Origin of the sequence: Peribacillus deserti (genome assembly GCF_002863585.1) — a bacterium.
GTDB classification, from domain to species: domain Bacteria; phylum Bacillota; class Bacilli; order Bacillales; family DSM-1321; genus Paraperibacillus; species Paraperibacillus deserti_A.
The window spans coordinates 57,672-98,939 of the sequence record NZ_PGUY01000037.1 but is presented as its reverse complement, the minus strand read 5'-3'; the positions used below and the strand labels follow the sequence as shown (position 1 = coordinate 98,939).

Annotated in this window: 33 protein-coding genes and 1 pseudogene (1 of these 34 cut by a window edge); 6 read left to right on the top strand and 28 right to left on the bottom strand. The window is 41.5% G+C overall.

What is annotated here, in order from left to right:
• Window positions 1-470 precede the first annotated feature (470 nt).
• From CUU66_RS12235 to CUU66_RS12170, 14 genes are all read right to left on the bottom strand, one after another.
• A complete protein-coding gene (locus CUU66_RS12235; RefSeq protein ID WP_101642536.1) occupies window positions 471-824 on the bottom strand; it encodes a general stress protein in 354 nt (117 codons plus the stop codon).
• A 152-nt stretch (window positions 825-976) separates the two neighbouring features.
• Window positions 977-1,804: an STAS domain-containing protein gene (locus CUU66_RS12230; RefSeq protein ID WP_101642534.1), complete on the bottom strand. Its 828-nt coding sequence runs from the start codon at window positions 1,802-1,804 to the stop codon at window positions 977-979.
• Window positions 1,805-2,043: 239 nt separating this feature from the next.
• Entirely contained in the window at window positions 2,044-3,111 is a 1,068-nt protein-coding gene (locus tag CUU66_RS12225; protein ID WP_101642531.1) for a C45 family autoproteolytic acyltransferase/hydolase, read from the bottom strand.
• 172 nt (window positions 3,112-3,283) lie between these two features.
• Entirely contained in the window at window positions 3,284-5,158 is a 1,875-nt protein-coding gene (gene htpG / locus CUU66_RS12220) for a molecular chaperone HtpG (RefSeq protein ID WP_101642527.1), read from the bottom strand.
• A 161-nt stretch (window positions 5,159-5,319) separates the two neighbouring features.
• On the bottom strand, window positions 5,320-5,928 hold the full coding sequence (locus tag CUU66_RS12215) for a methyltransferase (RefSeq protein ID WP_101642549.1): 609 nt from the start codon (window positions 5,926-5,928) through the stop codon (window positions 5,320-5,322).
• 179 nt (window positions 5,929-6,107) lie between these two features.
• Complete coding sequence (locus tag CUU66_RS12210) at window positions 6,108-7,340, bottom strand: L-lactate MFS transporter (protein WP_101642525.1); 1,233 nt, start codon at window positions 7,338-7,340, stop codon at window positions 6,108-6,110.
• Window positions 7,341-7,495: 155 nt separating this feature from the next.
• Window positions 7,496-8,257, bottom strand: coding sequence for a LytR/AlgR family response regulator transcription factor (locus CUU66_RS12205; RefSeq protein ID WP_101642523.1), 762 nt, complete (start codon window positions 8,255-8,257; stop codon window positions 7,496-7,498).
• Window positions 8,254-9,915, bottom strand: a complete 1,662-nt coding sequence (locus CUU66_RS12200; protein ID WP_101642521.1) for a sensor histidine kinase — start codon at window positions 9,913-9,915, stop codon at window positions 8,254-8,256. The genes CUU66_RS12205 and CUU66_RS12200 overlap by 4 nt, the downstream gene beginning before the upstream one ends.
• A gap of 161 nt (window positions 9,916-10,076) precedes the next feature.
• Window positions 10,077-11,081: a 4-hydroxythreonine-4-phosphate dehydrogenase PdxA gene (gene pdxA / locus CUU66_RS12195; protein ID WP_101642519.1), complete on the bottom strand. Its 1,005-nt coding sequence runs from the start codon at window positions 11,079-11,081 to the stop codon at window positions 10,077-10,079.
• Complete coding sequence (locus CUU66_RS12190) at window positions 11,068-12,369, bottom strand: four-carbon acid sugar kinase family protein (protein ID WP_101642517.1); 1,302 nt, start codon at window positions 12,367-12,369, stop codon at window positions 11,068-11,070. The genes pdxA and CUU66_RS12190 overlap by 14 nt, the downstream gene beginning before the upstream one ends.
• Before the next feature lie 49 nt (window positions 12,370-12,418).
• Window positions 12,419-12,619 carry a 2-keto-3-deoxygluconate permease gene (locus tag CUU66_RS12185; RefSeq protein ID WP_101642515.1) on the bottom strand — a complete coding sequence of 67 codons (201 nt, stop codon included), beginning with the start codon at window positions 12,617-12,619 and terminating at the stop codon, window positions 12,419-12,421.
• Window positions 12,620-13,148: 529 nt separating this feature from the next.
• A complete protein-coding gene (locus CUU66_RS12180) occupies window positions 13,149-15,101 on the bottom strand; it encodes a cyclin family protein (RefSeq protein ID WP_101642512.1) in 1,953 nt (650 codons plus the stop codon).
• A 211-nt stretch (window positions 15,102-15,312) separates the two neighbouring features.
• Window positions 15,313-15,843, bottom strand: a complete 531-nt coding sequence (locus CUU66_RS12175) for a response regulator (protein ID WP_101642510.1) — start codon at window positions 15,841-15,843, stop codon at window positions 15,313-15,315.
• Between the two features lie 72 nt (window positions 15,844-15,915).
• The gene (locus CUU66_RS12170; protein ID WP_101642507.1) at window positions 15,916-16,947 is read right to left on the bottom strand and encodes a fatty acid desaturase; all 1,032 of its coding nucleotides are present in this window, start codon (window positions 16,945-16,947) and stop codon (window positions 15,916-15,918) included.
• Between the two features lie 361 nt (window positions 16,948-17,308).
• Here CUU66_RS12170 and CUU66_RS12165 point away from each other — a divergent pair, with 361 nt between their 5' ends.
• The gene (locus CUU66_RS12165) at window positions 17,309-18,754 is read left to right on the top strand and encodes a DEAD/DEAH box helicase (RefSeq protein ID WP_101642505.1); all 1,446 of its coding nucleotides are present in this window, start codon (window positions 17,309-17,311) and stop codon (window positions 18,752-18,754) included.
• A 257-nt stretch (window positions 18,755-19,011) separates the two neighbouring features.
• On the opposite strand, the gene CUU66_RS25420 is transcribed toward CUU66_RS12165, so the two are convergent.
• From CUU66_RS25420 to CUU66_RS12145, 4 genes are all read right to left on the bottom strand, one after another.
• Window positions 19,012-19,149, bottom strand: a complete 138-nt coding sequence (locus CUU66_RS25420) for a M4 family metallopeptidase (RefSeq protein WP_374702994.1) — start codon at window positions 19,147-19,149, stop codon at window positions 19,012-19,014.
• A gap of 90 nt (window positions 19,150-19,239) precedes the next feature.
• Window positions 19,240-20,913, bottom strand: a complete 1,674-nt coding sequence (locus CUU66_RS12155; protein ID WP_374702993.1) for an acyl-CoA dehydrogenase family protein — start codon at window positions 20,911-20,913, stop codon at window positions 19,240-19,242.
• Window positions 20,913-22,418 (bottom strand): class I adenylate-forming enzyme family protein, encoded by a 1,506-nt coding sequence (locus CUU66_RS12150; protein WP_101642500.1) that lies wholly within the window; start codon window positions 22,416-22,418, stop codon window positions 20,913-20,915. Before CUU66_RS12150 ends, CUU66_RS12155 begins: the two co-directional genes overlap by 1 nt.
• The gene (locus CUU66_RS12145; RefSeq protein ID WP_101642499.1) at window positions 22,411-22,788 is read right to left on the bottom strand and encodes a MerR family transcriptional regulator; all 378 of its coding nucleotides are present in this window, start codon (window positions 22,786-22,788) and stop codon (window positions 22,411-22,413) included. The genes CUU66_RS12150 and CUU66_RS12145 overlap by 8 nt, the downstream gene beginning before the upstream one ends.
• A 516-nt stretch (window positions 22,789-23,304) precedes the next feature.
• Here CUU66_RS12145 and CUU66_RS12140 point away from each other — a divergent pair.
• Together CUU66_RS12140 and CUU66_RS12135 are read left to right on the top strand one after the other, a co-directional pair.
• Window positions 23,305-24,132, top strand: coding sequence for a DegV family protein (locus CUU66_RS12140; RefSeq protein WP_101642497.1), 828 nt, complete (start codon window positions 23,305-23,307; stop codon window positions 24,130-24,132).
• Window positions 24,133-24,354: 222 nt separating this feature from the next.
• A complete protein-coding gene (locus tag CUU66_RS12135; protein ID WP_257967981.1) occupies window positions 24,355-25,206 on the top strand; it encodes an MFS transporter in 852 nt (283 codons plus the stop codon).
• A gap of 189 nt (window positions 25,207-25,395) precedes the next feature.
• Here the strand turns inward: CUU66_RS12135 and gtfA are convergent, their stop codons facing one another.
• The 10 genes and pseudogenes from gtfA to CUU66_RS12090 form a co-directional block, all read right to left on the bottom strand.
• Window positions 25,396-26,865, bottom strand: coding sequence for a sucrose phosphorylase (gene gtfA, locus CUU66_RS12130; RefSeq protein WP_101642496.1), 1,470 nt, complete (start codon window positions 26,863-26,865; stop codon window positions 25,396-25,398).
• A 16-nt stretch (window positions 26,866-26,881) separates the two neighbouring features.
• Complete coding sequence (locus CUU66_RS12125) at window positions 26,882-27,838, bottom strand: carbohydrate kinase family protein (protein ID WP_101642494.1); 957 nt, start codon at window positions 27,836-27,838, stop codon at window positions 26,882-26,884.
• A gap of 152 nt (window positions 27,839-27,990) precedes the next feature.
• Complete coding sequence (locus tag CUU66_RS24860; protein ID WP_257967980.1) at window positions 27,991-28,122, bottom strand: hypothetical protein; 132 nt, start codon at window positions 28,120-28,122, stop codon at window positions 27,991-27,993.
• A gap of 50 nt (window positions 28,123-28,172) precedes the next feature.
• Window positions 28,173-29,843, bottom strand: a complete 1,671-nt coding sequence (locus CUU66_RS12120; protein WP_101642493.1) for a glycoside hydrolase family 13 protein — start codon at window positions 29,841-29,843, stop codon at window positions 28,173-28,175.
• Window positions 29,844-29,881: 38 nt separating this feature from the next.
• A complete protein-coding gene (locus CUU66_RS12115; protein ID WP_101642491.1) occupies window positions 29,882-30,850 on the bottom strand; it encodes a sugar phosphate isomerase/epimerase family protein in 969 nt (322 codons plus the stop codon).
• 2 nt (window positions 30,851-30,852) lie between these two features.
• Window positions 30,853-31,870, bottom strand: a pseudogene (locus CUU66_RS12110) (Gfo/Idh/MocA family protein).
• Window positions 31,871-31,887: 17 nt separating this feature from the next.
• Window positions 31,888-32,922 carry a Gfo/Idh/MocA family protein gene (locus CUU66_RS12105; RefSeq protein WP_101642489.1) on the bottom strand — a complete coding sequence of 345 codons (1,035 nt, stop codon included), beginning with the start codon at window positions 32,920-32,922 and terminating at the stop codon, window positions 31,888-31,890.
• An 11-nt stretch (window positions 32,923-32,933) separates the two neighbouring features.
• Complete coding sequence (locus tag CUU66_RS12100; RefSeq protein WP_101642487.1) at window positions 32,934-33,656, bottom strand: ThuA domain-containing protein; 723 nt, start codon at window positions 33,654-33,656, stop codon at window positions 32,934-32,936.
• Between the two features lie 930 nt (window positions 33,657-34,586).
• The gene (locus CUU66_RS12095; protein WP_257967982.1) at window positions 34,587-36,161 is read right to left on the bottom strand and encodes a response regulator; all 1,575 of its coding nucleotides are present in this window, start codon (window positions 36,159-36,161) and stop codon (window positions 34,587-34,589) included.
• 12 nt (window positions 36,162-36,173) lie between these two features.
• Window positions 36,174-37,973 carry a sensor histidine kinase gene (locus CUU66_RS12090; protein WP_101642481.1) on the bottom strand — a complete coding sequence of 600 codons (1,800 nt, stop codon included), beginning with the start codon at window positions 37,971-37,973 and terminating at the stop codon, window positions 36,174-36,176.
• Between the two features lie 182 nt (window positions 37,974-38,155).
• Here CUU66_RS12090 and CUU66_RS12085 point away from each other — a divergent pair, with 182 nt between their 5' ends.
• The 3 genes from CUU66_RS12085 to CUU66_RS12075 all read left to right on the top strand — a co-directional run.
• Window positions 38,156-39,118 carry a carbohydrate ABC transporter permease gene (locus CUU66_RS12085; RefSeq protein WP_101642478.1) on the top strand — a complete coding sequence of 321 codons (963 nt, stop codon included), beginning with the start codon at window positions 38,156-38,158 and terminating at the stop codon, window positions 39,116-39,118.
• Window positions 39,118-39,945, top strand: coding sequence for a carbohydrate ABC transporter permease (locus CUU66_RS12080; protein WP_101642476.1), 828 nt, complete (start codon window positions 39,118-39,120; stop codon window positions 39,943-39,945). The genes CUU66_RS12085 and CUU66_RS12080 overlap by 1 nt, the downstream gene beginning before the upstream one ends.
• Before the next feature lie 91 nt (window positions 39,946-40,036).
• Window positions 40,037-41,268 carry the 5' portion of an ABC transporter substrate-binding protein gene (locus CUU66_RS12075; protein WP_101642473.1) on the top strand. Its footprint extends 67 nt past the window's final position, so the window shows 1,232 of its 1,299 coding nt (coding positions 1-1,232); its start codon is at window positions 40,037-40,039; its stop codon lies beyond the right edge, outside the window.

The following is a 41,268-nucleotide window of genomic DNA, read 5'->3' as shown; positions in this document are numbered from 1 at the left end:
ACGATGCACAGGATGTGCGAGCCAGGCGGGGCCACAGGACGTGGCGTTACGAGCGTGGTAAGGGCGACTACTGTCTTCGCTATCGCTTGCCAATCAGCAAGTCTTCTTTATCAGGTGTCTGCTTTTCTTTTAACTTTTGCCTCTAATTAAAAAAGATCATCATTCAGCTTTTGGATAGATCTTATCTTGAAAAGCATCGTCCTCCGCTTTTCGATCAGGTGAGACCCTACAGACGAAGCCGAGGAGGCTCGGGCGCCCGCCCCTAAGGTCCGCGAGCATCCTCACGTTCCAATCACCCCCCTTGTTCAACAACAACAGTGTTTGCGAAAACAGCTTTTTATTTGAGGCACTTAGCAATTCAACCTGATTTCTCAAACAAATTCTATATGCAGGAGAACGGCTCATCTATGGAATATATCAGCATCAGAAATCAAAAAAAAGGCCTGCACTCCACGCAGCCTTTTTCTATGTTACTCTTTTTTTTCTTCTACCATCAGCACGATCTTGCCAGCTTCAATTTCGTCCATATATCTATTGGTTTTTTCTTCCGATACACCGTTCTCCTTTAAGTGGTCATCAAGCTGCGGTTCCACATCCATAAAGAAACGCATAGCCTTTTGGAAAAAGGAATCGTCTTTATCATCATCAAGTGTTGTAATCACATTTACTTCCATAGCCTGATCGTCATTTTTGAAATCCAAACTCTTTTCGTCTCTGGCTATAAGGGTAAATACATGATCTTCGAATCCTCTTTCCTTTATCTTATCAATGGCATCCATGGCCTCTTGAGTAGTTCCGTACACGCCATATACACTATGATTCATGGTTCTTCCTCCCTTATTCCTTTCTTGTCTTTTAACCTTTTGCAGCGCTTTATAAACACCGGCCTTTTTGATGATTCATCGACTGCATTCCTTTTTTCCATAAAAAAACCTTATAGCTGCCTTTCAACAGCATATAAGGTGTTTGTTATCTTTTAGGAATGTGTATAATCCTTCAGGGTCTGCTGCAATGTTCCTTTTGTTTCTGCTTTCTTGTCAAAGGAAACTCCTAAATGAACCATTTTCCTGACAAGCTCAGCACGTAAACCAGTAATGACAGCCTTGCAGCCCATCATGGAAACACCGGTTAACACTTTTTCAAAATGAACGATTACCTCCACTTCCATATTGGTGATGCCCGATAAATCTATAATTAAAGTCTGGATACTCAAATCGGAGATATCCGACAATACTTTTTCTTCTATTATCTGCATTCTATACGGGTCAATCGTACCGATTAACGGCAGTACTGCCACACCTGTGCTGATTGGTATAATCGGGACGGATAAATGCTCAACCAGTTTTCTTTGGGAATTGATCATTTCATCCTTGTAGTTGGAATAGCTGAGGAAAAAGGTGTTGAGGAATTGGTCAACACTGTCATTGATTCTTTTTTCCATAATGAAAAATTCATCACGGTAATTTGAATTATTGATCATTTGATCATGCAGATATAGGAAGTGCCATAAAGTCCGTCTAATTGCCTGTACCCACTCAAGCTTGAAGGCCAGCGTCAAAGCGTTATGCGCCCATGCCATTCCTTCTTGCTTTGCAAAGCTAATAAGCTCAGGTTCATTTTGCTGCACAATATACACAACCAATTTTTCAGCATTTTTAAGCAGATCTATGTTTCCTTTTTGCAGGATATCGTTGATTTTACCAGCCACATTTACCGCTTCCGACAACAATTTTTCCTCAAATTCCGCTCTGTTTTGTATAATGAATTCGGTAATATCGTCAATTTGTTCTTGTGAAATCTCCATTCCATGTACTCCTCTCTATTTCTAGGTATGAAATATTCATAATGGCAAGAAGATCACCATATTGGATTATATACTATTTCTTTTTTTCTATAGTATTTCCTTCTTATTTTATAATCTTTGCTTAAAAACAAACAAGCAGGAACAATTGGCAATAAAAACAGAGCCATCCATTCTTTCCGTTATGTTGCTTTTTATGGATTTTTCATAGCCTGCTCCCCGCCTTACTTCCGGCCTGCTAATCACCTCTTAAACCAATCCGCATTCTCTTCCATATGAACAAATGGAATGTCTGTTTCAATCTCTCCCGTAATCCGCTCCGTGTTCACATCTTCTCCCTGAAGCCATTTCGCAAAGTCAAATTGAACCGGCTGCTGATTCCCGCCAAGAGCTATCCATGTTTTCAATTCTTGAGGGAAATAACCAGATGTGTGAATGGTGCCGGCCCAGCTGCTATAAAGATCGGAGAAGACTCCCTTATCCTTGTCATTTAACAGCCTGAAGGCATGGTGGGCACTCAGCCGTTTCTCCTGTTGTTCCTGCTGCATGATTTCTAATCTGCGTTCTGAATCTACAAGATGGTTCCGGTTTTCATTCTTCATAATTTCAAAGTGATTGGTACAGGCCCTTGACCGACGAACCTCTACACCTCTTGGAGAAGTTTCAATGATATAGGTTTCATTGCTTGTGTCATGGACAATATAGCTGAATGAATGGCGGTGAGGGATTTCCTTCAGCATTTCAACTGCTTCTCCCACACTGGCACAGGCTTCAAGAATGAGACGTCCAATCATGCAGCAGATAAAGCCGTCACCAGGATTTTTGCGATGCATAAAATTATAGCCAATCGCCAGCCCCTTTTCGTTCATTCCATCCATGCGGCCTGTTACCCGCTGGCTTGGTCCGGCCATCGCATACCCCTGGTCCTCAGGCTGGAAAAATACATAACGGCCCTCATACGTTTTTGGGTGATAATCATAGTTTCTGATTAAATAGTTGTCACCAGTTAAGATAGAACAGCCTGACCTGACATAATCCAGACGGTAGCCGCCAAACTCCTGAAGGACACGCTCCATCGGCCACTCGAGAGCTGCCTGCAGCCCTAGAAGCTCATCCCAGATTCCAGGAGCAAACCTGCCAATTGCCGATTTAACTTCTTCTTCCGACACAGTAAATCTGGGTTTCCTTACCTTCCATTGATTTTCGCGGTTTATAATGGTCAGTGAGTTTTTTATCCGTTTGCCCTGATAATAGCCAAAATCATAATGTGTTCCCCTGAATTGAATCACATCGCTATATATGTGTTTCATGCTGTTCCCTCATTTTCAATGTAATTTATATAGTGACAAGCGGATGGTTCACCCTCTCGTCCATTTCATTTCCTTTTTTAATATTGATATATCTATTTTTATAGGTCAATGAAAAGGAATTTTAGCTCAACGCAAAAAAGCATGGGACTCACCCACGCTTTTTGTTTGCTGTTTAAACCATTACCTTACAAATATCATTTGTAAATTCTACGGGATCCGAAATGGTTAGGCCTTCAATCAGCAGCGCTTGATTGTATAGGAGATTTGTATACAATCTTAATTTTTCTTTATCGTTGTCAAAGGCATTTTTCAAGGACTGAAAAACCTCATGGTTGGTGTTAATTTCCAGCACCTTTTCAGCCTCTACATTCTGATTATTCGGCATAGCCTTTAAAATTTTCTCCATTTCAATCGACACCTGTCCATCTGCCGCAATGCAGACCGGGTGGGATTTCAACCGTTTAGATGCCCTGACATCCTTTACTTTTGATGATAAAGCATTCTTCATATATTCAAAGAGCTCTTTGTTCTCGCTCTCTTCCGCCGGATCGGATTTATTTTCTTCCTCGAATCCTAAATCCCCGCTTGATACAGATTTAAATTCTTTTTCCTTATAGGCCATCAGCATTTTGATCGCAAATTCATCTATATCATCTGTGAAGTATAAAATTTCGTAGCCTTTATCAGCCACTATTTCAGTCTGCGGAAGCTTATCAATTCTCTCAATGGATTCGCCGGAAGCATAGAAGATATACTTCTGATCCTCTGGCATCCTGCTTACATACTCATCTAAGGTAACAAGCTTCTTCTCCTTGGAAGAGTAGAACATAATCAAGTCCTGCAGCGTTTCCTTATGAGTTCCATAATCACTGTATACCCCGTACTTTAATTGTCTGCCGAAAGATTGATAAAATTCTTCATATTTCTCTCTTTCATTCTTCAGTAAGCTTTGAAGTTCACTTTTAATTTTCTTGCTGATATTTTTCGCGATCAGCTTTAATTGGCGGTCATGCTGCAGGATTTCTCTCGAAATATTGAGTGATAAATCGTCTGAATCTACCATCCCTTCAACAAAACTAAAATGGTCTGGAAGCAGATCGGAACACTTATTCATGATCAATACACCATTAGAGTAGAGCTCCAGCCCTTTTTCATATTCAGAAGTGTAGTAATCGAAAGGCATTTTCTCTGGAATGAATAAAATGGCGTTATATCTGATCGCCCCATCAACACTAATATGAATATGCTTTAAAGGCTTGTCAAAACCGTAATGTTTTTCCGCGTAAAAATTCTCGTAATCCTCTGGAGTGAGTTCATTTTTATTTTTTCTCCAGATCGGGACCATGCTATTGATAATCTGCTCTTCTTTATATTCTTCAAAATCACTTTCGCTGCCTTCTTTAAGCTTTCGCTCAGTGACATCCATTTTAATTGGGTAGCGGATGAAATCGGAATATTTCTTGATGATTGCTTTTAACCGGTATTCTTCTAAATATTCATCATAACTTTCTTCTTCTGCATTCTCTTTTATATTCAATATAATTTCTGTTCCGGCCGCTTCCTTCTGACACGGCTGGATGGTATAGCCTTCAGCACCTGAAGATTCCCACTTGTAAGCAGTATCGCTGTCCAGTGCCTTAGTGATAACAGTCACTTTATCCGCAACCATAAATGCTGAATAAAAACCAACACCGAATTGCCCTATAATTTCGTGGCCGTCTTCGGCTTCGTTTTCTTTCTTGAACGCTAAGGATCCGCTCTTCGCGATGATCCCCAGGTTGTTTTCAAGATCTTCCTGCGTCATTCCGATCCCAGTATCAGAGATTGTAAGAGTCCTATTATCCTTATCTGCCGCAATCTTTATGTAATAGCTGTCCTTATCAAAGCTTAATCGATCATCCGTCAACGCCTTATAGTATAATTTGTCGATGGCATCACTTGCATTAGAGATTAACTCTCTTAAGAAAATTTCCCTCTGTGAATAAATTGAGTTAATCATCATTTCTAAGAGCCTTTTAGACTCTGCCTGAAACTGTTTGGTCTGCATGAAAACCTTCTCCTTTCGAGGATTAACTTATTTATATTGCATACGTCCATTTTAGCACTCTGCACCAGCGAGTGCTAATCAATAAATAAATAACATATACCGGAGTTTCGTGTCAATAAGGCTGCTAAAAATAATTGGGGCTTGAATGGGCAAAGACCTATTTAGTAGGCCAGCCGGTAAATTAAAAATCTCTCAAACTGATCATGCTTAGAGAGGTCAGGCAGTTCAATTTCCTGCGTTAATTCAAATAAAGTCTGCTTTTCCAAAAAATAAATATAATCGTCCGCGGGATAATAAAGAATCAGTTCTACCTCCCGTTTCGCTCTTTCCACTGACCTCAAAATGTTTTGTACCACTTTCATAAAAACTTGTACCGAAAAAGGATTAAAAAAATAGAACCGGTTATCCTGCGGCTGAATCTGATAATCTTCTGCCAAACAGCAATAAAACTGGAGTTTATCACTGCTGGTTTTAGTTCTCTTACCATAACTCAATTTATTCTTTTCTGCCTCCTGACAGAATCCCCCGTCCATTTCTATCCCGGCCGCAGAGGCATGGTGGAAATAATGAACGTAAAAGTTTAGCCGCCCCTTACCGCAGCCAAAATCGACCACTCGATCACTTGGCTTTACTTCATACTGATTAAATAGTTTTTCAAGTGCAGCATATGGCGTGGGCTCATACCGGTGGTAATGCAGGGACTGATGAAATCCCCTTTGGTCCCCTGCTGTTTTGATGCCTAGTAATTTATCGTAGTAGTATTCTTTCATGGATACTCCTATCTTAAAGTTGATCTTCTTATTATACATAATACAATGCTGCTATAAACCAACCGGCTTTATCTCCTCGCCCAGGACTGATTCCCTGCTAGTTTTTCAGTCTCACAATAGGCTACAACAACTTTAATGCCGCAAAAAAACCTTCCACACCTGGTGTGAAAGGTTTTTTTCTATTTTACAGGATCAGGCCGCATATTGTGTACTTTCCGCGGTTCATTCTTTATCCCCTTAGATCCAGGGGTTTTAATAATCATCGCAATTAATACGGAGATGATACTAAGAACGGCAATCAGTGTAAAAGTGGGAACGAAGCCGCCTAATGCGGAAGCTATAAAAGAGCCCGACAAGGCACCGAGGCCAAATCCCTGATAGACGATTCCGTAGTTTTTGCTTTGATTTTTCAAACCGAAGAAATCGGCTACAATTGCTGGAAATACGGTGATGTTGCCGCCGAAGCAAAAAGCAATGGCTGCTACACAGGCAAAGAATAATCCGAAGTTGAGCTTTACGAAACTTAAGATTGTTACGGCTATCCCGGTTACAAGCAGTGCACCTGCTACTACCTTTAACCGGCCGACTTTGTCTGAAAGAGCTCCGAGGATAATACGTCCTGCAGTATTAAAAATAGCGACCAGCGCAACAGCATTACTTGCTGCCGCCACACTTAACCCAGCCATGCTGACACCAATATCCTTCACGATGCTGATCAGATATAAACCGCTCATACAAGCTGTGAAAAAGATGATGAATAACAGATAAGCCTGCTTTGTTTTTAACATTTCTTTCACTGTATAATCTTTGATCTTCATATCATTTCCTGATTCCGTAGAGCCGCCCGCCGAAGCTTCCCTTATGAGGAATGAACCAGCAACAACCAGCACCGTAACAATTATTCCCCAATACAGAAATGCCTGGGAAACACCGACTGATTGTATCAGTGAAGCGTTAATATACTTAAAAAGTAAACTGCCTGTACCATAGGCACCGACGGATATACCTGAAATAAGTCCTTTTCTTTCAGGAAACCACTTTATCAGATTTGAAAGAGTGGTTATGTAGGCTGTCCCATCTGCAAAACCTACAACAAAACCTGCCAGAATAAAGAGCATCCAAAGAGATGAGATCTGAGAGCTCAGCATCAGTCCTGCACCTAGTACAATGCCTGCGCATGCAATTAAACGGCGAAGTCCCCATTTATCCTGCAGCTTTCCCGCAAATAAAGTGGCGAATGCCAGCGAGAAGCTTGTTATTGAAAATGTAATGGCTACAGTGCTTAAATCCCAGCCGAACTTCTCTTTTAAAGGCTGGTTAAATAAACTCCACGTGTATATAGTTCCTAACCCCATTTGAACGATAATTGTTCCGAGTACAATAAGCCACCGATTTTTTAGACTTGTTTTCATGTCGCGCCGCCTCTTTCTTTCGGTATATATTCTAAGGTGTCCATTAGTAATTTTTTCACCAGCGATGTTTGCTGAATGTAAAAAAATTATACCTCTGAAAATACTTATGAAACCGATTTCAGAACGAGATAGCTACTTCATGGAATGAATTGCACTTAAAAACGCATAATTTGTCGAAACTCTTTCACTTTACTCCTGCTTACAGGAATCTCTTCCGGCCTATCGATCAGCCTTAACATGTACGTCTGATTAAACCATGGCACAATTTCCTTTATTTTAGAAAGATTGACCGCATAGGAGCGATGGGAGCGAAAAAATTGATTCTCGGGCAGCAGGGAATAAAACTCTGAGATGCTCATCGGCATGGTGTACTCTGCATGCCGCGTGTAGACCAATGTTACCTTTTCACTGGCTGCCGCGTAGTAAATATCATCCATATCGGTGACAATAATTTTGTCATTCTTTCTGAGGTTTATTCTATGTGAAACGGACTTGCCTGGTTCGTCTTCCACTTTCTTTTCCTGCTTCTGTATCTGTTCCCCGCTTGTTTGATCACGGAAAAAAGCGGCTTCCAGCTTGCTTAGCATGGAAGCAATCCGTTTCTCATCATAGGGTTTAAGGATATAGTCAAAGGCTTCCAATTCAAACGCTTCTGCAGCATGTTCTTTATAAGCAGTTGTAAAAACGATGTAAGGCCTTTTGGCAAACTTACGTATGTTTCCTGCCAGAAGCATTCCGTCCAGGGAAGGGATGTTGATATCCAAGAAGATCGCATCGACCTCATGTTTCTGCAAGAATTTCAATACATCGACGCCATCATCAAAACAATCCACAATTTCGATATCACTGTGAGTCTCAATCAGATATTCCAGCTCTTCCCGGGCTGGTATTTCGTCTTCTACAATAATGGCTTTCATATGTCACCCTTCTTGATGGTAAAATAAATTTCCGTTCCTGGATGTAATCGGCGGATAACTAACCCCTGTCCGTAAATGAGTTTAACCCGCTGATGAACATTGTACAAACCAATCTGTCTCGCCGGAACGTTGTTGTTATACAAATTGTTCACGACTTCATCATCTATTCCTGCTCCCGTATCTTTAACTGTTATCCGAACCGAATCTTCCCTATCTTTAACTGATATAGAAACGATTCCTGGTCCCTTTATTTTAAGTATCCCATGATTGATTGCATTCTCTACCAGCGGCTGGATCAAGAGGCTCGGAATTTGCACATTGACATCATCAATATCATAATCCACCTGTAAACGGCTGCCAAAGCGGGCCCTTTCAATGGCTACATAATCCTGAACCTGTTCCAGCGCTTTGTGGATATCAATCAGTTCATCATTGATCTCCAGGCTGAAACGCATATATCCCGATAAATTATTAATCAATTCACGTGCCTTATCAGGATTTCGGCGGGTGGTAGAAGCAATAGCATTCAGTGCATTAAACAAAAAGTGAGGGTTAATCTTCGTCTGCAGGGCCTTCAATTCTGCCCTGTTAGCCTCTTCCTTGATTTGTTCAACCCGTGAAACTTCCATTAAGGTTGAAATGATCTGTGACAGCCCAATCGCCATAGTTTGCAGGGAATAAGACATATTATACGCTTTACGATAGTAGATTTTAAGCGTTCCTGTTACGACTCCACGCTCCTCTAGAGGCATAATGAGAAGGTACTGAATCTGCGGAGTGTGGTGATCGGCCACCTGGTTCCGGATTGTGATCTTCCCGCTCCGAATGGCTTTCTTCGTAAGATCGCTGATGATCTCCTGGCCAATTTTATAGTTTTCCTGGCCGAAGCCTACATACGCCAGCACATTCTGTGTATCGGTAATGGCTACCGCGTCGGCCTTAATATCCTCTTTTATAATTGTACAAATGGTCTGTAATGATTCTTCGTTAATGGACCGAAAATAAGGAAGTGTCTTGTTCGCAATTTCCAGAGCAAGCTTTGCCTGCCTAGCTGCAATTAGCTCTTTCTCATTTTCCACACTCATGACAAGCATCACAATCAGCCCAATACTGATCTCTCCTGCTATCATCGGAAAACCAATCTTTGAAACAATCTCTAAACCACGCTCAAAGGGATCCGCCATTATCAGAATCAGCAGCATCGTCAATACTTCACAAATCATTCCTGCGGCAATGCCGTATAACCAGCGCAGCGACTTTTTCACTCTAATGTTAATATAGCCAGCAACAATACCAGCCAAAATGCTAGTTATCAAGCAAGGAAGTGAGGTAATGCCGCCAATATCAATTAAGTAGCGGTGAAGCCCCGAAACGATTCCAGTCACGATCCCTACCCAGGGCCCAAATAGAATTCCCCCGGACATCACCGCAATGATTCTCACATTCACCAGTGAACCTTCCACATTTATTCCGGAATAAGTTCCAAAAATGGCAAAGATACAAAAAATAACAGTTAGAAGTAACCGTTCTGTAAAGGAATGATTGTCTTTTTGAAAAGATTCCTTGAACCGGGGAATCCGGGTAATAATAAACAGGCATATCAAGAGAAGAGCTGCCCTTTCGAATAACTGTATCAGCATTTCTATGGATGAATTCATTATAAAGTTCCTCTCTAGCAGACTATAAAATCCTTTTATAGTTTAACAGATAAAAGAACTTCATTCATGGGCAGGTGATTAGCAATAGAAAGAAGCCGAGGATAAATTCTCCTCGGCCCCTAATTACTTATGATTTGCTCCAGATTATTAATAATTTAATTTTATCTTTTCGGAGCAAGCTCTACTCCCTGCCGGATTGCTTCCATTAAGCTCTTTTCATCTGCAATGCCTTTACCGGCAATATCAAAGGCAGTTCCATGGTCCACACTTGTACGAATGATAGGCAGCCCAACGGTAATATTCACTCCAGCATCCAGACCTAATACTTTAACCGGTCCATGTCCCTGATCATGGTACATGGCAACCACAATATCAAAGTCCCCTCGTACGGTACGGAAAAATAATGTATCTGCCGGAAGCGGCCCAACTACATTAATGCCTTCCTCAACCGCTCGCTGAACGCCGGGAATGACCTTTTCCTCTTCTTCGCCGTAACCGAACAGCCCATTTTCACCTGCATGCGGGTTGATACCGCAAACAGCAATGCGCGGATTTTGAATACCTGATTTTGCAAGAGTTTCATGTGCCAGCTTGATTACTCGGTGTACGCGGTCAGGATTAATCATTTTTACAGCATCTATGATGCCAACATGCGTGGTTACATGAATGACCTTTAGATTTGGAGCAGAAAGCATCATTGAAAATTCACTGGTGTTAGTCAGATCAGCAAGAATCTCAGTATGGCCTGGATATTTATGGCCGCCTTTATGCAAGGCTTCCTTGTTCAACGGTGCTGTACAAATCGCATCAATCTGATGCTTCTTCGCTAAATGGATAGCTTCTGCCAGGTACTCAAATGCTGCATGTCCAGCTTCAGACGATACCTGCCCTATCGGAAGGTCTGCACTCAGTAAATCCAAGTCGATGCAATACACTGTTCCGTATTCAAAGCTTAGTTCCGGAATCTGCTCTTCAGAAATGGATTGAATGTTAAGCTCACTGTTGACATAGCCTTTCGCTCTCTCCAAAATCTTCTTGTCACCAATAACGATCGGCCGGCATAGTTCATATATCTCTTTATATTGCAAACTTTTCAATATAATTTCGGGTCCGACACCTGCTGCATCTCCCATCGTAATTCCAATAATAGCTTTATTTTTCTGCATAATCCTCTTCCTTTCCTACCATCGATTGTAACGCATTGACCAAGGAATGATCGTTTCCGAATCCCCCCGCCTTTGTTACGGCACCAAAATCTCTTATTCCATCAGATACCGTTCCGAAAGGCAGCCCTGTTTCAACTTCGGAATGCAGATGCATTTGATGAATATTCAACTGTCTGCAAACGGCTTTAGCGGTGTCCCCTCCTGTTAAAACCAAACCATCTATGTCATCGGCAGCCTCAAGTATTCTTTTGGCCACATAACCCAGTTCAATGGAAATAGTTTCGCTTATTGCAGTTGGAGTCATCCCAAATTGGCTGACTAACGCTGCAGTAGCATTACGATTTTCATCAGAGGAGTCCACATATAAAACCAAATGCTTTATTTCATTTTCTCCAGCTGCCTTAGCTAAAACAGCAGATATATCATACTTTTTTGTTACTAATTCAACAGGATCCATTTCCAAGAGGAGGGTATCAGGGAGCTTTTTAACTAGATCCAGCTGTTTTTTTGTCACATTTGAGAGACTGGCCGAAACAGTAAGAGTTTTTGTAATCTGCTGGTTCCCCTGTGTAATCCTAGATTTTGTTCCCAAACCTATCTCTGCCGGCAAGTATTCGATCAACCCTGCTGACCCAGCCCATAGGGTCTTCAATTTCAACCCTGCAAAAGCTTGTGCTATGCTCTCTAAATCCTCATTACTTTCAGCATCGCAGACAAACCAGGTCTTCCCTTCAGCATATACTTCCAGAATGTACTGTCCAAGCGAATCGTGCTCTTCCAGTACACTCTTTGTTACTATAGAAATGTTACTCGAAGATACATTCTTTAACGTTCCCGGAATATAGCTGTCCCTAACTGGTGTTTTCGGGTCTTTTCCGAATTCTGTCTGGTGTACTTTTTGCCCATTCACATATTGATTGCCGTTTAATGTGATACGATTCATTTTTGGGAATGCAGGAGCGATAACCACTAGTTCAGGATTGAAGACTGCGCACACTGCAGCAATCTCCTCTCCAATATTGCCTCTTAAAGTAGAATCGACCTTCTTGTAAATATGCTGACAGTCGTCTTGATAAAGAAATTTACTCGCTTCGAATACTGCTTCATAGGCTTCTTTTTGAGGCAATGCCCTACTATCTGTATCAACGATTACGACTTCTTGGAGAGCTCCTGTTAATGGTTTATCGAGATCAAATAAAACAGTTGCAGAAAGCCCTTGCTTGGATAGTTGAACTCCGGAGTCATTAGCGCCTGTTAAATCATCTGCAATAATAAAGAAATTTTTCATACTTGCTGGCTCCTCACTAAGAAGTTTCCTTCATCTACAACTTTATGAATTACACGATCTTGTTTTTTAGTTCTGCTCTTCTAGCAAACCATGTAGTTAGTAACGGTGTCAGTATTGCAGTCACAATAACTGCCGCAGTCCCCTGCAGCGCTGCAGTTGCTGCAACCTCACTATAGCCTGTGTATACAGCTGCTACTGCCATCGGGATTGCTGGATAAGGTGCAACGAACATCACTTTCACTTTCATCATTTCAACCCGCGTTCATAAGAATTTAGTATTCAGCTCGTTTATCTACTACTTTTTCCTTAAACAGGAACTTTACTTCTTCAAAAAACAACTCTACTTAAATAATAGCAATAGATCCGCCTCAATCTCCACTTTTCATAATATCCAATCATACAAATTATCCAAATTCCCGATACCCTGCCCTATTCAAAAATGGCGTTACTATTCGCAGAGCCCGCATCTAACCGTGTTCAAAGGGGCCGGCTAGAGAAGAGCTGCCCGTTCGAATAATTGCATCAGCAATTTTTATGGATGAATCATCATAGGTTCCTCTCAAGCAAACCATAGAATCGTTTTTAGTTAACAGATAAAAGAACCTCATTCATGGGCAGGCGATTAGCAATAGAAAGAAGCCAAGGATACATTCTCCTCGGCTTCTCATGCTTACCTTAAATGATCAGAAGTTCCATTAGTTTTGTAGAAAAGTTTCACCATTAAAGTTCCATCCGCATTTTCTTTCATATCCACATGTTCCTAAAATCACCAGGTGTTGTCATGCTTGCCTCCTAAGCCACTCTACCAATTCCTTATTCCGCTCCCATAAATGCCTATGCTCAAGCACATATGCAGCTGCTTCCGATTCACTCCCGAAGATAAAAGAATCGACATGTTGTTTCGGGATTTGCTTACTGCCGGTCAAATAATCTATAACATATGGATTCACATCTTTTGCTCTTTTAACTAATCTTTTAGTTTTTGGAGTTATTCCATTTATCTCATATTCAATGAGAAGGCTATTAAATGCTCCATGTGCAGTCGAATCCTCTTTATATTCGTTTAACAAAGCATTCGCCTTTTGTATATGACCTGATTGAACGTATGCCCCAAACAATTCATACCTTACACCTTGATTATCCATCGGGTTTAACATAAGAAGCTCCTCATACTGTGAAATAGCTTCTTTAACCATGCCCATATCCTGTAAAAGTGCTGCATAAAGAAATTTAACTCTCATATAAGGGCGTGTCTCAGTAAGCCCCCAAAAATGCCCTTTATTCTGATTAAAAAAGGACTTTCCAAGCTCCTTTTCTCCTGCTTCAAGACCAGCTTTATATAAGCTGAGTCTTTCCTCAAGATTTCTTTCAGATTCTGCTAGAATGTTAAAAGCGTCCGGACTATTCGGATATAATTTTAATGCCTCTTTTGCCAGCTGTACCCGCTTCTTTCCTGCTGCTTCATAAGCATCAAATAAAAGTTCCTGCGCTCTTTCTTTTTTCGATAACTTCTTTTTGGCAGGCTTAGGATTCATTCTGTTAGTTAAAAATTCCTGGATTTGATCCATAGACTCAAAATTTTGCTCATTGATCTCACGCTGCAACTGAAGGAGCTCCCGTTCAAGCGCAGCTTTGGGTATTAGCGGGTTACTCTGAACATTATGTTCAAATTTCTCGCGGTATACGTCCAGTTCAGCTTTTTCTCTCAGCCCTTGCAGCTGATCAACTTCGGCTTCTAGAGCATCCTGCATTTCTTTAAACCTCGAAGATATGCTTGCACTGGAGACTCTGAATTGTTCTGCCAGTTCCTTTTGAGTGAAATAACCGCCAAATGGTACTAATTTGTCAACTAGATAAATTAATGCTGCCACATAAATTTCCGGCTTTTTGATAGAAGGATTTTTTCGCGAGCAATACTTACCCCACAAGGTTACTCCTAAGTCAAGAACTGCTTCGTCATCACGTCCTTGATCCATCATGAATTCTAGAAAATGATCTGCTACTTCCTTATGTGCCTCTGAATTCCAAACACCCTCCTCGGTAAATACAGACATAAAGAGGTTCAGCACGTCTAAAAATAATTCAGACATAAATTCTTGTGGATCTCCTATTTCGCTGCCTTCATAGAGACTGATAACAGCTTGCTCCAACTGCTTGGAAATAACAGGGGGCACTTCAATAAATGGGCCTAGTACAATCGAGTTTTCTACAGCCGGAAATATAGCTGCCAGCAGAAGGCTGCCACTTTCTACCTGCAGATCCTCTTCAAGAACTTTTACATTTTGAACCTTGTTTGAAAAAAGATCCTTCACGACAATTGATTGATCACTGTTCTGATGCTCAATGACACCGACAGAGGGCCTGACTGTTTTCCATTTATTCAGGATATCCTTTACCCGCGGCCGATGGCGGTTAGCCTGTTTATCAAGGTATTTACTTAATATAGTCGAGTCACCAAGTTCGACGGAGGTAATAAACCATATACTCCCAAATACGCGAGCGATCTCTTTATCACGATCTGGTACATTGAATGCCTGATAATACGTTCCTAATGAACGTTCCAGCTCATGCTGATAATAGTTCATTGCAAAGCCCAGCATGTCTAAAAGAATCTCATCCAGTTCCTTCTCGAGCGTATGCGAAAGAGATAACACATTTCCTTTTCCGCAGCATTTTTTGTACTTTTCCCCGCTGCCGCACCCGCAAGGATCATTCCGCCCTATATGAGTCATATTATTTTCTCCCCTTTCAAGTTCTTTATTAATGCTATCTTAACAGACTCGCCTGATTGAAGCTCCTAACTCCATTATGACCAAAATAGGGAATTTTTAGAAAAATTTAAGTTTTCTAGAAGTTCGCTAAATGCAAAAAAACCCTTCCCGAGTGGAAAAGAGTTTTTAAATGAACCTTTATCAGTAGAATCTCCCGCAGCTTATTACAAGCTTAGCCCGCCTTATGCTTTATTTTATCTATAATGGCTGAAACATAATACCGGACAGTTCCAATTGAGCTTCTTCGTTCAGGCTGGCTGTTAGCTAGCATTGCTTCGTAAGGGTGTTTGTCTTTTTCATTTCCACCCATTTCTTCATCCATGAGTTCCTGTGAATAAATCCGCTCTCCCGCCATTACACCCCGAATAGAAGACACTAATTCCTCGCTTGGACTGTCTTTCAGTAGATACCCTCTTACATCTGCGTTTAGAGCACGTTGAAAGTAGCCTCTCCTTGCAAAAGTTGTTAATATAATAGTTTTACATTCAAGCTGTTTTAAAGCTTCTGCGGCCTCTAGCCCGCTCTGTACAGGCATCTCTATATCCATGATACAAACATCAGGCTGTAAGCTGTGAATAAGAGAAAGCGCCTCTCTCCCATTGCCCGCCTGTCCTACAACTTCCATATCATTTTCTAAATTAAGCAAAGATTCAATTGTCCCTAACAGCAGTTCCTGATCCTCAGCAATAACAATTCGAATCATTTGTATCTCTCCTTATCAGGCAGTGCTATAAAGCACACCTCCCCTATAAGGGGGGCAGCCTTGATGGTGAAGTTACAGTTCAGGTTTTGCCTGTACAGAAGCACTGTTTTTTGTTAAATGTTTAATCTCTTTAAAGCTGACAAAATTTTTGCGCTGCTCGTCCCATAGGCGGAAACGGATTGACTTTAAGCTTGTAGCGAGAGTAATGGTAGGTACGTTCTTTAATGGCTCCGTTTTTTCATGTGCCTCTTCCAGTTTATAGTTAGGCACCCTTGGACTTAAATGGTGAACATGGTGGAAGCCGATATTCCCCGTAAGAAATTGCAGAAGTTTTGGCAGCTTGTAAAACGAACTTCCTTCTACTGCTGCTTTTACATACTCCCACTCTTTATCTTCTTCAAAATAAGAATCCTCAAAGGTATGCTGTACATAAAACAGCCAGATGCCTGCTGCACCGGATATCCAGAATATCGAACCTTGTACTAGAAGGAACTCCTGCCATCCAACGGCCCAGCTGAGCAATCCTGCCAATAGAAGGATTAGAACATTCGTCAAATATGTGTTCATGCGTTCTTTTTTTCTGGCACCTTTTCGGTTAAATCTATTTTTAATAAGGAAAACCCATATAGGACCTAATCCAAGCATAACTATTGGATTCCGATAAATCCGATAAGCTATACGAAGCTTAAGCGGTGCTGCCAAATACTCATCTACCGTCAGCGTCCAGATATCTCCTGTACCCCTTTTATCTAGATTACCGCTTGTAGCATGGTGAACGGAATGTTCATGCCCCCATTGATCAAACGGGAACAAAGTCAGAACACCCATAGCAGTCCCAACGGCTCTGTTGGCTTTACGATTTTTAAAGAAAGAATGATGTGTACAATCGTGAAAAATAATGAAAATTCGTGTCAAAAACCCTGCTGCGATCACAGCGGGAACTAATGATAACCAAAAGGAAACGGACAGGCTTTTATAAGCAAGGTACCATAAGATAATAAATGGCCCGACCGTATTAATAATCTGCCAGACACTTTCCTTCGTAGTTGATTTTTCAAAAGGAGCAACTTGTTTTTTCAATGTTTTAGTATTTTCTGTAGTCATTAGTGGAATTCACTTCCTTTTGTGTTGATATACCGAGTATAGTGAAATAAAAATCATCGTGTAAGTAGCTAGTGTCATGCGCAAGGTATGACAAATGTCATATACAGCTTGTTTTCACATCCTTTTTAAAAAGTTTCTAAATGAATCCCCTGCTCTTATGACCTGGTTCTATATAGAAATTACCCGTTTTTTTTATGGCGACACCAGCTAATTTAAGTTTATTTTTATAATTTATTAAATTAAGAGCCGATTTATATAGCATATCAAGTATAATGAAGCCTATTCAGATTATGCATATGATATTTCCCTTAGAGAATCCTATATATAAGTCGGATAATACTAAAAAACGAGGTCTAAGTACATGAGTGAAAAAAGTTTTGAAGATTACCGTTTAAGCGATGAAATTAAAAGAGCCCTGTCTGTTTTAAGATATGAAACACCAACTGAGGTACAAAGTAAAGTTCTGCCCGCAGCCTTGAAAAATAAAGATCTTGTTGTCAAATCTCAAACAGGAAGCGGTAAGACGGCTGCCTTTGGAATCCCGCTTTGCGATAGAATCGACTGGGAAGAAAAATTACCGCAGGCGCTGATTCTCACCCCAACCCGAGAACTAGCGGTTCAAGTACGTGAGGATTTAACGAATATAGGTAGATTTAAACGAATTAAAGCGATGGCCGTTTATGGAAAAGAACCTTTTGCTAAACAAAAAGAAGAATTAAAGCAAAAAACGCACGCAGTTGTCGGTACACCCGGACGTGTGATGGACCATATTGAAAGAGGTACGCTCGCTTTAGACAAAATAAAGTATCTTATTATCGATGAAGCAGATGAAATGCTAAATATGGGCTTTATTGACACAGTAGAGTCCATTATTAAAGAGCTGCCGGCTGGCCGGGTGACAATGGTATTTTCGGCTACACTGCCTGAAGATGTTGAAAATCTCTGCCATGACTATATGCAGAATCCCATTCATATTCAGATTGAAGCTACGGGAATCACGACGGATACTATTGAACATCGTGTGATCGAAGTGAAGGAGGAAGAAAAGCTTTCACTGCTGAAAGATGTGACGGTCATAGAAAACCCAGATAGCTGCATCATTTTCTGCAGAACGAAAGAACATGTGGATACGGTGTTTAGCGATTTGGAAGAATCCTATTATTCCTGTGAAAGACTTCATGGAGGCTTAGAACAAGAAGATCGGTTTGCTGTAATGGAAGGGTTCAAAAGAGGGAACTTCCGATATCTTGTAGCAACAGACGTGGCTGCCAGAGGAATTGATGTTGAAAACGTCACCCTAGTCATCAACTATGACGTTCCAATGGAAAAAGAAAGCTATGTTCACCGGACCGGAAGAACCGGACGTGCCGGAAATAAAGGAAAAGCAATTATGTTCGCTACACCTTATGAAGGAAAGTTCGTGAGAGCCATTGAAAGATACATTGGCTTTGAAATCCCTGCTATGGACGCCCCAAAACCCCATGAAGTGGCTGCCGGAAAACCGGCGTTCGAAGAAAAGATCAGCGGCCGCCGAGTGGTGAAAAATAATAAAACAGCCCGAATCAACCAGGACATCATGAAACTTCACTTCAGCGGCGGAAAAAAGAAAAAACTCCGAGCAGTCGATTTTGTCGGAACAATTGCAAACATCCCCGGAGTAACAGCTGACGATATCGGAATAATAACCATACAAGATACTCTGTCCTATGTAGATATTCTGAACGGAAAGGGCTCGTTAGTTCTCCAGGCTATGGAGCATACACCGATTAAGGGAAAGAAGTTGAAAGTGAGCAAGGCAATTAAGTAATAAGCAGGCAGAAAGGATGTTAAATAATATCTGCACATATAGTATTTTCCATACATTATAACCTGCCTGATCGAACCAAACTTTCATATCTTTAAAAAACCGCCTTGAATCTATGTTCAGGGCGGTTTTAATTCTGCTTTTTAATAATGGCTTAAGATTATGGATGGATGCCGTCTGAAATCTGCCATTTCAATACAAAACCACCACGTAAAGAAAAAAATATTCTTCTCTCTTATGCGAGTTTTGCAAAAAACACCTTATTGTAAAATCCCTGCCTGATCGAACACAGAAACTGTTGCTTTTGCTTCCCCAATTCCAGCTCCATAATGATCCACAGCAGATTGAATAATCACTTTGCGTGCATCTCTGAAATTAGAGGTTGGTGTTAAATAAATCGTAAGTGCACGATAGGAGATTTTCCCTAATTTTTCTCGGGCAAATTTCTTTGGGCTGTCAAATAAGCCGCATGATTGATAATAGAGGAATTAAATCACTACATCACTAAAATAACGCACCGTTTTCATTTCATCTCCGATATTCCGCAAATTCCAGGTCATTTCAATAAAAATTTCTGCGAGTTTACTATATTTATCACCATACTTCTCTGCCATCTGCAGGGAGATGATACTTTCATATAAATAAGCCATTTCTTTCGCAATAGTTTTAGCTTCATAGGTCTGCATATCGCTGTCCAGCTTTGCAAATATATTAAGTTTATCAGAAAGGTCTGCCAGCTTTTTTTCTACTATGTCTTTCATATCACCATCTGGCAGCCTCTCTAGACGGCTGCTCATTTCATCGATAAACAGGGTGTGCGCCTGGAATTTACTCACAAGCCGGATCACCTCCAACCCCAAAATATTGGCGGTTCCTTCCCAGACAGTGAGCACCTGGGCATCACGGAGCAGCCTCGGTGTGACAAAGTCTTCGATAAAACCGTTGCCTCCATGCATCTCTATGGCTTCATGGGAAAAATGGATGGCCATTTCCGCGGTTTCTTTTTTCAAAATGGCGATGAACAGGCGGTTTAAGACGGTTTCTCTGTCTGAAGCATTTCCGTCTGTCACTTGTTGATAAAACTTAATCATATCAAAAATTGCAGCGAGCTCCACGGCATGTTTCGCGGTCAGTTTTCCAAGCGTATCCTGAACCATCGGAAATTCAGCCAAACTCTTACCGAAAGCCTTTCTGTTTCTGGCATATTCCTTCGCCTCTAAAAGAGCCCGCTGCATAATTCCAACCGATGCTGCTGCATTGCAAATACGAGAGAGATTCAAGGCCTCCATCATATAGTAAAATCCTCTTTTAGGATCTCCAACAACATAGGCCCTGGCTCCGTCAAATTCCACTTCTCCAGAAGGGACGGCCCGGACACCAAGCTTATCTTTCAGGCGGCGGATGCTGATTCCGTTCAAAGAACCATCATCATTCCGCCACGGGACGGCAAACAGAGTCAGACCCCTTGATCCCGCCGGCGCTCCTTCAATACGTGCAAGCACCATTGCCACACCGCACATGCCCGCATTCGAGGCAAAATACTTTTCCCCGTAGAGCCGGAAGTGTCCTCCTTCTTCAACCGCCTTGACTACATTTGCTCCAACATCTGACCCTCCCTGTCTTTCCGTCAGGAAGGTCGCCCCTTCAAATAAGGACACATCCCCGGTTGCGCAGACGTGCTTAAGGAACTTTTCTTTCACTGCGTCATCTGCGAAATGATCCAGTAAATACGCTGTTGCCATAGTTAATGTGACTGGACAATAAAATCCAGGCTCAGACTGAGAGAGAACATAGCCAAGCGCAAAACTGTAGGTATAATTCCCTTTGCGTCCGAGTTCCGGTATTTCTTTGTGAACATAGCCGACAATCCCGGTTTCATACGTTTCCGCTACTGTTTTCCGATATCCTTCATTTACCAATACCTCCGAAATATCGTCGCCCATCTTATTGTATTTTACCAGCCGCGGCTGTCCTTCGCGGTCTGTATGGCGGGCCCTCTCATCGATTTCTCCGGCGGACTTTTTTCCAAATTCACTAAGAACCTTATCAGTATATTGAAAAAGCTCATCATCCAGATGATCCTTAATCAGCAGCTGCAGTGTTTCATCACAAGCATAAAAATTCCGCTCCTCTAGCTCACTTCTTTCCTTTTGAAGATTCATCATTTATCCCCTCTATCCCGAAGCGGCTGCTTCAAAATTTTACCCGAGGCATTGCGAGGCAGCATATCCACCTGCTCGTACAGCCGGGGAATCTTAAAAGATGCCAGGTTTTCAGTTAACAATGCTTTAAGCTCTTCCATATTTACTTTTTCCTTAGCCAAAAAGTAGGCCTTTACCGTTTCTCCCCATTCCTTGTGCGGTACACCTACCACTGCCGCCTCTTGAATGGAAGGATAAGAAAGGAGAACTTCCTCAATTTCCTTCGGATAAATATTTACACCACCAGAAATGATCAGATCTTTTTTCCGGTCTACCACCCAGATGTATCCCTCACCATCCACCTTTGCAAGATCACCCGTTAACAGCCAATCGCCGCTGAACGCCTTTTTTGTGGCCTCTTCATCCTTATAATAACGAGCCATATTGCCCTCGCCTCGAAGCAAGATCTCACCGACCTCACCAGGTTGCACAGCTTCGCCGCGGTCGTTCACAATTTTAATTTCTGTATGCAGAGCTGCACGCCGCCCAATACTGCCTGCTTTGCCCTCATGTTCTTTCCCAAGCAAAAGTGTTCCGCTGGGCCCTGCCTCTGTTAAACCATATACACAGACCAAATTGTCGGTCTGAAAATACTCCTGGACAAACTTCACTTCACCCGGCGACAACGGGGCACCGCCGTACACCCACCATTTCATAGAAGACAAATCTGTCTGTTTGATCTGAGGATCATTTGCTGTTAATAAATAGGCTACAGGAGCACCGAAGAAATGAGTCGTTTTTTCCTGTTCAACGGAATTCAGTAAAAGCTCAGGAGTAAAAGTTGGGGTCAATACTAGAGTTGAGCCGGTCACTATACCGGCCATCAAGAACAAATGCAGAGGTGCAGAATGACTTAGAGGCATCATTAACAGGAGGCGGCTTTCCGGTTTCATTTCCATTTCCACACAGATCATCTGCGCGACAGTCAGAATGCTGCGATAGCGGAATAAAACACCTTTTGACCTGCCGGTTGTCCCCGAAGTATACAATATCGTCGATTCATCCTCTTCAGTCAGAGTACAAGAAATTGGTGCATCATTTCCTTTCTTAAGCAGATGGTCAAAGGCCTCCCACACGGAACCGTAAGGCTCGCCCGTTTTTATAAGCAGCAGGGGAACTTCGAGTCCTTTAATAGATTCAAATAATAAGTGATGGACAATAAGCGCCTTGGCATCTGAATGATCTAATATGTATTCGACTTCAGGCTGTGTCAGTTTCGCATTGATGGGGACAATGATGGCTCCGATTCGCTGAACGGCAAAATAAGCGATTACAAATTCGGGCACATTCGGCATAAACAAAACCACCTTGTCACCCCTGGAGATTCCTTTCTTAAGCAGTGCATTCCCAAACTGATTCACTAAGCAATCCATCGCACGATAAGAATATCTTTTCCCCATTCCGATAACAGCTTCAGCTTCAGGATATTTCCGGGCATTCCTTGCCAGCAGCTCAGAACTATTCAATATGCTTTCCTCCTAATTTTTCAGTAAATTGAGCAATCAATTCTTCCATTTCAGCCTTCATCTCCTGGAGCTCTGTTATCCTTCCGTCCACCTCCTTGATTTTTTCTCTCCCATAGTCTATGGTCCGCTCCAGCTGTTTTTTCCCTGTTCGATCTTTATCAAAAAGCAGAATCATCTCTTTAATTTCCTCCAGCGAAAAACCAAACCGCTTTCCACGGATAATCAGCTTCAGCCTGGTACAATCTGCATTAGAAAAGAGACGTTGATTCACCTCTGATCGAACCGGCTTTAGAAGACCAAGCTCTTCATAATAGCGTAATGTCCTTGAAGAAACCTGAAACATTTGCGCCACTTCCCTCGTTGTCTTCATTAACGGCCCTCCTCAGGTATATAGTTAGAGTTCATGTATCAACTTTAGTTTAACATTGACGTTAACGTAAAAGGCAAACATTACTTTTCAACAGAAAACTACTTATTATTGATTCATTTTCTGCTCAAATCACAAAAGAGCTTAGCACTGTTTTAGTGTTAGGACTGAATGAAATATATTGTGTTCTGTTGAATGTTGCTTTTTTAGCTGCCAGTCGCCCAGAAAGAATAGAAAAAACGGCTTAAGAGGGGTTTTCTCTGGTTTAAGAGGAATTTCTGGGATTTAAGAGGGTTATCTAGTTTTTATGAGGATTTTTCAGATTTTAAGAGGGTTTTTAGAAATTTTAAGAGGATTTTCGTAGATCTATAAGTATCTGAGGGCATCCATTACATGTGTACATAACTCCTGACAACTGGAGCTAGTGTCAATGATTCGCTAAGGTGCTGCCATTCCACCAATCAGCACCGATACTGTTATACTTGTATATCAGGAATAATTACTAGAGGTGAGCAAGAAATGATAAAAATCATTACAGATAGTTCGGCAGATTTACCAGAAGATTTAATGAAAAAATATGATATAACAGCCGTTCCGTTAACAATCACTATGGATGGCCGGGATTATTATGAAAAAGTAGATTTAACTCCGAAAGAATTCTTTACTAAGATGTTTGCTATGGACGAGCTCCCTAAGACATCTCAGCCTTCCCCGGCTTCATTTGCAGATGCTTTTTCTGCCTATGGAACAGATACAGAGATCCTGTGTCTCACCATTTCTTCCGGCCTAAGCGGCACATATCAATCAGCATGCCTGGGAAAAGAGTTATCCCAGGCGAACGTAACGGTCTTTGATACACTGGCCGGTTCATTGGGCCATGGACTGCAGCTTATCCGGGCAGCGGAACTTGCAGACCAAGGCAGGACTATGAATGAAATTGTGGCTGAACTTACACAATTCAGAGAATCAATGACCATTCTTGTTCTTTTAGATACGCTGGAAAACATCGTTAAGGGCGGCCGGCTCAGCAAGTTCCAAGGATCAATAGCTAAAATCTTGAATATCAAAGTCATTTTAGAGAGAGTAGAAGGAGGGAAAGTGGAAATCTCCGATAAGATACGAGGGAAGAAGAAGTTTCAAAAAAGAGTCCTGGAAATCATTCAGGAAAAGGGAAGTGATTTTTCCCAAACCACCTTTGGCATCACCCATACCGGGAATGAGCAAGATGCTGAAGACCTTAAACAAGAATTGATCCATCAATTCCAGCCGAAAGAAGTGATTGTTCATTACATGGGGGCCACGATGGGAACATATGCAGGCAAAAACGGTATGATCCTCTCCTTCTAGTAATTGTCATGAAGGGATTCCTAAAACTAATTCAATAACTATGCAAGTAAGCTCTATGTAAAATAGGGCTTTTTTTGTCCCTTTTTTGTATTTCTCGGGAAATATTGTAGAAAAAAGGTGAAAACCCTTCGTTTCGACAGCCATAACACCGTGGGTATCTTAACACTACGTCACACTTTTCTTACTAGTTGCAATTTTTTACAGGATAAGAAGCGTACGTTCATGGCCAGCGGGTTAGAGGTTGGTACGCTGGTAGGCTATATTGCCGGAGCCGGTTTGGTGACATTGCTTACCTTCGTGATTGGGGATCAAGCAATGGTAGATTGGGGCTGGAGGATTCCATTCTTTATTGCCGCTCCACTTGGGTTGATTGGCTTTTACTTCCGAAACCACTTAGATGAAACACCGGCATTTGAAGCTATGCATCAATCAATAGATGAAGGAAAACAAACATCCTTAAAGGAAATCTTTGGAGATCATTGGAAACCTTTATTGGTTTGCACGGGTATTGTTATCTTCTATAACACCATGAGCTATATGGTTCTCACGTATATGCCATCCTACTTGTCTGAACAACTTGGCTATAGCCAAACGAAGGGACTCTTTCTCATTTTAATCGTGATGATCATTATGATTCCTCTGGTTTTGGCAGCGGGTTACTGGAGTGACCGCATCGGCCGAAACCGTATTATCAAAGGTTCTTTAATCGGTGCAATCGTACTAAGTATTCCTGCATTTATGCTGGTTCAAAACGGAAGTATTTATGGCGCATTTTTTGGCCTTCTGATCCTTGGATGCTTACTTTCTTCCCTTCAAGGCTCCTTGCCAGCAACTTTACCGTCACTATTTTTCACAAAAGTACGCTATGGTTCCCTTGCCCTGACGTATAATATCGCAGCCTCTCTATTCGGCGGGACCACACCGCTGATTGTAGCGTGGCTGGTTAACAGGACTGGAAATAATATGCTTCCAGCGTATTATTTAATGGCTATATGTTTCTTAGGGATCATCATTGTGGCATTGTTTGTTAAGGAAACCGCAGGCAGATCATTACGCGGATCCGAGCGAAGTTAAAGAAGTAATCGAACAGCCTGAAAAAGCACTATGGGTGTATGAAGAAATTGGACAGGCAAGACCTGAGAAGGCTGACAACAGATACGATAGAGCTTTGGCTTCTCTTCATAAAAGCTGAATATTGATACACATAAAAAGCTGGCTCATTGGCTGATAAGATCGGCCTTTGCAGAGTCAGCTTTTTTATATTTATATAACGTATTGTACTTCCTTTCCATCATCGTCGATAAAGTTGATAACGGTCTCATAGGTACCAAGGTCAATATGCAGAGAACACCTCTTCTCATCTTTTTTCCATGATAGACGAATTTGATCATCGTCAGAATCTAATACTTCAAATTCCCCATTAAAAGCTTCATAATCATTTCTAAATCTTATAAGCTGCATCAGCCTTTGTACAACTGGTTTTTCAAGAGATTGTTCTATCTCTTCAACAGTGAAGTTATGGCGGTTAATTTCACGTCCCTCACCCGTTTTCCTTACATTTTCAATATCGTTTTCTCCTGCCAGCATCCCTACATAATACACTTGTGGAATCCCTGGTGCGAAGAATTGGATGGCTCTTGCAGCTAAGTATGCATCATCATTACAATTTAGCACGGAGTAATAAGAACAGCGAATTTGATGAACATCAAAACCATCTTCAGCCTTATGCTCCTCGGATAAAATCAGACTGAGATTCGACCCTCTTTCAAGACAAACATCCACTAGCTCCCTCGCCTTTTTTGTGTCAATGAGGTCATCCAGGTCAGGCTTGACCGGAATGCCATCATGACAGTCAAGCATGGTAAATTGTTTATGTGGACGATTCTTAAGATAATGAAGCAGGTCATGGCTTGATTTATTAATCATCGTATCAAGAACACGATACGGAAGAATAAAATCGTAGATCCAGCAGCCATGCTCAGCCAGTTTGTATTGGATCGTATGATGAGCATGCACTTCAGGAAGAATTTCAATATCCAGTGAATTGGCAAGTTCCAGCACCCAGTCCAAGAACTCATAAATTTCCGGCTCAACGAAGAAACAGCTTGTACCCAGCTTTTTAATGACATATCCAACTGCATCAAGCCGTACGATTTTCACGTTCTGCTCCTTGAAATTCATGAAGAAATCCGTAAGCAGTTGTTTTACTTTCTCGGAGTTGATGTCTAGATCGATCTGTTCGGATGGGTCTGTTTTCCCGAATGTTGTCCATACTTTCTCCGTCTCTCCAGTTTCCTCAATCGAAAATGTAGAATAAGGCAATGGCCTGCGCAAAAACATCTTATCTATATCTTCTTGCACTGGCTCTCCGTCTTCCCAGAGCTTGTCCAGTGTAAGAAATAAATCAGCGTATTCCGACTTTCGCCCTTTTTTCAGAAAGTCCTGAAAGTATGCTGACTTCTGCGAGATATGATTAACCATTAGATCCAGCAATACATCAAAGTTACTTCCAATGGCCCTGATATCCTCCCATGTCCCGAAGCGTGGCTCAATATCTAAATATGTCAGTGGAGCAAAGCCTCTGTCACCTGAAGAGGGAAATGGGGGAAGGATATGGACTCCACCTTTAAATATATCTGAGAAATGTTGTAAAAGGATCTTATTCAATGTCTTTAAATCGCCGCCCAGTGAATCTGGATACGTGATCAGCTGCACCTGATTTTTAACTGCCATATCAAAAAAAACCTCCCTATAATCCATACATTTCTTGTAAATCCTCAAGTTTCGGCAAATCCACTACTGCGCCCATATATTTCAATTTGTAGGCACTGACTGCCATCCCCATGGTTAAAGCCTGTCTTACTGTACCTCCTTTAATCAGAGCCGTATAAAATCCCGACCAGAAGGCGTCTCCTGCCCCCGTGGTATCCACTACCTCTGTCGCCAGCGTGTCCAACTTAATGGTCTCTGTACCATTCGAAATGAGTGCGCCATCTTTGCCTAATGTCATGATTACAAGTTTTGCACCAAGTTTCAAAAACTTTTCCATTTGGTTTTCGGGTGTATCTTTTCCAAACAATCTTTCAGCATCGTCCTCAGAAGGCTTTACGATATCCACCTTGCCAATGACAGACTTAATATACTCCACACCATCCTCGCCTTTCTGCCAGATCATCGGATGGTAATTCGGGTCAAAACAGATTAGGATATCATGCTCCTTAGCCTTTTCAATCACTCTATCAATCGTATGCCGTACGGGTTCCATAGAAATGGGCCAGCAGGAAAAGTGAACGATCCGGGAGTTTACCAATGCTTTCTCAAGCTGTGTAGTATAAGCTAAGTGATAGTCCGCACTCCTATAAAAGATCGGGATCGGGGTGGACTTACTTTTTGTTACCACTACCATGCTGGTTGAATAATCCACCTTCTGAACACAGCTTGTATCCACTCCCACCTTTTGCAGATGGTTCAATAAAAACGTTCCTAAACCGTCATTTCCTACAGCTGACGCAACAAGGGATTCAATCCCAAGCTTCTTTACATTCATTGCTATATTAGAAGGGGAACCTCCGAAGTATCTGTGATACGTACCAGACTCGTAGTATTCATCATATTCTGCGGAAATCATGTCAATTAGAAGCTCTCCTACAGTTAAGATGTCATTTCCTTTATATTCGAACTCTATTTTTTCATCCAGCTTAAACATCATATCCCTCCCAGCAAGTTTATGCTCAAGCCTATTTACGAAAGGAAGAAGGGAACCGTTGAATGTATCATGTTCCCTTCTTCCCTATCAAACTACTTCTTTTAAATGTCACACATAGCTCTGGAAATCACCTTGAATATCGGCTGGTATGCTTAAACCGGCAAATGCCAGCTTCTCGCCCCCAAATGAACCAAGTATCCGTCCTTCATTATCCCCATTACATAGCTTGAATTCATTGCCTTCAAATGGAATGTTTGATCAATAGGGTTGAAATGAATGACCATACCTTCCACTCCTGTTTTATAATTCTTTATTGCAGGCACCAAGTCTAGGCCTATTTCAAAATATATACCCTTGTTTCATAAGGTTTTAGTGTTATATTCTTTTGCAGTTTCGAATTAGCTGTTTCGTAGTTTGCAACCGCAAGATCAAATGACCGATAATCCAGCCAAGATGGAACTTTAAACCGCGTAGATGTTCCATGGAAGTTGCATACAATAAGTGCCTTCTTACTCCCCATGCTGCGGGTGTAGGCGAACAGCTTAGAATGATTCGCCAATATTAATTGGTACGTACCATACACGAATAACGGATGTTCTTTTCTTAACCTGATCAGTTTTTTATAGAAGTTCAGGATTGAACTTTCATCCTGCAATTGATTTTCGACATTGATTTCACGGTAATTCGGATTGATGCCAATCCAAGCTTTATCAGCGGTGGAAAACCCGCCCAAATTAGAGGAATTCCATTGCATTGGAGTACGCGAATTATCTCGCCCCCGGGTCCAGACAACCTTCATGATTTCATCATGCGGGCGCCCTTTATCACTCTCAATCTTATAATAATTAATCATTCCTACATCGTTGTAATCGTCGATAGAGGGGAATTGGACATTTGTCATCCCTATTTCCTGGCCTTGATAAATGAACGGAGTGCCTTTCATAAGAAAATACATGGCAGCAAGCATTTTGGCGCTTTCTTTCCAGTATTTTTTGTCGTCTCCCCAGCTGGATACACGACGCGGCTGGTCATGGTTTTCAATAAACAAGGCATTCCAGCCTCTTCCTTCCAAACCGTTCTGCCACTTGGTTAATGCCTTCTTAACCGCAGTTACATCCACCCGGTCTGCTGCCTTCTTATCCCAAAGGTCCAAGAACTCAAATTGGAAGATCATATTAAAATACCCGTTTTCTTCACCGACCCACTTGTCCGCGTCATCCAGCCCTACACCATTTGCCTCGCCCACTGTCATTACATCATAATTTTTGATGGTATTTTTAGAGAACTCGGTTAGAAATTGATCAATACCAGCCACATTCATCATGTAATCAAATGAAGGAACATAATCTAAGTTTTGCGGGTTTGGAAGGTCCGGGAATCCCGGCTCTTTCTTAATATGTGATATCGCATCTACACGGAAACCGTCAATCCCTTTATCCAGCCACCAGTTGACCATATCTTCCAAAGCATTCCGCACTTCTGGATTTTCCCAGTTCAAGTCAGGCTGTCTCGCAGAAAAGATATGCATGAAGTACTGGTCGGTTTCCTTGTCATATTTCCAGGCAGGGCCGCTGAAAATGGATTCCCAGTTATTCGGTTCTTTCCCATTCTTCCCATCGCGCCAAATATACCAGTCCCGCTTTGGATGATCCTTTGAAGAACGTGATTCAATAAACCATGGATGTTCATCAGAGGTATGGTTGATAACGAGGTCAAGGATCATCTTCATCCCGCGATTGTGGACTTCTTCCAGCAGTTCATCAAAGTCTTCCATCGTACCGAATTCTTCCATAATATCCTGGTAGTCGGAAATATCATAGCCGTTATCATCATTCGGCGACTTAAACATCGGGGATAGCCAGATAAGGTCGATTCCCAGCTCTTTCAGATAATCCAGTTTAGAAGTCAATCCTTTAAGGTCACCGATCCCATCCCCGTTACTGTCCATGAAGCTTCGGGGATAGACCTGGTAGGCAACACACTCTTTCCACCATTTTTTACTCATACTTGGACACCTTCTATCTTAGTTGTATACGTATCCTGCTACACCCACCACATCTGGGAAGGAGTTTCTTCAATCAGAACAGATTTAAGATTCGTAACGGCTCTGGCAAATCCCTCTTGGATCGACATAATTGGATCCTCATGCTCTATGCTGACTACATAATCATAGCCATATGTCCTAAGAGCACTCATCATATCAGACCATACCTTCATATCATGGCCGCAGCCTACAGAGCGGAATGTCCATGCTCTGGACCTTACTTCGCCATATGGCTGCATATCTGTCAGACCATACATGTTGACATTTTCCTGATCAATATACGTGTCTTTGGCATGGAAATGATGGATGGCATTTGCCTTTCCTAAAATCTTAATGGCTGCTACCGGATCAATGCCCTGCCACCATAAGTGACTTGGATCCAAGTTGGCTCCAATGGCATCGCATGTTGCCTCACGAAGTTTTAACAGCGTATGAGGAGTATGGACGAGGAACCCCCCATGGAGTTCTAGCCCGATCTTTATCTTATGCTCTTTAGCGTACTGTCCAACTTCTTTCCAGTAAGGGATCAGCTTCTCTTCCCACTGCCATTTTAGGACATCGCCAAATTCGTTCGGCCATGCTGTAACCGGCCAGTTAGGATGCTTGGCTCCTTCATGGTCGCCGGCAGTACCTGAAAAGCAGTTAACGACCCCTACTCCCAAAAGGGAAGCAAGTTTAATCGTTTTAAGAAGCGTTTCATGCGACTCACGGGCAAACTCCTGATCAGGTGAGATCGGGTTTCCATGGCAGCTGAATGCGCTTATTGACAGACCACGGTCCTCAATCTTTCCAATATACTCCTTACGGGCATCTTCACTTTCCAGTAAGCCATCTAAATCACAATGGCTGTTACCCGGATAACAGCCCGTTCCGATTTCAACTGCATGAAGTCCCGACTCTTTAACAATGTCGAGCATTTCTTCAAACGATTTATCAGCAAACAATACTGTAAAAACACCTAATTTCATACCTAGATCTCCTCTCGCTGCAATGATCCGCTGCTTTTATAAATAGAGTCAATAATTCTCGAAACCTGGAGTGCTTCTTCTGGTTTGACCACTAATTCCTCTGCCAAGACAGGCATTTATAAAATTCCTTGCCTGCGGCAGTCCAGGGTTATCATCACAAGGAAGCCATGCAGGCGAAGTGTCGAACAGCCGGCCGTTTTTGACAGAATAAATCTCCAAAGGAAACACACTCAGGCCTCCCAGGTCACCAGAGATGCTGATATGTTCCTGATCATCCTTGACGTTTGCTGACCAGGAGGTCTCAAATAGCATAGAAGCACCATTTTTAAATTTAATATAAGCCGTTACATGATCATCGACCTCAAATGTGGAATGATCGAACTCTCCCCAAAGATTCACTTGGTCCGGCATTTTGCTTAGTGTGTTATAAGTACTTCCATGAACTTCTGTCAGCTCCGGGCTGCCCATAAGCCATAAGGCCAAATCCAGAAGGTGGCAGCCATAATCAATCAGGCTCCCTCCTCCCTGCAGTTCTTTATTTGTAAATACTCCCCAGCCGGGAACTTTCCTTCGTCTTAATGCCTGGACACGCGCAACAAGCGGATTTCCCACTTCGCCCTGCATGATTGCCTTGGCCGCCTGCGCTTCCTTCATAAATCGATAATGATACGCTATGGCCAAAACCCTGTTTTGCCTCTTCGAAGCCTCAAGCATCGCTTCGCACTCTTCTGCACTAAGTGCCATAGGCTTTTCGCACAATACATGGATACCGGCTTCAAGTGCAGCAATCGAGATTTCAGCGTGGAATTTATTCAACGTACAAATACAAACAGCATCCACTTCTGCAAATAAGTCCTGACAGTTCTCAAATACATATGGGATATTAAAGGCCGCAGCTGCCTCTTTTGCACACTCGTAATTAATATCGGAAACAGCGGTTATCGTACATTGTTCATTTAGTTCAAGAAAAGCCGGAATATGCCGTCCTTGGGCAATGCCGCCGACTCCGATAATTCCTATCTTGAGTTAATTCACAACTACTCCGCCTTTACTCTGACAATTTTTTTGGATTCATTGGATTCAAGGGCTGCCAGGATCACCTGTAAGGATTTCATCCCTTCTTCCCCTGGCACAGGCGGTTCTTCATTAGTAAGGACGGACTGAATAAATTTATCAACTACATGAGAATTATTTTGCCCGCCAGACTCATTGGACTGTATTTTTCCTAACTCATACTTAACACTTTCTCCGTTCACATATTGAACGACAAGGGAATATGCAGGATCATCTTCTAAACGAAGGATTGCCTTTTCACCATAAATAATAGTGGAATTGTCTTCTTTGCCCACATACGCCCAGCTTGCTGCCAGTGTACCAATGACGCCGCTTTCTGTTTTAAGTACGCATACCGCATTGTCGTCCACATCAGCAAAGTCTTTTGCACTGGTTTCAACGAATGAGCCCACTTCAACAATTTCTTCCCCAAGAATATAGCGAAGCAGATCTGTTTTATGTACACCAAGATCTCCCATGGCACCTACAAACGCTTTCTCTTTTTGGAAAAACCATCCGTCTTCCCCCTCAACACTCCAGCCTTCTGGTCCGCCATGGCCGAATGCTGTGCGGAAGCTATAGATCCTGCCGATTTCCCCGTTTTCGATTAACTGGCGGGCTTTTTGATGAGAAGGCACGAATCTCTGATTATGGGCAATCATCAATTTCTTCCCGCTTTTATTAGCTGCAGCAATCATTACTTCTGCTTCCTCAGATGAAGTAGCCATTGGTTTTTCACATAGAACATGGACTCCTGCCTCTAATGCTGCAACCGTAATAGGAGCGTGGAGATAGTTTGGTGTACAGACGCTGACCACATCTACTTTTCCGCTATTCAGGAGTTCTTCATAGCTAGTGTAGGAAGCAGCACCATATTTCGCAGCCACCTCTTCCGCCCTCCCGCTATTAATATCACAGACTGCTGTTATCTCCGCATTTGGGTTACTATTATATTCAGGTAAATGGCGATGCTGGGCAATGCTCCCGCATCCAATGACACCTACTCGTACCTTTTCCATTGTTTTCCCTCCTATTTCGCTTTTATTTCTTCTAATGGTTTTGCATTTCCATATACAGGTCTCTCTCTTTTTACAGGCTTTGCCCATTTGACAGCGTTGCTGATCACACGCTGAATTTGTTTATTATGGTAAGTAGGATATGTTTCGTGGCCTGGTCTGAAGTAAAATACTTTCCCGTTCCCGCGTGTATAGGTACACCCGCTCCGGAATACTTCCCCGCCTTCGAACCAGCTGGTAAAAATCAGTTCGTCCGGCTGAGGGATGTCGAAGTGCTCCCCATACATTTCTTCTTTTTCCAATTCAATATATTCCGAGATTCCCTCTGTTATCGGATGACTTGGGCTTACCACCCACAGCCTTTCCTTTTCATCGGCTTCTCGCCACTTCAGATCGCAGCTTGTGCCCATCAGTACCTTAAAGATTTTTGAAAAATGTCCGGAATGAAGCACGATCAGCCCCATTCCATCAAGAACCCGCTGGCGAACCTTCTCGACAATACGATCTTCTACCTCTTCGTGTGCCAGGTGCCCCCACCACACAAGCACATCAGTAGAAGCAAGGACCTCATCCGTTAAGCCATGCTCAGGCTCGTCAAGCGTAGCAGTTCCAGTCTGCAAGCCTTCCGCCTCAAGGAACTCTGCAATAGCTCCATGAATACCATTAGGATAAAGATCCCTTACCACTGGATTCTTCTGCTCATGACGATTTTCGTTCCATACTGTTACTTTCAACATTAAAAACACTCCTTTTTAAGGTTCACTACCTATTATTTTAGAGAAAGGAGAAATTAATGAAACTGCTTACATTGACACATAGGGTGGAATATATTGAACTAATATATCAAATAAGATATGAGAGAAAACTCATATCTTTTAGTTAAGTTTCCTTGCATCATAGATAGACTTTCATGTTAACCAGTTTTTTGCTCCTTATTGAACTGTCGTTTTACTAGTTCGGGAAAGCTCATTTTGAAGAATAAAAGGGTTCCAAGGTTCTCAAGGTAGAGCAGGGACAAATATGACGTAATTTAGAGGTTTCAGCATCATTCGGGGGAAAATCCAATATATTATCTAGAATAATAGATTTAGCCGGATACTTTATTAAATTTATCTAAGGTTTTTATTTAAACTGGTGTGTGAAAGAAGGGGATTTTAACAAACTTGGTGGTTATTGGTATAAAAAGAGGATCTTATGCTTAACTTTTGGTGTTTTATGCTTATATTTTGAAGTTTTATGCTTCGATTTCATGGTTTTATGCTTATCTTTTCATGTATTATGCTTATCCCTTACTGGCCTATGCTTATGTTTCCTGCTTTATGCTTATCTAACAGCCTTAACGCTTATTTTTCTGGATTTATGCTTATGTCGCCGGCTTTATGCTTATTCTCATGTCTTTTTGCTTCTTCCCATTTTTGCTTATCTATGAGCTTGTATGCCTCCTTCAAAAAATTCATGCAGATACTGCTGAACGGGACTCCCTTCTTCAAGAATGAATGTGAGTAAATAAAGAGCCGCCTGCGGCGGCTCCAGCTTAATGAAACCCTAAGCAGACTTTGTATCATTTCTGACCCAGGCTGGGCGAATCATGGGCGAATCACGCTGTACCCGGGTCACTGCAAAAGTCCCTCACTACAGAAACGTGGTGCCAAGATAAACTAGCTGTCTCACATATGTGATGATCTGTACTCATTAGGGGTTATTCCTGCCACTTTTTTGAATACTTTCCGAAAGTACTTATCGTCCTGGTAGCCGATCATATTGGCTATTTCGTATATTTTCAATTGGCTGTTTTTTAATAAGGACTTAGCCTTATTTATTCTAATCTTGACGATGTAGTCAGAAATGTTTTCATTAAATTCCTGTTTAAATTTTCTCGAGATATATTCCCTGCTTAAATAAAAATGGTCGGCAATTTCCTGTAACTTTACGTCTCGATAAAAATTTGCCTGCAGATACTGTTCTATGTCGGAAAGGATATTTGACTTCCTCTTGCGGGAGTGCCTTTTGGCCACTCTCAGCATAAGGGAAATTTCCCTTTTTCTTCTTTCTATATAATCCTCAAGCATAAAGGTTCCATTTTCATCAAAAAACAGATCGATCCTTTTTTCATTTTCTTCAGATAGGGAGTAAGGAATATTATATTTGGTGAAAAAACGGTGACTTATTACCAAATATTCCTTTTCAAACTGTATCAATTGATTCCATGATAAAAAGGACCTTTCACGGAAATCCCTTGTTATATTATCGAAAACTTCTTCAAATGCGTTTATTTCTCCAGCCTGGGTAGCCAGCTCAATGGCTGCTGAGTGGGACAGAAGGTTTATTTCCGGTGCATCCTGCTCCCTTTCCTCAAGATAAACCCTCACTGCTTCCTTATCCATTACATTTTGGCTTAGGAGGACATCCTTTGCTTTCTGATAAGATTTTAATAAGTAAACCGAATGATCCACCGGGATTCCCAAGGCGATTGGGCAGGAAATCCCTAAGACATTTTTCAATGTGTTATAAATTCCGATTAACAGCTGTTCAACATCAGCCGTCTTTTCCCAAAAAATGATGACAATTTCTCCTTTATGAGCTAAATACCGAAATCCTATCCCCCGGTTCTTGGCGGTGACTATCTCATTTATCACATTCAGAACAGTAAAATAGACGATATCCCGGCCTCCGCCAAACCTCTTGATCGTTTTTTCATTTATTTTTACAAGAGCAGTTTGATAAACAGAGGACTCGGGAAGTCCAGTTTCCTCGTAATTCATTTCATCTAATCCATGATTATTCAAAAGTTTGGTAAACATCCGGTCCCGGTATATAGGTTTCATCTGATTGATTAATTGATATCTGTCTTTATCTTTCTTCCGCTCGAATTCTTCCTTTTCCCATGCCTTAATGGCGTGTTCCAGAGTCTGATTCAAAACTTCAGGATCTACTGGCTTTAAGATATAATCCGCACTGCCAAAATGGATCGCCTTCCTCATATAATGATAATCATCATAACCTGTTACCACTATGGTTTTCCCTGTCGGATGATTATCCTTGATCCATTCCAGGAGCTGAATCCCATCCATTTTAGGCATTTTCATATCCGAGAATATAATCTGAGGTTTGTGCCTGCTGATTAAGTTAGTAGCTTCTTCCCCGTTGCTTGCTTCATATATTTCTTTAACTCCTTGTCTATCCCAGTCACCCAGCAGCCGTATGGCTTCACGGACATGCTGCTCATCATCAACAATTAACACTTTCAATTTGTCTTAAGCCTCCTCTGCCGGGAAAAGAGGGATTTCAAAAGAAACCGTAAACCCGCTGCCTTCCGCACTTTGAATACGGAACAAAACATCCTCTTTATAGTAAATTTTCAAACGTTCAAAAATGTTTCTTAATCCAATGGAATCGCCTGACTCAGAAACTTGGTTTATTAAATCCATTTCTATCTGTGCTGCTGCACTTTCCGAAATACCTGTCCCATTGTCTTTTACTACTACGCCGAGCCGCTCATTTTGCTTGTATATAGTTATTTCAATTAATGCCTTCTCGTCCAACTGATCAAACCCATGTTTAAAACAATTTTCTATAATCGGTTGAAGAATCATTTTTGGCACCAAAATGAATTCCACTTCAGGTTCAATAGAGAGTTTATAGTCAAACCGTTCTTCAAACCTCTGTTTTTGCAATGTTAAATATGCTTTAACATGCTGAACCTCCTCGGAGAGAGGAACGAAATCCTCCTTCATATTTATACTGTACCTCATCATCTTTGATAAAGAAGTAAGCAGAGAGTATACTTGCACGGCTTTATGCCGGAGTGCAAGTGTACCTATGGACTGAAGGGCATTATATAAAAAATGAGGGTTAATTTGAGACTGCAGCACGCTCAGCTGCGTAGACTTCTTTTCTATTTCGAGTTTATACTCTTTTTCAATTAACTCATTGATTTTAGCTATCATCATTTTAAAGTGCCGGCCAAGCAATCCGAACTCATCATTTCCAAGAGAATGGAAGTCTGCTTTAAATTCTCCGTTTTCCACCCTTTTCATATTAGAAATCAGCACTTGAATGGGTTCAGTCAGTCTATAGCTCACAAACATGGTAGCCAGGACCACAAACACGATCGTTATGATGGCAATGATGATATTCATCAATGTAGTCTGCCTTGCACTTTGATAAAGGATGTCATATGGAATTCTTTTTACGATATACCAGTCCTTATAAGAGCCCGAAAACTTTTCATAAACTATCACACCTGAAAAGTCAGGATCCTTCCATTCCATACTCTGATTTTTCTTAGGTGCCTGTTTAAGCTGTTCAAACCACTTCTGATTATTCTTTTTTCCAATTAGTTGTTCATCAGAGGAATAAACGACATCCCCTTTTTCATTGATCAGGTAAAAGTCCTCTGAATCCTCCGTATATAAGCGGCCGGCGATTTCCCTTATTTTAGACAGATCAATATCTATTGATAAAAAGGCCAGTTCTGTTTGAGCAGGTATATCTCTTATGACACTATGAAAGCTTATAACATCTTTTTTTTCAGAATTAGGAATCATTGATAAATTATTATAGCTGTAAATTTCATGAGGCGGCTCGATTAAAGTAAAATCCGATGTTTTGCTTAAATTACGATAATAGGGATGTTCGTATACATTCGCATAGTAGCCGCGAGCACTTAGAGAAGAATGATAGTTTGTATAGGAGTCTTTTCCTTTATGGATATATAAATGCATTTGTTCAATTTCAGGGCGGGAATTATACAGATAGCTCATTATTCTATTAATCTCCTCCTGATTACTCGTTATATCATTTGAGACGCCAAGCCTTAAAACGGTCATTAATGGCGAGTAATAATAGAGGGAGGTTGGGAGGTAAGAAAAATCCGATAAATAGTTTGAAATATCATCTTCCCCATTTTTAATTACATCGTGATTGGTGGTCACAAATTTTTGGGTGAGCGCCTCTGTCGTACGATAATACGTAAAAGCATTGGCAATGCCGAATGGCAGAACAGTTGCTGCTAATAGAAAGAATATAAGTTTTTTACGTATGCTCCACCACATTTTTAGTTCTCCTCTCAGGCAAAAACCGTACATTTCCCACATTGTAGCATAAAGGAAGGATTTCAATGGAGCATAAGAATACTATTTTTTATTTTCAGTTCAATATTTTCCACCCTAATGGTCAATGTAAGCAGTTTCAATAATTCCACAATTCACTAAAATGAAAGTATCGGAGGTGCAATATGAACAATATTAAACTGGAAAATGCAAATTCACCTGTTATAAAAGATAAGAACTCTGCAATCTCCACAAAGGCCTCGTTAAAGGCTAACAGGAAATTTAAAAAAGCTGGGTTATTTACTCTCTTTGTGGGACCTGCGTTTTTAGCTTTTGCAGTGATCGTCCTTATACCATTCTTTACAGGAATTTATTACGCCTTTACTGATTGGAACGGGGTAACTGGAAATGTAGCATGGGTAGGGTTAGATAATTTCAAATACCTCTTTACCGAGGACAAGCAATTCCAGCGGTCCTTCCTGCTAACTATTAAATACACGCTCGTCGCCATCATCCTTACGAATGTAGTAGGTTTTGGGCTGGCACTGCTAGTTTCGCAAAAGCTTAAAACAAAGAATATCCTGCGGACTGTGTTCTTCATGCCCAACTTGATCGGCGGTCTTTTACTGGGTTTCATCTGGCAGTTCATTTTTATCAAAGGCTTTGAATCCATCGGAAGCATTACTGGATTATCTCTTTTTGAATTACCTTGGCTTGGAGATGAAAAAACAGCCTTCTGGGGAATTGTAATTGTAAGCGTTTGGCAGGGAGCCGGTTATATCATGTTAATTTATCTTGCTGCTCTTCAGAACGTGCCGCAGGATATTGTGGAAGCGGCTAAAATTGACGGCGCAAACAAATGGCAGGTGCTCCGCCACATTACAATGCCAATGGTTGCTCCCGCGGTTACCATAAGCTTGTTTTTAACCATTTCATCCTCTTTCAAAATTTTCGATGTGAACTTATCGCTTACAAATGGCGGTCCATTTAAATCGACTGAAATGTTAGCGCTTAACATTTATACAGAAGCATTCGTTAATAACAGATACGGACTTGGTGAAGCCAAAGCACTCATTTTCTTCTTGGTTGTAGCTGCTATTACGATCATCCAGGTAACTATTACTAAGAAAAGGGAGGTAGAATCTTAATGGATAAAAAGTATACAGGCAAAACATTCACTGTCGAAATACTGGCAATATTACTTGGCCTGGTTTTCCTTGTCCCATTCTATTATGTATTTTCGAACTCCCTTAAAACATTTGCAGAGATTCTAACCAACACCTCTGCACTGCCTTCAGTTCTTCAGTTTGAAAATTATATCAATGCTTTCAAACAACTAAACTATCTAAAAGCATTCACTAACTCTCTGATCATTACAGTGGCAAGTAACGTAGTTTTAGTCGTATTTTGTTCGATGGCAGCTTATATGCTGGTTCGGACAAAAAAGAAAATAAGCAATGTGATCTTCATGATATTCGTAGCTGCCATGGTCATTCCGTTCCAGTCTATCATGATCCCGCTTATCAAAACCACCAGCAGTCTTGGACTTTTAAACAGCGTGTGGGGACTTGTGATTATGTACCTTGGTTTTGGTTCCGGGATGACGATCTTCCTGTATCACGGGTTTATTAAAGGCATACCTGTTGAACTTGAAGAAGCAGCCATTATTGATGGATGCACTCCATTCGGTGTATTCTGGAAAATTGTATTTCCATTATTAAAACCAATCACGGTAACTGTAGTCATTCTAAACAGTCTGTGGATCTGGAATGATTTCCTTCTTCCGCAGCTTGTACTGCAAGATGCCAGCTTGAGAACGATCCCAATGGCAACCTTCTTCTTCTTTGGCCAGTATACAAAACAATGGGATTTGGCGTTAGCTGGTTTGGTCCTTAGCATCATACCATTACTGATCTTCTTCTTCTCCATGCAGAAGCACATCATTAAAGGGATTACGAGTGGTTCTATTAAGTAACAAGAGCTTAAAAGGAATATTCTTTGCTGATGGGGAAAGCCCATCGGCAAAGAAAAATAATAAATGATATTAAATCTTGGAGGGAAAAACAATGGTCTCAAAAAAGAATAAATATTCATTAGCAGCAGGGATTCTTTCAGCTTCACTTCTATTAACAGCTTGCTCCAGCGACAGCTCGTCCAGCGAAAAATCAGGTTCTGGCAGTAAAGGCGACAAAGTTGTGGTTGATATTTTCCAAGGGAAGGTTGAAATTGCAGATCAGTTGAAAGCGCTGACAGAACAGTATACAAAACAGCACCCTAATGTAACATTCAATATCGAAACAGTCGGCGGCGGAGCTGATGGTTCTTCTGCTCTAAAAGCGAAATTCGCTTCAAACCAGGCACCAGATATCTTCGGTAACGATGGTGATCAGGCAGCACAAGTATGGAAGGATAAATTTGAAGATTTGTCCGACCAGCCATGGGTAAAGGATGCCTTTGAAGGCACTTTAGATGGTATGACGATCGATGGAAAAGTCTATGGAATGCCATTCAACATGGAAGGCTACGGATTTGCTTATAACAAAAAGCTGTTTGAAAAAGCAGGCATTAAAGAATTGCCTAAAACATATTCAGAACTAGAAGCTGCGGCTAAAAAACTTAAAGCAGCCGGCATTACTCCATTCTCTGTAGGCTATGGCGAGTGGTGGGTACTTGCTAACCACGGTTTGAACGTTCCACTTGCATACCAGGAAGATCCAGACAAGTTTATCAAGGGACTAAACGAAGGTACGGCTAAATTTGAAGGAAATAAGCAATTCGACAACTACTTCAAACTACTGGACCTTACAATGAAATATGGCAACAAAAATCCAATTACAACGGATTACAATACTCAGGTTACACTATTTGCAACTGGCGAGGCTGCAATGGTACAACAAGGAAACTGGATTCAGCCGATGTTAGACAAAATCACTCCTAACATGGAAGTCGGATTCATCCCAATGCCTCTTAGCGATGATCCTGCACAATCAGACAAATTAATGATCGATGTACCAAGTAACTGGGTAATTTACAACAAAGCTCCTGAAGCTGATAAAAAAGCAGCTAAAGACTTCTTGAACTGGATGGTAACATCTGAAGAAGGCAAAACAGCGTTGACAAAAGAATTCAAGTATATCCCTGCATTCAAAAACATTGAAGCAAAAGCTGAAGATATCGGCCCTCTAGGTGCAGACCTTCTTAAGTATTCTGAAGAAGGCAAAGCGTATCAGTGGCAGTTCATGAAATATCCGGATGGAGCTGGACAGGAATTCGGAGCAGCCCTTCAATCTTATGTAGC

Bases quoted from the DNA above. Each gene is read 5' to 3' on its own strand.
- CUU66_RS12235 (WP_101642536.1), bottom strand. From the start codon at position 824: ATGAATCATAGTGTATATGGCGTGTACGGAACTACTCAAGAGGCCATG.
- CUU66_RS12230 (WP_101642534.1), bottom strand. From the start codon at position 1,804: ATGGAGATTTCACAAGAACAAATTGACGATATTACCGAATTCATTATA.
- CUU66_RS12225 (WP_101642531.1), bottom strand. From the start codon at position 3,111: ATGAAACACATATATAGCGATGTGATTCAATTCAGGGGAACACATTAT.
- htpG (WP_101642527.1), bottom strand. From the start codon at position 5,158: ATGCAGACCAAACAGTTTCAGGCAGAGTCTAAAAGGCTCTTAGAAATG.
- CUU66_RS12215 (WP_101642549.1), bottom strand. From the start codon at position 5,928: ATGAAAGAATACTACTACGATAAATTACTAGGCATCAAAACAGCAGGG.
- CUU66_RS12210 (WP_101642525.1), bottom strand. From the start codon at position 7,340: ATGAAAACAAGTCTAAAAAATCGGTGGCTTATTGTACTCGGAACAATT.
- CUU66_RS12205 (WP_101642523.1), bottom strand. From the start codon at position 8,257: ATGAAAGCCATTATTGTAGAAGACGAAATACCAGCCCGGGAAGAGCTG.
- CUU66_RS12200 (WP_101642521.1), bottom strand. From the start codon at position 9,915: ATGAATTCATCCATAGAAATGCTGATACAGTTATTCGAAAGGGCAGCT.
- pdxA (WP_101642519.1), bottom strand. From the start codon at position 11,081: ATGCAGAAAAATAAAGCTATTATTGGAATTACGATGGGAGATGCAGCA.
- CUU66_RS12190 (WP_101642517.1), bottom strand. From the start codon at position 12,369: ATGAAAAATTTCTTTATTATTGCAGATGATTTAACAGGCGCTAATGAC.
- CUU66_RS12185 (WP_101642515.1), bottom strand. From the start codon at position 12,619: ATGATGAAAGTGAAAGTGATGTTCGTTGCACCTTATCCAGCAATCCCG.
- CUU66_RS12180 (WP_101642512.1), bottom strand. From the start codon at position 15,101: ATGACTCATATAGGGCGGAATGATCCTTGCGGGTGCGGCAGCGGGGAA.
- CUU66_RS12175 (WP_101642510.1), bottom strand. From the start codon at position 15,843: ATGATTCGAATTGTTATTGCTGAGGATCAGGAACTGCTGTTAGGGACA.
- CUU66_RS12170 (WP_101642507.1), bottom strand. From the start codon at position 16,947: ATGACTACAGAAAATACTAAAACATTGAAAAAACAAGTTGCTCCTTTT.
- CUU66_RS12165 (WP_101642505.1), top strand. From the start codon at position 17,309: ATGAGTGAAAAAAGTTTTGAAGATTACCGTTTAAGCGATGAAATTAAA.
- CUU66_RS12155 (WP_374702993.1), bottom strand. From the start codon at position 20,913: ATGAATCTTCAAAAGGAAAGAAGTGAGCTAGAGGAGCGGAATTTTTAT.
- CUU66_RS12145 (WP_101642499.1), bottom strand. From the start codon at position 22,788: ATGAAGACAACGAGGGAAGTGGCGCAAATGTTTCAGGTTTCTTCAAGG.
- CUU66_RS12140 (WP_101642497.1), top strand. From the start codon at position 23,305: ATGATAAAAATCATTACAGATAGTTCGGCAGATTTACCAGAAGATTTA.
- CUU66_RS12135 (WP_257967981.1), top strand. From the start codon at position 24,355: ATGGCCAGCGGGTTAGAGGTTGGTACGCTGGTAGGCTATATTGCCGGA.
- gtfA (WP_101642496.1), bottom strand. From the start codon at position 26,865: ATGGCAGTTAAAAATCAGGTGCAGCTGATCACGTATCCAGATTCACTG.
- CUU66_RS12125 (WP_101642494.1), bottom strand. From the start codon at position 27,838: ATGTTTAAGCTGGATGAAAAAATAGAGTTCGAATATAAAGGAAATGAC.
- CUU66_RS24860 (WP_257967980.1), bottom strand. From the start codon at position 28,122: ATGGTCATTCATTTCAACCCTATTGATCAAACATTCCATTTGAAGGCA.
- CUU66_RS12120 (WP_101642493.1), bottom strand. From the start codon at position 29,843: ATGAGTAAAAAATGGTGGAAAGAGTGTGTTGCCTACCAGGTCTATCCC.
- CUU66_RS12115 (WP_101642491.1), bottom strand. From the start codon at position 30,850: ATGAAATTAGGTGTTTTTACAGTATTGTTTGCTGATAAATCGTTTGAA.
- CUU66_RS12105 (WP_101642489.1), bottom strand. From the start codon at position 32,922: ATGGAAAAGGTACGAGTAGGTGTCATTGGATGCGGGAGCATTGCCCAG.
- CUU66_RS12100 (WP_101642487.1), bottom strand. From the start codon at position 33,656: ATGTTGAAAGTAACAGTATGGAACGAAAATCGTCATGAGCAGAAGAAT.
- CUU66_RS12090 (WP_101642481.1), bottom strand. From the start codon at position 37,973: ATGTGGTGGAGCATACGTAAAAAACTTATATTCTTTCTATTAGCAGCA.
- CUU66_RS12085 (WP_101642478.1), top strand. From the start codon at position 38,156: ATGAACAATATTAAACTGGAAAATGCAAATTCACCTGTTATAAAAGAT.
- CUU66_RS12080 (WP_101642476.1), top strand. From the start codon at position 39,118: ATGGATAAAAAGTATACAGGCAAAACATTCACTGTCGAAATACTGGCA.